The sequence below is a fragment of the Nodosilinea nodulosa PCC 7104 genome (assembly GCF_000309385.1).
Taxonomy (GTDB): Bacteria; Cyanobacteriota; Cyanobacteriia; order Phormidesmidales; family Phormidesmidaceae; genus Nodosilinea; species Nodosilinea nodulosa.
The window spans coordinates 2071158-2126794 of sequence record NZ_JH976537.1; the positions used below are offsets into that span (position 1 = coordinate 2071158).

The 55637-nt window shown below is 56.8% G+C and carries 55 protein-coding genes (2 of these 55 cut by a window edge); 26 read left to right on the plus strand and 29 right to left on the minus strand.

From position 1 onward, the window contains the following. A protein-coding gene (locus tag LEPTO7104_RS0109415) for a hypothetical protein (protein WP_017298321.1) crosses the window boundary here: on the plus strand, nt 1-883 show its final stretch. Its footprint begins 2186 nt before the window's first position; the window shows 883 of its 3069 coding nt (coding positions 2187-3069); its start codon lies off the left edge, out of view; it ends in the stop codon at nt 881-883. Nucleotides 884-1052: 169 nt separating this feature from the next. On the opposite strand, the gene LEPTO7104_RS0109420 is transcribed toward LEPTO7104_RS0109415, so the two are convergent. The 6 genes from LEPTO7104_RS0109420 to grpE all read right to left on the minus strand — a co-directional run bounded on the left by LEPTO7104_RS0109420 (nt 1053) and on the right by grpE (nt 7434). Continuing rightward, nucleotides 1053-1277 (minus strand): DUF2811 domain-containing protein, encoded by a 225-nt coding sequence (locus LEPTO7104_RS0109420; protein WP_017298322.1) that lies wholly within the window; start codon nt 1275-1277, stop codon nt 1053-1055. Nucleotides 1278-1938: 661 nt separating this feature from the next. Beyond that, nucleotides 1939-3093, minus strand: coding sequence for a small ribosomal subunit biogenesis GTPase RsgA (gene rsgA, locus LEPTO7104_RS33325; RefSeq protein ID WP_051158487.1), 1155 nt, complete (start codon nt 3091-3093; stop codon nt 1939-1941). Between the two features lie 3 nt (nt 3094-3096). Then, complete coding sequence (locus tag LEPTO7104_RS0109430) at nt 3097-3345, minus strand: sulfurtransferase TusA family protein (RefSeq protein WP_017298324.1); 249 nt, start codon at nt 3343-3345, stop codon at nt 3097-3099. After that, on the minus strand, nt 3342-4463 hold the full coding sequence (gene dnaJ, locus LEPTO7104_RS0109435) for a molecular chaperone DnaJ (protein ID WP_017298325.1): 1122 nt from the start codon (nt 4461-4463) through the stop codon (nt 3342-3344). The genes LEPTO7104_RS0109430 and dnaJ overlap by 4 nt, the downstream gene beginning before the upstream one ends. Nucleotides 4464-4562: 99 nt before the next feature. After that, a complete protein-coding gene (gene dnaK, locus LEPTO7104_RS0109440) occupies nt 4563-6518 on the minus strand; it encodes a molecular chaperone DnaK (RefSeq protein WP_026072526.1) in 1956 nt (651 codons plus the stop codon). Nucleotides 6519-6732: 214 nt separating this feature from the next. Beyond that, nucleotides 6733-7434 (minus strand): nucleotide exchange factor GrpE, encoded by a 702-nt coding sequence (gene grpE, locus LEPTO7104_RS0109445; protein WP_017298327.1) that lies wholly within the window; start codon nt 7432-7434, stop codon nt 6733-6735. Nucleotides 7435-7784: 350 nt separating this feature from the next. On the opposite strand from grpE, the gene LEPTO7104_RS0109450 reads away from it, so the two are divergent. The 3 genes from LEPTO7104_RS0109450 (at nt 7785) to LEPTO7104_RS0109460 (ending at nt 12566) form a co-directional block, all read left to right on the plus strand. Then, a complete protein-coding gene (locus LEPTO7104_RS0109450; protein ID WP_026072527.1) occupies nt 7785-9791 on the plus strand; it encodes a GspE/PulE family protein in 2007 nt (668 codons plus the stop codon). 154 nt (nt 9792-9945) lie between these two features. Then, the gene (locus tag LEPTO7104_RS0109455; protein ID WP_017298329.1) at nt 9946-11070 is read left to right on the plus strand and encodes a type IV pilus twitching motility protein PilT; all 1125 of its coding nucleotides are present in this window, start codon (nt 9946-9948) and stop codon (nt 11068-11070) included. Nucleotides 11071-11345: 275 nt separating this feature from the next. After that, nucleotides 11346-12566, plus strand: coding sequence for a type II secretion system F family protein (locus LEPTO7104_RS0109460; protein ID WP_017298330.1), 1221 nt, complete (start codon nt 11346-11348; stop codon nt 12564-12566). 101 nt (nt 12567-12667) lie between these two features. Here the strand turns inward: LEPTO7104_RS0109460 and LEPTO7104_RS0109465 are convergent, their stop codons facing one another. From LEPTO7104_RS0109465 to rpaB, 9 genes are all read right to left on the minus strand, one after another. Next, a complete protein-coding gene (locus LEPTO7104_RS0109465) occupies nt 12668-13795 on the minus strand; it encodes a geranylgeranyl reductase family protein (protein ID WP_017298331.1) in 1128 nt (375 codons plus the stop codon). Between the two features lie 32 nt (nt 13796-13827). After that, the gene (locus LEPTO7104_RS0109470) at nt 13828-14826 is read right to left on the minus strand and encodes a homogentisate phytyltransferase (protein WP_017298332.1); all 999 of its coding nucleotides are present in this window, start codon (nt 14824-14826) and stop codon (nt 13828-13830) included. 90 nt (nt 14827-14916) lie between these two features. Further along, nucleotides 14917-16002, minus strand: a complete 1086-nt coding sequence (locus LEPTO7104_RS0109475; RefSeq protein WP_017298333.1) for an AI-2E family transporter — start codon at nt 16000-16002, stop codon at nt 14917-14919. After that, a complete protein-coding gene (locus LEPTO7104_RS0109480; protein ID WP_017298334.1) occupies nt 15992-16297 on the minus strand; it encodes a DUF2288 domain-containing protein in 306 nt (101 codons plus the stop codon). The genes LEPTO7104_RS0109475 and LEPTO7104_RS0109480 overlap by 11 nt, the downstream gene beginning before the upstream one ends. A 215-nt stretch (nt 16298-16512) precedes the next feature. Continuing rightward, nucleotides 16513-17151: a lysophospholipid acyltransferase family protein gene (locus LEPTO7104_RS0109485; RefSeq protein ID WP_017298335.1), complete on the minus strand. Its 639-nt coding sequence runs from the start codon at nt 17149-17151 to the stop codon at nt 16513-16515. Nucleotides 17152-17221: 70 nt separating this feature from the next. After that, complete coding sequence (gene fabD, locus LEPTO7104_RS0109490) at nt 17222-18112, minus strand: ACP S-malonyltransferase (protein WP_017298336.1); 891 nt, start codon at nt 18110-18112, stop codon at nt 17222-17224. A 66-nt stretch (nt 18113-18178) separates the two neighbouring features. Then, entirely contained in the window at nt 18179-19162 is a 984-nt protein-coding gene (locus LEPTO7104_RS0109495) for a beta-ketoacyl-ACP synthase III (RefSeq protein WP_017298337.1), read from the minus strand. A gap of 15 nt (nt 19163-19177) precedes the next feature. Continuing rightward, nucleotides 19178-20212, minus strand: coding sequence for a phosphate acyltransferase PlsX (gene plsX / locus LEPTO7104_RS0109500; protein ID WP_017298338.1), 1035 nt, complete (start codon nt 20210-20212; stop codon nt 19178-19180). A 51-nt stretch (nt 20213-20263) separates the two neighbouring features. After that, nucleotides 20264-20992: a response regulator transcription factor RpaB gene (rpaB, locus tag LEPTO7104_RS0109505; RefSeq protein ID WP_026072530.1), complete on the minus strand. Its 729-nt coding sequence runs from the start codon at nt 20990-20992 to the stop codon at nt 20264-20266. A 304-nt stretch (nt 20993-21296) separates the two neighbouring features. Here rpaB and radA point away from each other — a divergent pair, with 304 nt between their 5' ends. Then, complete coding sequence (gene radA / locus LEPTO7104_RS0109510) at nt 21297-22814, plus strand: DNA repair protein RadA (RefSeq protein ID WP_017298340.1); 1518 nt, start codon at nt 21297-21299, stop codon at nt 22812-22814. 123 nt (nt 22815-22937) lie between these two features. Next, nucleotides 22938-23210, plus strand: coding sequence for a glutaredoxin 3 (gene grxC, locus LEPTO7104_RS0109515; protein ID WP_017298341.1), 273 nt, complete (start codon nt 22938-22940; stop codon nt 23208-23210). Between the two features lie 94 nt (nt 23211-23304). Here grxC and hpf read toward each other — a convergent pair whose 3' ends face one another. Then, nucleotides 23305-23958 (minus strand): ribosome hibernation-promoting factor, HPF/YfiA family, encoded by a 654-nt coding sequence (hpf, locus tag LEPTO7104_RS0109520; RefSeq protein ID WP_017298342.1) that lies wholly within the window; start codon nt 23956-23958, stop codon nt 23305-23307. Nucleotides 23959-24112: 154 nt separating this feature from the next. Here hpf and lipB point away from each other — a divergent pair, with 154 nt between their 5' ends. After that, nucleotides 24113-24796 carry a lipoyl(octanoyl) transferase LipB gene (lipB, locus tag LEPTO7104_RS0109525; RefSeq protein WP_017298343.1) on the plus strand — a complete coding sequence of 228 codons (684 nt, stop codon included), beginning with the start codon at nt 24113-24115 and terminating at the stop codon, nt 24794-24796. On the opposite strand, the gene LEPTO7104_RS33330 is transcribed toward lipB, so the two are convergent. Further along, nucleotides 24765-25358, minus strand: a complete 594-nt coding sequence (locus tag LEPTO7104_RS33330; RefSeq protein ID WP_017298344.1) for a DciA family protein — start codon at nt 25356-25358, stop codon at nt 24765-24767. The two genes, lipB and LEPTO7104_RS33330, sit on opposite strands and share 32 nt — an antisense overlap. 154 nt (nt 25359-25512) lie before the next feature. On the opposite strand from LEPTO7104_RS33330, the gene LEPTO7104_RS0109535 reads away from it, so the two are divergent. Beyond that, complete coding sequence (locus tag LEPTO7104_RS0109535; RefSeq protein WP_017298345.1) at nt 25513-27093, plus strand: metallophosphoesterase; 1581 nt, start codon at nt 25513-25515, stop codon at nt 27091-27093. Between the two features lie 67 nt (nt 27094-27160). Beyond that, nucleotides 27161-27745 (plus strand): DUF924 family protein, encoded by a 585-nt coding sequence (locus tag LEPTO7104_RS0109540; protein ID WP_017298346.1) that lies wholly within the window; start codon nt 27161-27163, stop codon nt 27743-27745. Nucleotides 27746-27871: 126 nt separating this feature from the next. Here LEPTO7104_RS0109540 and rppA read toward each other — a convergent pair whose 3' ends face one another. The 3 genes from rppA to glpK all read right to left on the minus strand — a co-directional run bounded on the left by rppA (nt 27872) and on the right by glpK (nt 30710). Continuing rightward, nucleotides 27872-28549 (minus strand): two-component system response regulator RppA, encoded by a 678-nt coding sequence (gene rppA / locus LEPTO7104_RS0109545; RefSeq protein ID WP_017298347.1) that lies wholly within the window; start codon nt 28547-28549, stop codon nt 27872-27874. Between the two features lie 58 nt (nt 28550-28607). Further along, nucleotides 28608-29066 (minus strand): DUF29 domain-containing protein, encoded by a 459-nt coding sequence (locus tag LEPTO7104_RS0109550; RefSeq protein WP_017298348.1) that lies wholly within the window; start codon nt 29064-29066, stop codon nt 28608-28610. 132 nt (nt 29067-29198) lie between these two features. Continuing rightward, nucleotides 29199-30710 (minus strand): glycerol kinase GlpK, encoded by a 1512-nt coding sequence (glpK, locus tag LEPTO7104_RS0109555; RefSeq protein ID WP_017298349.1) that lies wholly within the window; start codon nt 30708-30710, stop codon nt 29199-29201. A 470-nt stretch (nt 30711-31180) separates the two neighbouring features. On the opposite strand from glpK, the gene LEPTO7104_RS0109560 reads away from it, so the two are divergent. Beyond that, nucleotides 31181-32278 carry an HhoA/HhoB/HtrA family serine endopeptidase gene (locus LEPTO7104_RS0109560; protein WP_017298350.1) on the plus strand — a complete coding sequence of 366 codons (1098 nt, stop codon included), beginning with the start codon at nt 31181-31183 and terminating at the stop codon, nt 32276-32278. Nucleotides 32279-32359: 81 nt separating this feature from the next. Beyond that, nucleotides 32360-32704 (plus strand): DUF4870 domain-containing protein, encoded by a 345-nt coding sequence (locus tag LEPTO7104_RS0109565; protein WP_017298351.1) that lies wholly within the window; start codon nt 32360-32362, stop codon nt 32702-32704. Between the two features lie 283 nt (nt 32705-32987). Here LEPTO7104_RS0109565 and LEPTO7104_RS0109570 read toward each other — a convergent pair whose 3' ends face one another. Beyond that, the gene (locus LEPTO7104_RS0109570; RefSeq protein WP_264308068.1) at nt 32988-33494 is read right to left on the minus strand and encodes a hypothetical protein; all 507 of its coding nucleotides are present in this window, start codon (nt 33492-33494) and stop codon (nt 32988-32990) included. 670 nt (nt 33495-34164) lie between these two features. Next, entirely contained in the window at nt 34165-34443 is a 279-nt protein-coding gene (locus LEPTO7104_RS0109580) for a hypothetical protein (protein ID WP_026072533.1), read from the minus strand. A gap of 854 nt (nt 34444-35297) precedes the next feature. On the opposite strand from LEPTO7104_RS0109580, the gene LEPTO7104_RS0109585 reads away from it, so the two are divergent. The 3 genes from LEPTO7104_RS0109585 to LEPTO7104_RS38105 all read left to right on the plus strand — a co-directional run bounded on the left by LEPTO7104_RS0109585 (nt 35298) and on the right by LEPTO7104_RS38105 (nt 37926). Next, a complete protein-coding gene (locus LEPTO7104_RS0109585; RefSeq protein WP_017298355.1) occupies nt 35298-36092 on the plus strand; it encodes a hypothetical protein in 795 nt (264 codons plus the stop codon). Between the two features lie 23 nt (nt 36093-36115). Beyond that, entirely contained in the window at nt 36116-37291 is a 1176-nt protein-coding gene (locus tag LEPTO7104_RS0109590) for a hypothetical protein (RefSeq protein WP_017298356.1), read from the plus strand. 224 nt (nt 37292-37515) lie between these two features. Next, nucleotides 37516-37926 carry a GNAT family N-acetyltransferase gene (locus tag LEPTO7104_RS38105; RefSeq protein WP_071527205.1) on the plus strand — a complete coding sequence of 137 codons (411 nt, stop codon included), beginning with the start codon at nt 37516-37518 and terminating at the stop codon, nt 37924-37926. A gap of 156 nt (nt 37927-38082) precedes the next feature. Here the strand turns inward: LEPTO7104_RS38105 and LEPTO7104_RS0109600 are convergent, their stop codons facing one another. Further along, on the minus strand, nt 38083-39123 hold the full coding sequence (locus LEPTO7104_RS0109600; protein WP_017298358.1) for a YheT family hydrolase: 1041 nt from the start codon (nt 39121-39123) through the stop codon (nt 38083-38085). Nucleotides 39124-39234: 111 nt separating this feature from the next. Here LEPTO7104_RS0109600 and LEPTO7104_RS0109605 point away from each other — a divergent pair, with 111 nt between their 5' ends. The 7 genes from LEPTO7104_RS0109605 to LEPTO7104_RS0109635 all read left to right on the plus strand — a co-directional run bounded on the left by LEPTO7104_RS0109605 (nt 39235) and on the right by LEPTO7104_RS0109635 (nt 45859). Beyond that, complete coding sequence (locus LEPTO7104_RS0109605; RefSeq protein WP_017298359.1) at nt 39235-40263, plus strand: Gfo/Idh/MocA family protein; 1029 nt, start codon at nt 39235-39237, stop codon at nt 40261-40263. A gap of 164 nt (nt 40264-40427) precedes the next feature. Next, nucleotides 40428-41609, plus strand: a complete 1182-nt coding sequence (locus LEPTO7104_RS0109610) for a citrate synthase (RefSeq protein ID WP_026072535.1) — start codon at nt 40428-40430, stop codon at nt 41607-41609. 350 nt (nt 41610-41959) lie between these two features. Next, nucleotides 41960-43078, plus strand: coding sequence for an NADH-quinone oxidoreductase subunit NuoH (nuoH, locus tag LEPTO7104_RS0109615; protein WP_017298361.1), 1119 nt, complete (start codon nt 41960-41962; stop codon nt 43076-43078). A gap of 116 nt (nt 43079-43194) precedes the next feature. Continuing rightward, nucleotides 43195-43800 (plus strand): NAD(P)H-quinone oxidoreductase subunit I, encoded by a 606-nt coding sequence (ndhI, locus tag LEPTO7104_RS0109620; protein ID WP_196358173.1) that lies wholly within the window; start codon nt 43195-43197, stop codon nt 43798-43800. Nucleotides 43801-43880: 80 nt separating this feature from the next. Next, nucleotides 43881-44495, plus strand: coding sequence for an NADH-quinone oxidoreductase subunit J (locus LEPTO7104_RS0109625; protein WP_026072536.1), 615 nt, complete (start codon nt 43881-43883; stop codon nt 44493-44495). A gap of 93 nt (nt 44496-44588) precedes the next feature. After that, nucleotides 44589-44894: an NADH-quinone oxidoreductase subunit NuoK gene (gene nuoK / locus LEPTO7104_RS0109630; protein WP_017298364.1), complete on the plus strand. Its 306-nt coding sequence runs from the start codon at nt 44589-44591 to the stop codon at nt 44892-44894. Between the two features lie 44 nt (nt 44895-44938). After that, a complete protein-coding gene (locus tag LEPTO7104_RS0109635) occupies nt 44939-45859 on the plus strand; it encodes an NAD(+) kinase (RefSeq protein WP_017298365.1) in 921 nt (306 codons plus the stop codon). Nucleotides 45860-46090: 231 nt separating this feature from the next. On the opposite strand, the gene LEPTO7104_RS0109640 is transcribed toward LEPTO7104_RS0109635, so the two are convergent. Further along, entirely contained in the window at nt 46091-46393 is a 303-nt protein-coding gene (locus LEPTO7104_RS0109640) for a hypothetical protein (RefSeq protein ID WP_017298366.1), read from the minus strand. Between the two features lie 468 nt (nt 46394-46861). On the opposite strand from LEPTO7104_RS0109640, the gene LEPTO7104_RS0109645 reads away from it, so the two are divergent. From LEPTO7104_RS0109645 to LEPTO7104_RS0109655, 3 genes are all read left to right on the plus strand, one after another. Next, entirely contained in the window at nt 46862-47383 is a 522-nt protein-coding gene (locus LEPTO7104_RS0109645) for a photosystem I assembly protein Ycf3 (RefSeq protein WP_017298367.1), read from the plus strand. A 140-nt stretch (nt 47384-47523) separates the two neighbouring features. Beyond that, nucleotides 47524-47811, plus strand: coding sequence for an Asp-tRNA(Asn)/Glu-tRNA(Gln) amidotransferase subunit GatC (gene gatC / locus LEPTO7104_RS0109650; protein ID WP_017298368.1), 288 nt, complete (start codon nt 47524-47526; stop codon nt 47809-47811). Between the two features lie 209 nt (nt 47812-48020). Further along, nucleotides 48021-49157: a TRAP transporter substrate-binding protein gene (locus LEPTO7104_RS0109655; RefSeq protein WP_017298369.1), complete on the plus strand. Its 1137-nt coding sequence runs from the start codon at nt 48021-48023 to the stop codon at nt 49155-49157. Between the two features lie 18 nt (nt 49158-49175). Here the strand turns inward: LEPTO7104_RS0109655 and LEPTO7104_RS0109660 are convergent, their stop codons facing one another. The 3 genes from LEPTO7104_RS0109660 to puuE all read right to left on the minus strand — a co-directional run bounded on the left by LEPTO7104_RS0109660 (nt 49176) and on the right by puuE (nt 52187). Further along, entirely contained in the window at nt 49176-50510 is a 1335-nt protein-coding gene (locus tag LEPTO7104_RS0109660) for a TRAP transporter large permease (RefSeq protein WP_017298370.1), read from the minus strand. Nucleotides 50511-50578: 68 nt separating this feature from the next. Next, nucleotides 50579-51172, minus strand: coding sequence for a TRAP transporter small permease subunit (locus LEPTO7104_RS0109665; RefSeq protein ID WP_017298371.1), 594 nt, complete (start codon nt 51170-51172; stop codon nt 50579-50581). A 100-nt stretch (nt 51173-51272) separates the two neighbouring features. Continuing rightward, nucleotides 51273-52187, minus strand: a complete 915-nt coding sequence (gene puuE, locus LEPTO7104_RS0109670; RefSeq protein ID WP_017298372.1) for an allantoinase PuuE — start codon at nt 52185-52187, stop codon at nt 51273-51275. A 504-nt stretch (nt 52188-52691) separates the two neighbouring features. On the opposite strand from puuE, the gene LEPTO7104_RS0109675 reads away from it, so the two are divergent. Further along, complete coding sequence (locus LEPTO7104_RS0109675) at nt 52692-53468, plus strand: phosphoadenylyl-sulfate reductase (RefSeq protein WP_026072537.1); 777 nt, start codon at nt 52692-52694, stop codon at nt 53466-53468. Between the two features lies 1 nt (nt 53469). On the opposite strand, the gene LEPTO7104_RS0109680 is transcribed toward LEPTO7104_RS0109675, so the two are convergent. Continuing rightward, complete coding sequence (locus LEPTO7104_RS0109680; protein ID WP_017298374.1) at nt 53470-53964, minus strand: helix-turn-helix domain-containing protein; 495 nt, start codon at nt 53962-53964, stop codon at nt 53470-53472. A 324-nt stretch (nt 53965-54288) separates the two neighbouring features. On the opposite strand from LEPTO7104_RS0109680, the gene LEPTO7104_RS33340 reads away from it, so the two are divergent. Continuing rightward, nucleotides 54289-55089, plus strand: a complete 801-nt coding sequence (locus LEPTO7104_RS33340; protein WP_071527206.1) for a hypothetical protein — start codon at nt 54289-54291, stop codon at nt 55087-55089. 63 nt (nt 55090-55152) lie between these two features. Here the strand turns inward: LEPTO7104_RS33340 and LEPTO7104_RS0109690 are convergent, their stop codons facing one another. Continuing rightward, on the minus strand, nt 55153-55637 hold the final stretch of the coding sequence (locus tag LEPTO7104_RS0109690; protein WP_017298376.1) for a glycosyltransferase family protein. 772 nt of this gene lie beyond the right edge of the window; only the last 485 of its 1257 coding nucleotides appear in the window; the start codon falls outside the window, past its right edge — the gene reads right to left on this strand; the stop codon is at nt 55153-55155.

A 55637-nucleotide genomic window follows, 5' to 3' on the forward strand; every position in this document is an offset into this window, starting at 1 on the left:
AGCCGAAATGGACCGCGATACCCTGGTTAAGCTGCTCAGCCAGCGAGGGGACTTGAGCGAAGCTGAAGTCAACCAAACTATCGACGACATCCAGGGCACCGTGCGTGACCTGCTCAAGCTACCCCAGCGCCTGGCCCGCCGGACTAAATCCCAGGTGCTCTCCTTTGAGGCGGCCCTGGAGGACTACCTCCGCAGTACCGATAAGGCAGCGCTCAACCCAGAGGGCATCAAGCGCGATCTAAAGCTGCTGCTGCAAGATCCGCGCCTCGGGGCCGACCGGCTCCAGACCAGGCTGTCCAAGATCGATCGAGACACCGTCGTGGCCCTGCTGGGGCAGCGTCCCGATATGACCGAGGCTGAGGCTGAGGCCGCCGTCGATCGGGTACTAGAGATTCGCCACCAGGTGCTGGCCCAAATTCGCCAGGTTCAGGATCGGGTAAAGGGCGTGATCGACAGTATTTTGGACCGCATTCGCCAGTACTTAGATTCCCTCGATCGCCCCGAGCTAGACTACTACGGCATCAAGCGCGATCTGCAACAGCTGATGGCCGATCCCAAGGCTGGCTTTGATGCCCTGCGCGATCGCCTCAATCAAGTGGACAGCGACACCCTGGTGGCCATCCTCAGCTCCCACGACGCCATATCCGAGACCGATGCCCAGCGGCTGATTGCCCAGGTCGAAGATGTCCGTGCCGCCGCGCTGAGTAAAGCTGAACAGCTCGAACACGAGGTTGAGAAACGGTTAGCCGAGATTCGCTACCAGGTTGAAAAGCAGGTGGAAGACACCCGCAAGACGGCCGCCACCGCCGCCTGGTGGATCTTTGGCACCGCTACAGTCTCAGCCGTCAGTGCCGCGATCGCGGGCAGCTTAGCCACTCTCTAGTTAGTTTAGTCAAAGCAAAAAAAGCCGCCACCCTGGTTAGGGTGGCGGCTTTTTTGCTTTCAGTCGAGAACTCATCCCGCTGCCTTTAGCCACGGCCCTGGCCAACCGACCCTTCCCTCCGTCGGTCTATCGATGGGGCTTGGAGGTTTAGACTCTCTCCGGGGGTGAGTTAAGCAGCGTAGTCAAACACCGCATCGAGATATAGGCGGTTAATGCGGCGATCGCTGATACCGTTCTGCATCAAAAACAGCGACAGCGCCGCACAAAAAACCCGATGCTGACTCCACGACGGGTGGGTTTCCACATAGTCGCGCATCGCTTCAAACAGCTCCTCTGGTACCTCTACGCTCAAACTGATCCTTGCCGCCATTGCCGCCATCGATTGCTCACTCATCTCCACTTCCCCACTCTGAAATTAGACGCCAAAATACGGCCCCTGCCAACTCCTGCAACAGGCCGGATCCCTTGCTAACAGGAACTTAGAGGCCACCCACAGAGTTAGAGCAGAAGCGCTGTGTAAGCTGGTCGAACCATTGTCACCAGACTGCCTGGGGATGTCAATCTTGCCAAAGGGGCTTCGATCCGCTAGCCAAAATTTGTCCCACACGAGGCTCAAGGGGTTTCAGCGATCCCCGCCAAAAACAGCTGTAGCCGCCGCTACAGAGTAGGTCTACTGTACCTGTGAATAACCCCAATCCCCAGCCTGGCGTCAAACCATCGGCCCTGCGCTCATACCTGGGGAAAACCCCTGCCGTTCTGGGGAAAAGCCTGGGGAAAAGCTCTGGGAAATGAGAAGAAAATATAAAATCTAGTAGGGTTTCAAACTTTTAAGGCACTGGCTAATTTCACAGGGCCGAAGACAGCCACCGATGCGGATGACGGCGGCTCCGTTGACGATGCCGCGCAATTCTCGGGGCCGACAGGGCGTATAGCCATCGTCAGAACGGTTAGGACATGATCCATATCCTTGACGTGATGGCTATACGCCGTTGCGCTGCCTCAGTCTTCGGCTATGACCAGAGCTGGTGTTCCAAGGGCAATGGCCACCGCTATATTTACGCCAAACTATCTTCCCCGGATAGCGGCTCAAGCCTGTCAGTTGACCCGTCGCCGTCGTAGGACAAATCATTGAGAGCTTGCTTCTGACGGCGGCGCGATGGCCGGCGATATTTTTTAGCCTGAAGCCGGGGTTCCTGATACTGCTGCCCCCGCTCTCCCACTCTGACCTTGAGAGCGGCATCCGGGTCCTGCTGCTGCCGGAGGGTGTCATCGTAGACAAGCGCTTCCTCCAGCAAAGTCAGATAAAAGTCGTAGCGCGGCCAATCAGAGCCCACGGCACAGCCCGGATCTCCCCGGTGCAAGCAATCTGTAAACTGACATTGGCCTGCGGCCAGACGCTGGCGAAGTTCTGGAAAACACTGGGCTAAATCGGCTGGAGTCAGGAGCAAGTCAGGTTGGTTGAAGCCGGGAGTATCGGCTAAGAGACCGCCGCCAGGCAGATCGAACAGCTCCACATGGCGAGTCGTGTGCCGCCCTCGGCCCAGTTTGCCCGACACCGCTCCAGTCCTCAGGCAGGCCTGGGGAATGAGCCGATTGATCAGGCTAGATTTGCCCACCCCCGATGGTCCAGCAACTACGGTCGTACGCCCTTTTAGCAGGGGAGACAGCAGACTCAGGGGATCCTCTGCCTCCTGAACACTCATGACTGTAGCTGAGTAGCCCCATTGGTCAAGCTGCGCTTGCCAGTAGCGCCGGGTGTCGGCACTGACCAGGTCTTGCTTATTCAGCAAAATTCTAACAGGGATCCCAGTTGACTCAGCCTTGACTAAAAAACGGCCTAGCTGCTGTGGATCAAGGGCCGGTTCAGCCAGCGCAAACACCAGCAGAATCTGATCGGCATTGGCGATGGGCGGACGGTCTAATACGGTTTGGCGAGGGCCTACTGCGGCGATCGCGCCTCGGTCTCCAGCCCAATCTACACCCTCTAGCCGCACCCGGTCTCCTACCATCACCTGTTGGCCAGTCTTTTTGAGCCGGGCCCGTCGGGTACACAGCACCGTTGTGTCGGCTGTTCCTGCATCTGCTATCCCAAGGGCAGCAGGAGCGCTTAACTGAACCCGATAGTAATTGGCTTGGGTGGCTACTACTCGCCCCCAAAGACCGTCATCGCCGCCGGCAGTACCAGTATTTTCGAGATTGCGAGGTGCCATCACCTAGGCGGGCCGACGCACGTGAAGAACAAAATAGTCGGTGCAGTCCTCCAAATGCTCGATCGCGTAGCCCTCCATAGTCAAACTGTCAGGCACTTGCTCCACCGGCTCACCGGCGTCAATCCAGACCTCTAGCAGCGCTCCGGGGGCCATTTTCTCAAGCTGAAGCTTAGTGCGAACAAAATTGATCGGGCATGGAGTGCCCCGTAGATCTAGCTGGGTATCAACCGGGGTTGAAGCAGAATAGTTCATCCGCGAAATAGCCCTCCAAGAAAACCCTCAATACCGCCCCGGTTGACCCTTTCGCCGCGAATTTCGGCCAGTTTCTCCACCAGCTCCCGCTCTTCGGGCTTCAGCCGGGTTGGAATATCAACCTGCACTGTAATAAGGTGATCGCCTCGGCTGACTGGATTGCCCAACTTGGGCACACCGCGATTGTCGAGGGTGAGCACCGTACCGGGTTGGGTACCCGCTGGCACATCGAGCTCCTCAGGACCGTCCACCGTGTCGATGGCCAGCTTACAGCCCAAAATGGCCTGCAAATAGCTGATCTTCAACTCGGAAAGTATGTTGATGCCGTCGCGCTTAAAGGCAGCATCCTCGGCCACAAAGAGGTAGACGTATAGATCTCCGGCGGGACCGCCCCGCAGGCCCGCGTCGCCTTCCCCCGATACCCGTAAGCGGGTACCGTTATCAACCCCTGCGGGTACCGTAATCTTGAGCTTCTTGGCTTCCTGAGTTTGGCCGCTGCCACCGCAAACCTCACAGCGGTCTTCAATGACCTCGCCAGTGCCACTACAGGTAGGACAAGCAGATACCTGGGTAAAACTGCCGAAGGGGGTACGGGTCGCTCGCCGTACCTGGCCCGAACCGCCGCAGGTGCCACAGGTGGTTGGGCGAGTCCCTGGCTTTGCCCCGCTCCCTGTACAGGTGCTACAGGTTTCCAAGTGGCTAATCTTAATTTCTTTCTCGCCACCGAACACGGCTTCCTTAAAGTCCAGGCGCAGATCTAAGCGCAGATCGTCACCGCGAGTGGGACCCCGTCGCCGAGTCCCCTGGCCCACGCCACCCGAAAACCCGCTGAAGAAACTCTCAAAGATATCGGCAAAACCGCCCATGTCGCCAAAATCTTGGTAGCCCCCTGCCCCAGCTCCCAGCCCCGCCTCGCCGAAGCGATCGTAGCGAGCCCTGGTTTCAGGTTCTGAGAGCACCTCATAGGCGCGGTTAATTTCCTTGAACGTTTCTTCAGCCCCAGGATCTTTGTTGACATCCGGGTGGTATTTTCGGGCTAAGCGACGGTAAGCTCGCTTGATCTCATCTTGGTCGGCGTTGCGCGAAATACTCAGAATGTCATAGAAATCACGGGCCATAGGGGGCTACCTAGACAACTCCAGCAACAATCAAACATTAAACCATTTTAAAAGGAGTGCCCACCTTGAACAGGGGTGATACCCGCCCATGGCAAAAACTTAGTCAATTGCTTCGTAGTCAGCGGTAACCGTAGCATCCAAGTCTGGATCACTATCGTAGGTTTCCTCATCGTAGTCATCATCTCCAGCATCAGCACTGGCATAGGCTGAGGCCGGAACCCCCATATCGACGTCACCACTTCCTTCAGCGTCACGGTAGACGTTGGTGCCAATGGCGAAGATAGCGGATTGCAGGGCGTCGATACAGCTCTGGAAAGTGATGACATCAATGCTCGGGGAGTGGGTGGCTGCCCGCAGTTCGTTGGCCTTTTCTTCCAAGTCGGCCCGAGCCGCGTCGTCAAGCAAACTGCCATGGTCGCGCAGCGTGGCTTCGTAGCTGTAGAACAGATTGTCGGCCCGGTTCGTGAGTTCTGCAATTTGCCGTCTGCGCTCGTCTTCATCGGCGTAGGCCTCGGCCTCTAGGCGCATGCGGTCGACTTCACTATCGCTAAGCCCGCCGGTATTGGTAATGCAGATGCTTTGGGCGCGGCCGGTCCCCTTGTCAAGAGCTGCCACCTTGAGAATACCGTCAGCGTCAATTTCAAAAGACACCTCAATTTGAGGCACCCCGCGGGGGGCGGGGGGAATACCAGTCAGCTCAAACTTGCCCAGGCTCTTGTTGTCTTTGGCCATGGCCCGCTCGCCCTGAAGCACGTGAATTTCGACCGAGGTTTGGCCGTCGGTAGCGGTAGAAAATACCTGGGACTTACTGGTGGGGATAGTTGTATTGCGCTCGATGACTTTGGTAAAGACCTCCCCCAGGGTTTCAATTCCCAGAGACAGAGGGGTGACATCCAGCAGCAGCAGGTCTTTGACTTCGCCCCCTAAAACCCCGGCCTGAATTGATGCCCCTAAGGCCACGGCCTCATCCGGATTGACCGAGCGATCGGGCGCTTTGCCGTTGAAGTAGGTGCTGATGGCCTGTTGCACCGCTGGAATACGCGTAGATCCGCCCACCAGAAGAATGCGATCGATGGCCTCAGGACTGAGGTCGGCATCTTTGAGGGCCTGTTTTACAGGCTCTAGGGTAGCCTGCACAAGTTCCGAAGCAAATTGCTCAAATTGAGCTCGGGTGAGGGCCATTTCCAGATGCTTGGGGCCAGACTCATCTGCGGTGATAAAAGGCAGATTGATGGAGGTTGAAGGCATGCTTGACAGCTCAATCTTAGCCTTTTCAGCGGCTTCGCGAATGCGCTGAAGTGCCATGCGATCGGCGGATAAATCAATGCCTTCGGCCTCACGAAAGGCGGCGGTCATCCACTCGACAATGCAGTTGTCAAAGTCGTCGCCCCCAAGATGGTTGTTGCCAGCGGTGGCTTTGACCTCAAAAACACCATCGCCCAGCTGCAAAATCGAGACATCGAAGGTGCCACCGCCCAGGTCAAATACCAGCACGATCTGGTCCTGGTCCTGCTTATCTAGGCCGTAGGAAAGAGCCGCTGCCGTCGGTTCGTTGATGATGCGCAACACTTCTAAGCCCGCAATGGTGCCAGCATCCTTTGTGGCCTGGCGCTGGGCATCGGTAAAGTAAGCGGGTACAGTAATGACGGCCTGAGTTACCTCTGCACCCAGGTAAGTCTCAGCATCCTGCTTGAGCTTCTGCAAAATCATGGCAGAAATTTCCTGGGGCGTAAACGCCTTACCACGGATCTGTACATCTACCGTGTTGTCGCGCCCGCTGACGCAGACGTAGGGTACCCTACTGCGTTCAGCCTCAGTATCTTCCCAACGGCGACCAATAAACCGCTTGATACTGTAGACCGTATTTTCTGCATTGGTAACGGCCTGACGTTTGGCCAACTGTCCAACTAGGCGCTCACCATTTTTACCAAAACCAACGATGCTGGGTACCGTGCGGCCCCCCTCAGTGCTGGAGATCACTGCTGGCTTGCCGCCTTCGAGCACAGCAACACAACTGTTGGTTGTTCCTAGGTCAATTCCGATTACTTTACCCATAGCCCACGGTGCTCAACTCAATCGTTCGCTGTAACCTTCGAAGTCGGCCCAGACTCTATAGGGTCTGCGCTAACTGTGACTAGGTTGCCCGCTTGTGCCAAGGAAGTTATCGCCTGATGGAGCAATTTATAGGCTATTGGGTTTAAGGCAGGCAACCTAAGGGCAAAAATGCTCTTTTTCCGGGTTGCCAAACCAGCTTGTCTTAGCCTTTGCCCTATTCAGCGGCCTCAGAACCCTCTACGCCTTCTGCTTCATGGGAAGCATCCTCCGGTGGTGCGGCCACCTTAACCATAGCGTGGCGCAGCACTCTGTCACCAAGCTGATAGCCCCGCACAAATTCTTCAATCACTACCCCTTCGGGATAGTCAGCGGTTGGCTCGCGCATCACAGCCTCATGTAATAGAGGGTCAAACTCTTGGCCCTCAGCACGCATAGCCGATACTCCGAGGCGCTTAAGGGTCTCAACCAGCTGCTTGTAGACGCTTTGATAACTTTTGTGAATAGTCATCTCCGCTTCGGTCTGCGGCTTAATTTGCGATCGCGCCCGTTCAAAATTATCGACTACTGGCAACAGCTCAATGATAGTGTCGCCTTTGATCTGAGTGGCCAGGTCGTCTTTCTCTTTGCTAGTCCGCTTGCGGTAGTTCTCAAAGTCGGCGGCAATCCGCATGGACTGATTGGCGCGGTCCTCAAGCTGAGCCTTTAGTCCAGCCACCTGGCGCTCCAGATCGGCCACGGCTGCACTCTCGACCCTGGCTCCCTCCGCTGTGGGGGCCTCGGCGGGATCAACAGTGGCCGCAGCTGCCTCAACAACGTCGTCAAAGTCAATATCAATGGCGTCTTCTTCGAGAATCTCTTCAATCGCTTCCGGCTCAGAAGCGGGATCGTGTTCGGTTTGGCGAATGTCATCAACCATGCTGATACGTAACTCGACGGGTGAATGCAACAATTTTCCCTAGGCCAAAGCCTGCCTTGACAGCAGCAAGCCGCAGCTTGGCAGCCTGCCTTTGGCACTGTCTCTAATTCTATCGCGGATTGTGGGTTTAACCGCTGCTAAATACATCACAGACGTCTAAGGACCCACTCGGCACCCAGCGGCCATGGTGCAGATAAATTGGATGGGGGTATTATCGAGACTACGGGGTCAATGCGAACAGGGCTTGCGATCGCGCTAAACGGTGGCCGTAGCTTTCGCTTGGGGCACAATGCCTGCCTAGAATTGAGTTTAGGCCTTCTTTACTACACCAGTCTTTTGGCATCAGCGCTATGACTAATTCCTCCTCTTCCCGGCGAGCTCTGGTACTTCAACGGAGCTTTTCGCCCTTCGGCAACAAGCTCATCCAATCGGGCTACGTCGACTCTGAGCAGATGCAGAAGGCCCTGGCAGAAAGTCGGAAAACCGGGCAGTCGCTGACCGATGTACTCGAGTCTCTCACCGGGCAACAGCTTTCCCCCGAACTGCTGCGCCAGTATAAAAAACAGCAGCTTTTCGAGCTTAAGATTCTCTACGGAGTCGAGTCTCTCGATCCGGAACTTGACAACATTTCTCCAGCCCAAATCGGTCAGCTAATCGACACCCTGGTGCCCGTAGATATCTGCCGCCGCCATCGCCTGGTACCCCTATCTAAGGCCCATGATGAGGTGCCCTCGGTGCTAGTGGCTATGGTGGATCCTGAGAACTTAGAAGCTCAGGACGATCTCAACCGCATTTTGCGGCCCCAAAACCTTGCCCTTAAGCGCATGGTAATCACCGTTGAAGATTACCAACGGTTGATGTCGACCTACTTAGACGATGCAGTCGCTAAACAGAAAAAAGAAGAGCTAGATGCTGCCGTAGACGTCAATACGAGCCTGGAAGAGCTTGACTTTGGCGATGGCAGCCTAGAAGACGTTATCGATGAAGAGGCTGACCTAGGGGCCGCATTAAAAGACGCTGGCGCAGCTCCAGTGATTGCTCTGGTCAACAAAATCCTGGCTAAGGCCCTACAGGAAGGTGTTTCTGACATTCACATTGAGCCGCAGGAAGAGTTTCTGCGGGTGCGCTTTCGCAAGGACGGCGTGCTCAAAGAGGCTCTGCCCAAAATGCCTAAAAAGATCATTCCGGCCGTCACCGCTCGCTTTAAGATTATTGCCGAACTCGACATCGCTGAGCGTCGGGCGCCCCAAGATGGCCGGATTCGGCGGGTATTTCAGGGTCGTAAGGTTGACTTTCGGGTCAATACCCTGCCCAGCCGCTGTGGCGAAAAGGTTGTGCTACGGATTCTCGACAACTCCGCCACTCAGCTTGGCCTTGACAAGCTCATCACCGACCCTGACTCCCTGAGAATTGTTCAGGACATGGCTTCGCGGCCCTTTGGCCTCCTGCTGGTAACGGGGCCTACCGGATCGGGTAAAACCACCACCCTATACTCAGTTTTGTCCGAGCGTAACGATCCGGGCATTAACATCAGCACCGCAGAAGACCCGATTGAATATACGCTGCCGGGTCTGACCCAGGTACAGGTAATCCGCGAAAAGGGCATGGACTTTGCGTCAATCTTACGCGCTTTCTTGCGTCAAGATCCTGACGTCATTCTGGTGGGTGAAACCCGTGACCGCGAAACCGCGAAAACTGCGATCGAAGCAGCACTGACAGGGCACTTGGTACTGACTACCCTGCACACCAACGATGCCGCTGGCGCGATCGCCCGTCTCGACGAAATGGGCGTTGAATCCTTCATGGTCTCCAGCGCCCTGATTGGGGTTCTGGCTCAGCGCCTAGTGCGAAAAGTCTGCTCCGACTGCCGCGTGGCCTATCACCCCAGCCACGAGGAGCTGGCTCACTTTGGTCTTGCTGCCGCCTCTGAAGCTGATATTACCTTCTACAAAGCCAACGTGCTTAGTGTTGACGAGCTTGCCGTAGCCAAAGATAACAGCACTCTCTGCCCTACCTGCCAGGGGGGTGGCTACAAGGGCCGGGTTGGCGTGTATGAAGTGCTGCGCGTTACCGAGCGACTGCAAAAGCTAATTTCCGAAGGGGCTCCCACCGAGTTAATTAAAGAGGCTGCCGTAGAAGAGGGCATGCAAACCCTGCTCTCCTACAGCCTCAACTTAGTGCGCCAGGGCTACACCACTTTAGACGAAGTAGAACGGGTAACCTTTACCGATACCGGACTGGAGGCTGAATTAAAGTCTAAGCGTAAGGCCTCATTGACCTGTGCCTGCTGTGCCGCCGAACTTCAGCAAGACTGGCTCGATTGCCCCTATTGCCTAACCCCGCGCTTCCAAGATTAGGGTTGTCCGCCCTTGCTCTGACAGCATTGTGCTCCAAAGTGGGCATCTTGTTACCAGCAATGGGCTCTAGGGTACCAACCGTTTCCTTGGTTTGATCTAAGCTTCTCTAACGCCACCATCTCCCTACGTTTCTCAACCCCCATGAGGTAGTTCTATGGAATTGATGATTGAAGACTTGATGGAAGAAGTCATTGAGCGAGGCGGCTCTGACCTACACCTCTCAGCAGGTCTGCCCCCCTACATCCGCATTAGCGGCAAGCTTACCCCCACCGAGCACGAGCCAATGACCCCTGAGTCATGTCAGCGGCTGATTTTTAGCATGCTCAACAATACCCAGCGTAAACAGCTGGAGCAAACCTGGGAACTCGACTGTTCCTACGGCGTTAAAGGTTTGGCCAGATTTAGGGTCAATGTCTATAAAGACCGGGGTACCTACGCCGCTTGCCTACGAGCCCTTAGCTCCAAAATTCCCAGCATGGAAACACTGGGGCTGCCCAACATTGTGCGAGAGCTGTCGGAGAAGCCGCGTGGTCTTATTCTTGTGACTGGGCCAACTGGGTCTGGTAAGTCAACTACTCTGGCCTCCATGATTAATAACATCAACATGACTCGGCCAGAGCATATTCTCACTGTTGAAGACCCCATCGAGTTTGTCTATGAACCGATTAAGAGCCTGATCCACCAGCGCCAGATTGGGGAAGATACAAAAAGCTTTGCCAACGCCCTGCGTGCCGCTCTGCGAGAAGATCCCGATGTCATTCTGGTGGGTGAAATGCGAGATTTAGAAACTATTTCGCTAGCTATCTCAGCGGCAGAAACCGGCCACCTTGTATTTGGAACCCTACACACCAGCTCTGCGGCCCAAACCGTTGACCGGATGATCGACGTGTTCCCCCCTGAACAGCAGCAGCAAATTAGAGTACAGCTCTCCGGTTCTCTAGTGGCGGTGCTGAGCCAGACCCTAGTGCCAAAGGCCAATGTCAAACCTGGTGAGTATGGCCGCATTATGGCTCAGGAAATCATGGTGATTACCCCAGCCATTGCCAACATGATTCGGGAGGGCAAAACCCCGCAAATTTACGGTGCTATCCAGACCGGGGGTAAGCTGGCTATGCAAACCCTAGAGAAAGTGCTGGCTGATCTGTATAAATCAGGCACAATCTCCTTTGAAGCCGCCATGTCTAAGACGTCTCGCCCAGACGAACTACAGCGGTTGATTGGGGGAGCCCCAACGCCCAACGCCGCTGCTCGCCAAGGGGCCGCAGCGGGTCGTCACTAGCCCTCAAATTTCTGCTTTATACAGAGGGAGCAGAGCACAGAGGGATTATGGGAATCTATCAGGCAGCTTTAATCTTTCAAGGGGTTGCCTGGAAGAAAATCTTGAGGGTAGAGATTGCAGGACTGCTTGCTCCATCTCTACCCTAGAGCAGATGGCAGGACCTTCAGAACCTGCAAAAGAGCACCAGCATGCGAGTTCGGGTAAATCTAACGGGTTCGGTAAACCGAACCAATCGCTATAATTGCAGTACCTTTATGCCACTGAGCCATTGAGCTATGCCTACTTACGTTGCTATTGGTCGTGATACTAGCGGAGCCCAGCGCAAGGAGCGCGTCTCTGCTGAGAATCCTAACGAGGCTCGCAATCTCCTGAAAGATCAGGGCCTTTATGTGCTCAACCTCAAGGAGGAGGCGGGTTTCAACATTGACCTGGAGAGCATTAAAACCTCCATGACCAAAGTGACGGTAAAGGATAAGGCGATCTTTTCCCGTCAGTTCGCTGCTTTAGTTAATGCTGGGGTGGCCCTGGTACGAGGGCTAGGGGTATTGGCCGACGACTGCGCCAACCCAAAACTCAAAAAAGCGCTGATGGCAATCAATGCCGACGTGCAGCAGGGGACTAACCTTTCCGATGCCATGCGTAAGCATCCGGCCTGCTTTGACAACCTCTATGTAGCGCTGATTCAGGCGGGGGAAGTGGGCGGGGTGCTCGATGAAGTGCTCAACCGTTTAGCCAAGCTGCTAGAGGATTTAGCCCGGTTGCAGAACCAGATTAAGTCGGCCATGGCCTACCCGGTGACGGTTGGATTTTTGGCGGTAATTATTTTCGTCGGTATGACAGTGTTTTTGCTGCCAATTTTTGCCGATATGTTTGATGATCTGGGGGCTGAACTGCCAATCTTTACCCAAGTCATGATGATGATCAGCCGATTTTTGCGCCAGCCCCTAAATTGGGTATTTATGGTTGCAGCCATCTCAGCGTTGTCCTTTGCGTACCGACGGTACTATTCCACTCTGAACGGGCGGCGCGTTATTGACCGTTTGTCCCTCAAGATGCCTCTGTTTGGTGATTTGATTCAAAAAACGGCTACCGCTCGTTTCTGCCGTACCTTTGGTTCACTGTCGAAGTCAGGGGTGCCAATTCTGACGGCTTTAGAGATTGTCAGAGACACCGCAGGTAATCAGGTGATTGCTGAGGCTGTAGATGACGCCCGCAAAGATGTGCAGGGAGGCGGCATGATTAGCCTAGCGCTCCAAAAGCACGCCGTTTTTCCAGGAATGGCAATTCAAATGATCAGCATTGGGGAAGAAACTGGAGAGCTGGACTCAATGTTGATGAAGGTAGCTGACTTTTATGAGGATGAAGTAGAGCAGGCCGTGAAAGCCCTCACTAGCGTGATGGAGCCGATTATGATTGTGGTGCTAGGGGGTATGGTGGGTTCGATTCTGGTGTCGATGTACCTGCCCATGTTCAAGATTATGGATGCGATCGGCTAGGCTACTTGAACCCCTGGAACTGAAGTTTTGCTCATCTCGGGCATAGAGGTATGGCCAAGGCGTATGTGCCTTGGCCATTGTTTTGTCTAGACAGGGCTGGTTTAGGACAGTAGGCCCGCGCTTAGCCGATGGATTGCCCGGTGGGCAACGTCTCCATAGCTGACTTCGCCACAAAACACCTGAGCCATGGTTAGAGTGCTAGACGGACGTTTAATACCCACGCGGTAGGCTATGGCTGGGGCCTGGTAAACGAGGCGAGCAAGACGTCTGGCCCAGCGCATTTCTTCACCCCATTCTTTGTTCATTATGTGGGTATAGGCTTCGAGAGCAGTGTCATTGCCTGCAATGGACTGGGCGATCGCCTCAGCAGCTTTTAGGCCGCTAAACATTGAGGGTCGAATACCTTCTGCTGTAAAAGGATCTACTACGCAGGCTGCTTCGCCCGCTAGGACGGCTCTGTGGGTGTGCAGCGCCTGGGGGCCATCCCAGATGAAAATGGGGTGGCCGAAGTGTTGTACGGTGCTGGCATCGACATCAAAGGCGGCGGCGTAATCGGCGACTGGTGTGCGTAGGTCTTGCTTCCGCTGTGCCCCAGACCGGAATACCCCGCCACCAATGGAGTACCCATCGGCCTTCGGAAAGTTCCACAGATAGCCCTGCTGAAGCAACCCGAGATCAAAATGGATCAGGGGCTCATCGGGCACCCCAAGGCGTGGTTCAGCCTCTAGTGCGGCAGCCAGCCTGTATTTTCGCTGCGTAAATCCTAGCCATTTGGCCATGGTCCCCCTGGCGCCGTCGGCTGCAATTAGAAAACGTCCCTGCACTGGGCCACGGCTCGTGTTGATTTGCCAGTGGTCGGCCTGGGCTTCAATCCCCTGAGCCTTGGTGCCGTCCCAGAGGGTGGCTCCCTGCCTTTGAGCCTGCTGTACGATGAAGTGATCAAACTTGTCGCGCCGCACCATCCACAGAGCTTTTTCGGCGGGTAGTTCGGCCTCAATGGGGTCGGCTAGATTAAAGGTGTAGCGAACCTTACGTACTTTGACGGAGATGGCTGGGGAAAAGTCAAAGTCAAACCACTGGGCTATCTGGGGCGATACACCGCCGCCGCAGGGCTTGTAGCGGGGCAGTTTGGCGGCCTCAAGCAGCAGCACTTGGTGACCTGCTTTGCTCAAGTGGTAGGCGGCAGTGGCTCCGGCAGGTCCGGAGCCGACGATAACGCAGTCGTACATGGCGCTAGGCTCCTTTAGGCGAGGCTTTTGGTCTAGGCTAGCCAGCAGGCCAGGGGGAAAATCAGGTACTGCAGAAAGAACAGTTTCCAGATGAACTGGTAGAACTGGGGATAGGCCAGTTTGCTGCCGCTCGTAGCAGATTGGCTACTGTGGGAAACTTTTAGACTCATCCACCACAGCAGGATTAGGACGAGCAGGTGTGAGCCAGCCAAAAATAGCTGATTTACGCCGGTCAGCCAGGGAGCGGCCAATGCCATACCCCCATAGCAGGTGGTGAGAATGCCCAGTGCCAGGTTAAAGACGGTGCGCTGCCCCAGTTTTAGCGACAGGGTGCTGATACCGTAGCGGCGATCGCCCTCAATATCGGGAATGTCTTTAAATAGAGCAATGGCAACGCTAAACAGCAAAATAAACGCCGTCAGCGCCCAAACCCGCCCTGGAACTGCAAATGGCATTCCTAGACGATGACTGACATGTAAAAATAACCCCACGTTTACGATGGCTCCCCGCACCGCCAAAATGCACACTGAAGCCCAAAAGGGAAATCGTTTCAGCCGCAGGGGCGGCAGAGAATAGGCCGTACCAATCCCGAGGCTGAGCCCTACGGTTGCCAGGAGCCAAGGGCCGCTAGCAAGGGCGATCGCGATCGCCCCTAGGCCTGCTGTAGCTACAATCCAGCCGCCGTCGGTCACCGAAAATTCGCCAGCCGCCAGGGGCAGATGGGGTTTGTTGACGCGATCGATGGCGATATCTTCAAGTTGGTTGAGGCCGACGATGTAGAGGTTGCCCAGCAGGCAAGCGGCTCCAGTCAGAGCTAAGAGTTCCAGAACCGATCCCGCAGGGGGAACGTTGTCTCGACCCAAATCGGCTAGGGCGATGGCGGCGATACCTACCACGCTAAGGCTGGTGCCGATGACCGTGTGGGGGCGCCAGAACTTCCACAGGGCGTATAGCCAGGACAGGGGAGCCTGGGTAAAGCGCAACCGCTTCCCCTGGGGGATAGAGGAGCTTTGCGGAGCAGCATTGGGCATAAGTCGAAGGAGATTGCCGGGGAGGTCAGTGTTCTAGCTTATCGGCTGATGGCCTATTTATTGGCTTACCTGTGCCAGATTTAGCTGTTTTTAGTCTTGGCTAGGGTTCCCTCGCATGGCTTCAATATCGAGCCAGGTAATGATCACGCCAGCTACGGGCACTGCTAGGAAGAGCCCCAGTACTCCGGCTACGGTGGCCCCTACAATTAACGCAAAAAACATAACCACTGGATTGATATCGAGGGAGTCTTTCATCACGTAGGGCAGCAGCAGGTTTTCTTCAATCTGTTCTATGACAATGCAAACAACCAGCGCCTGAATGGCTAACCACACCCCCTGGGACAGCAGTAGTAATGTCACGATTCCTATCCCCAGAGTGGCTCCGATCCCTGGAATAAAGTTAAACAGCCCAGCGATGACAGCGAGCACCAGCGGGAAGGGTATGCCTAAAATTGCGAAGATGGCAAAGGTGGAGGCTATGGAAAAAAGCCCCAGCAGCAGGCGTCCCCAAAAGAACCCCAGCAGGTTGTGCTGAATTACGGTGTTCAGTCGAATCTTATTGCGGATGGGCAAATGGTTGAGTAGCCACCACCAGATTTTGGCTCCGTCGAGCATCATAAATAGAGTGACTACGGCAATGAGAATGGCCAGCACCAGGTTGGCCAGCGTCGATTGCAGTAGACCTAGTCCTGTGGTGAGTATGGTCACCGCCTGGTTTTGCAGCTGAGGCTCTAGCCCCTGTAAGTTGACGGGCACATTCAGGGATTTCAGCAGATTCCCGAAGTTGCCGAGCCAGGGTGTGACGGAGTCAGAAAAGTCCTGCACGCTGGCGGATAGCTGCTGCCCCTGGGACAGGACCGCCATGCCAAGGGTGAGAAAGAGGCCGATGACAAAGGCCAGACAAACAACGAATACGGCGATCGCAGCGACTCCGCGCGGCATCCATCGGCTTAACCAGGTGGCCGGGTGGTTGAGCAAAAACGCCAGAATAGTAGCGCTCACAAAGACCACCACCAGCACTTGAAAATAGGCCAGTAGATGAACGACCGCCCAGCCGCTGGCAAACAAAAGTAAAAATCGCACCAGATTGCTGGTGCCTAAGACGGCCCAGATCGTGTCTCTACTGCGAGGGCCTAGGCCCTGGGCAATGTCTTCTTGGGGCTCCTCAGTTTTCATTGGCCAGGGCGTCTTGGACTAGAACAAAGGGTTGCACAATTAGCGACTGAAAGCGTTTGTTGGCGGTTTGATCCCAAATTTCCAGTTGAAAGGGGGAGGGCTTGGTGATGAGGGCTTCGGCTATCCAATGGTTTACTGTAGCCACATTGTCGGTGGCGATCGCCACCCCCACCTCAGCCAGATCTAGGCTTTGATCGACCACGACCACCGCCCCTCGATTGGCATGGGGACTAATCCATGCCCAGTCGGCGGGGGCCACCATTTCTGAAAGCTCATGCTTGAGGTCTTGGGTCATGGCTGCGGGGGTGCGATCGCGGATTTGATTTTAGGCTACCAGAATTGGAGGGTTGAAGGTGAAGGAATGGGTATATCCAGACGCAGCCCCCTGCCTTTGCCAGCGCCAACTATAGCCAGAGTCACTTAGGTTAGGACATCCAGAGAGGTTCGAGCGTTGGAACGTTTTGAGGGGAAATGTCTTAACCAGAATGGCTATAGCTATCAACGATTTCATCAGCGCCCCAGATCGTGGAGACGGTGAACTTCGGCGGCGCATTGCGCCGTGATAGCCTCCAAACCACTGCGATTGGTGGAGGATGGCGGGGCAATGGGGGTGCCAATGCGAATGGTGAGAGGAACCGGCCAGGGAATGGAAGAACCTTTTTTAAAGATGCGCTGCGTGCCCCAGAGACTGACGGGGAGTAGGGGCACCTGGGCTTTGGCGGCAATCAGCGCTGCCCCAATTTTGGGCTCTGGAATACGCCCGTCGGGGGTGCGGGTGCCCTGGAGGAAAATACCCACCGCCCAGCCCTGCTCAAGCTGTTTGAGGGCCTCGCGAATGGCGCTGCGATCGGCGCTGCCCCGCTTGACTGGGTAGGCCCCGTAGAGGCGAATCGCCTGGTTTAGCACCGGCACCTTAAACAACTCTTCTTTGGCCATGTAGGAGACCGGACGACGCACAGCAGCGGAGAGCAGCGGTGGGTCAAAGTCGCTGGCATGGTTGGCCACCACGAGCAGCGGGCCGGTTTTAGGTACCTGGTCGGCTCCGTAGACCTGGCCTCGAAAGTACAGGCCCAGCATAGGGCTAACTATCGACCACTTAAATAGGTGATACCACAGCAGATTGACGGGGGGTTCGCGATCGCGGCTCATCTCAGGCCTGTTTTGAAAGATCTTTTACAGTCCCACCACTCTAGGGACAAGAGGTTAGGGAGCAGCAACCTCAGCCCGAAAACCCCTCTACCTGCGCCAGATTGCCCACATTGCTCAAGGCCAGATCGCGGCATGTGCGCTTGGTCAGCCCCGCCAGCACGTTCCCAGGCCCCACCTCTACCACCGTATCGATGCCCAGCTCTGGGAGCGCCAGGGTAATCTCGCGCCAGCGTACCGAACCCGTCATTTGCTGCACCAGACGCTGTTTTAGCACCATAGCATCCACGGCTGGGGTAGGATCCACGTTTGAGAGCACGGGTACCTGGGCATTTGCAAAGGGAACAGGGTTCAGCACCTGCTCAAATGCAGCAGCAGCCTCTGCCATCAGCGGCGAGTGGAACGCCCCGCTGACATTGAGCTTAACAGCGCGCTTGGCTTTTACGCCTTCCATCACAGCCGTCACAGCCGCTGGAGTACCAGAAATTACTACCTGTCCAGGGTTGTTGTCGTTAGCCAGCACTACACCGGGAGTGGCCTCAATTTTGGCGTTCAGCTCATCGGCATCAAAGCCCAGTAGAGCGGCCATCATGCCGTCAGAGGCTTGGTCCATCAGCTCAGCTCGACGCTGCACCAGCGCCAGGCCAGCCGCAAAGTCAAACACCCCTGCCGCGTAAAGAGCCACGTACTCTCCCAGGCTGTGGCCTGCCACGACGGCAGGCCGATGGCCCTGCGCTTTGAGCAGATCGGTGAGAATGCTTTCTATGACGTACAGGCAGGGCTGGGTGTAGAGGGTGTTAGATACCTTGTCGTCAGGGTCTTGAGTCACGTCTAGCACCGACCAGCCCAGGACCGACTCAGCTTCAGCAAAGCGCTCTTGGGCCAGGGAAACGGTCGCCAGATCAGTCCCCATGCCGATCGCCTGGGAACCCTGCCCAGGAAACACCCACGCTGCCTTTGCCATGCCAGTACCTTACTTACGCTGCAAAGCAATACTGTCTCACAAAATGTTCGCCTGAGACAGGGACAGCTAGCCCCACTCAACGATCGCCGCCCCCCAGGTAAGCCCAGCCCCAAAGCCAGCGGTCGCAATCAGGTCGCCAGGCTGAATTTTCCCGGCCCGTATGGCCTCGTCTAGGGCCAGGGGAATGGAGGCAGCGGAGGTGTTGCCGTGGCGAGCCATGTTGCTGATAACGCGCTCTAGGGGCACGCCCAGCCGATCGGCCACCGCATCGAGAATGCGCTGGTTGGCCTGGTGAAGCACCATCCAGTCAATATCGGCGGTGGTGAGGCTGGCCCGGAACAGAGCCTTTTCAATCACTTCCGGGACGCGGCTGACGGCAAACTTGTAGACCTCGCGTCCGTTCATGGTGATGGGGGCAAAGCCGCCTTTCTGAACGGAGATATCGCCGACTAAAGGCACCGCCTCGGGATGGTAGGCCAGGTTTAGGCAGTGGTTGAGGGAGCCATCACTACAGAGCTCAAAACCGAGCAGGCGATCGCGCTCACAGGCCCGCAGCACCACCGCCCCTGCCCCGTCCCCAAACAGCACGCAGGTAGTGCGATCGTCCCAGTCCGTCCAGCGGGAGAGCACATCGGCCCCGATTACTACCACAGTTTTAAATACCCCAGTGCGGATATACTGTGCCGCCGTAACCAGGGCAAATACAAACCCAGAGCAGGCGGCCGTGAGATCAAAAGCGACCGCCCGAGTTGCCCCTAGCGCTACCTGTACTCGACAGGCGCTGCCAAATAGATCATCGGGAGTAGAGGTCGCCAACAAAATTAGATCGACCTCTTCAGCCCCTACCTGAGCCATTGTGAGCGCGTGACGAGCCGCTTCAGTGGCCAGCGTCGTCAGTGAATCGTCAGGAGCCGCAATGTGCCTCTGGCGAATGCCGGTACGGGCCGAAATCCACTCATCGGAGGTGTCAACGCGCTGGCTGAGAATGTCGTTGCTGAGCTGTACGGTCAGGCAAGCCGAACCGCTGCCCACTAGTGACACACCGGGCATAAGCTGTTCCACGGGTTACTCTCCGTCTGCTGCGGGCATAGCCACCCGCTGGTACTGGGCTTGAATGCGGTCTTGGACGCGGTTGTCAACCGCCTCTTTGGCCAGGCGAATAGCGTTAAATACCGACGGGGCCTGGGAGCTGCCGTGGCTGATAACTGTTACCCCGGCTACCCCTAAAAGCAGGCCGCCGCCGTGCTCGGCATGGTCTACCCGCTGCTTGATGCGGCGCAGGTTCGGCTTGAGGATGGAAGCTCCGATTTTACCCCGAACCCCCTGGGGCAGCTCCTCGCGCAAAATTTGCAGCACCGACTCACCGACGGCTTCGGCAAATTTGAGCAGCACATTGCCCACAAAGCCGTCGCAAACTACCACATCAAACTGGCCCGAGAGAATATCGCGCCCCTCAGCATTGCCCGCAAAGGGAATATTGGGATTCTCCTCTAGCAGCTGGTGGGCCCTCAGGGCGGCATCGTTGCCCTTACTGGGTTCTTCGCCAATGTTAATTAGCCCTACCCGAGGATTTTCGACCCCCAGCACATAGCGGGAATAGATAGTGCCCATCATGGCAAACTGCTCTATATATTTGGGGCGGCAGTCCACATTGGCCCCCACATCTAAAATCAGCACTGACTTGTTGGCAACTACGGTGGGGAACACCGCCCCGATCGCCGGTCGATCAATGCCCTTTAGCCGCCCCAGGCGCAGCAGCGCCGCCGCCATGGCCGCCCCCGAGTGGCCCGCCGACACCACGGCATCGGCCTCGTTGCGCTTGACTAAGTCCATGGCGACATTGATGGATGCCTGGGGCTTTTTGCGCAGGGCGCTGAGCGGCTCCTCGTGCATTTCGATACTGCCCTCGGCGGGCACTAGCTCAATGCCCGCTAGCTGGTCAACACTGGCGGTTGACGCCCTAATCTGGTCGATGTCGCCCACCAGGGCCACATCGACATCTAGCTCGGCCTTGGCGCGGATGGCACCTGCAACGATCTCGCCAGGGGCAAAGTCGCCCCCCATCGCGTCAATGGCAATGCGTGCCCGGTTAAAACCCATCTGCTAAATCTGTTAAAAACCTGAGCAAATTCTAGCAGACTACCCTACCGACTATTCTTCGCCGGGTTCCACTATCCGCTGAAACAGATAGCCAGTACCTCGGGCCGTAAGAATTAGCTCAGGGTTGCTGGGGTCGTCTTCGAGCTTGGCCCGCAGGCGAGAAATGTGGACATCGACCACACGGGTATCGACGTGGCGCTCGGGGGTGTAGCCCCAAACTTCCTGCAAGATCTCGGAGCGAGAGAATGGCTCCCCAGAGCGGCTAACCAGCAGCTCTAGCAGGCTGAACTCCATGCCAGTGAGGCGAATGCGCTCGTCGCCCTTATACACCTGGCGCTTGTTGGTGTCGATGCGAATGGTGTTGACCGAGATCACTCCGGAGCTGGGAATGCCGGTCATGCCGGTCTTGTCGACCCGGCGCAGTACGGAGCGAATGCGGGCCTCCAGCTCCTTGGGAGAGAAGGGTTTGACCACATAGTCGTCGGCGCCTAGCTCAAGGCCGGTGATGCGATCGGCCACATCGCCCAGGGCCGTGAGCATAATAATAGGAATGTCGGATTCTTTGCGCAGCTCTTGGCAGACGCCGTAGCCGTCAAGCTTGGGCATCATCACATCCAGCACCACCAGGTCAGGGGCGGCGTTGCGAAAGGTTTCCAGGGCTTCTTCGCCATCGGCAGCGGTGACGACGTCGTAGCCAATCATCGATAGGCGGGTCTCGAGGATGCGCCGAATGCTGGCTTCATCGTCGACCACGAGAATTTTTTCTTTGTTGTTTTCCAAGGCTTTCAAAGCTCCCTACGTAACGTCATATTCTATAAATAATCGCAACGTTTAATAATTAACTTTTGAAAGCTAATTAGTCGATTGCGCCATGTAGCCAGAGGCACCAATGGCAAAAAGCACCGAAACGCTGCCGGGGCAGAGCCTGAAACATTTGTTTATTCTATGTGTATTGATTCATGCTGCATGACAGGAAGTCCTGTGCTTCAGGCTTTTTTAAGGTTTATTGCAGAACAGCGGTGCTGTTTTAGGCAACAAGCGTCTTAACCGATTCATCGAGCAAGTCCGTAGAGTAAGGGTGGCAATGGCGAAATCGCGCTCAATTTTTGTCTGCAACGAATGCGGGGCTGAGTCGCCCCAGTATTTTGGCCGCTGCCCCGTCTGCAACAGCTGGAACGCCTTAGTAGAGCAGGCTCAGCCCGTGAAGGAAACGGCTGCTCGAGCCTCAGCTTTGGGCCGCAGTCGGGGTGGTGCAACGGCTGCTAAAGCCAGTCAGCCCAGGCTGGCGCTGACTTTAAACCAGATTCAAGACCATCCCCAGGCGCGTTTGCCCTCGGGCTATGGGGAACTGGACCGGGTGCTGGGGGGCGGTATTGTGCCGGGGTCGCTGGTGCTGCTGGGGGGAGACCCCGGCATTGGCAAGTCAACCCTGCTGCTACAGGTGGCGAACCAGCTGGCGGCGCGGCAGCGGGTGCTGTACGTGTGCGCGGAGGAATCGGGTCAGCAGGTCAAGCTGCGGTGGCAGCGGTTGGGGCCGGTGGGGAGTGATGGGGTAGGGAGGGATGGGGCAGGGGGGAAGCGGAAAACGGGAAACGGGAAGCGGGAAACGGGAAACGCAGAGGCGCGTGAGGGTGGGGAATCTGCTGGGGTGGAGGCGGTGGATTCGCAGCTATTTTTGCTGCCTGAAATTGACCTGGAAACAATCTTGATGGAGCTGGAGTCGCTGAAGCCGACGGTGGCGATTATCGACAGTATCCAGGCGCTCTACTATGCCGCCCTGACCTCAGCGCCTGGCTCTGTCTCCCAGGTGCGAGAATGTACGTCGGCGCTGATGCAGCTGGCGAAGCGAGCCAACATTTCACTGTTTATTGTTGGTCACGTAACCAAGGAGGGGGCGATCGCAGGCCCGAAAGTGCTGGAGCACCTGGTCGATACGGTGCTGTACTTTGAGGGCGATCGCTTTGCCAGCCACCGCCTGCTCAGGTCGGTGAAAAATCGCTTTGGGGCCACCCACGAGCTGGGGGTGTTTGAAATGGTCGATCGCGGTCTGGCGGAGATCAGCAACCCCTCGGCGCTGTTTTTGGGCAACCGGGATGAGCAGGTGCCCGGCATTGCTACCATCGTCGCCTGCGAGGGCACCCGGCCCCTGGTGGTGGAACTGCAGGCGTTGGTCAGCCCCACCAGCTATAGCTCGCCCCGACGCTCGACCACGGGCATTGAGTACAACCGGCTGCTGCAAATTTTGGCGGTGCTGGAGAAACGGGTGGGCATTCCCCTCTCGAAGCTCGATGCCTACGTGGCGTCGTCGGGGGGTCTGGCGGTGGGCGAACCGGCGGCGGATTTGGGGGTGGCGATCTCGGTGGTGGCCAGCTTTCGCGATCGCCTGGTTGACCCCGCGCTGGTGCTAATCGGTGAAGTGGGTTTAGGCGGCCAGGTGCGGCCTATTTCTCAGCTGGAGCTGCGGCTAAAAGAGGCGGTGAAGCTGGGCTTTAAGCGGGCGATCGTGCCGAAGGGTCAGTCGGTGAAGGTGGAGGGGCTAGAGATTGTGGAGGTGTCGCGGGTGGTGGACGCGATCGCCCACGCGCTCAAAGGGAGCGAGTAGAACCGGCTGGGCGCTTGGACTGCCGTAAAACCTAAACGTCAGACCTTAGGCCCTTCCGTCTCCCCTGCCGGAAAGACTAAAATAATGTAAAGAAGATTGAACATTACCTCAGAGGTATGCGCCATGACCCCCAACGTCGAAATTTACACCTGGAGCAGCTGTCCCTTCTGCATTCGCGCTAAGCGGCTGCTGGACCAAAAGGGCATTGACTACACCGAATACTGCATCGACGGGGATGAGGCCGCCCGCCGCGAAATGTCTAAACGGGCCAATGGAGGGCGATCGCTGCCGCAGATTTTTATCAACGACCACCACGTAGGCGGCTGCGACGACCTCTTCGCCCTCGATGCCAAAGGCGGTGTAGAACCCCTGCTATCAGCGGCTTCTACTAACTAGCGTACTTCCCATGGCAAAAACCCGGTTTCTTTCGCGGCGGGCACAGACTACTTGTGCTTTGCCTCAAAGAAACCGGGTTTTTAGCTAGGCAAAACTAGCTGTGGGTAGCGGCTTCAGCAGGGTGCTTAGCCTTACTGCCATTGCCGTTGAGGTGGCCATTTTGGTTGGGCCTGCGGGGTTGAATTAGACCGTAACCGCCGTGGTTGCGCTCGTAGATCACGTTCATTTCCTGGGTTTCTGCATTGAGAAACATATAGAAATCGTGGTCGATCAGCGCAAGTTGCTCCAGGGCGGCTTCTACCGTCATGGGGGCCATGGCAAAGTACTTAGCCCGAATCACCTCGTCGGGTAGCCGAGGCTCACTGGTGCTAAGCACCTGGGCAACATCGGTGACGGGCGCTTCGTTTAGGTAGGCCTCGGTGGTTTTGCCGAGGGTACCCTGCATGCGGGTGTTGCGCTTCTCTTTGAACTTGCGCAGCTGACGGCTAATTTTATCGGCAACCAGGTCGATGCTGGCGTAGAGACTTTCGCTGCTCTCTTGGGCTCTAACGACGGCACCATCCACAAAAAGCGTCACTTCGGCGGACTGGCTGGCCCCAATTCTAGGGTTTTTGGCTACGGACAAATGAACGTCAACCTCATTGGTCAGGTGTTTGAAGTGGCTCACCGCCTTGAGGATTTTTTGCTCCACATGCTCCCGAATCGCGTCTGTGATCTCAATATTTCTGCCATGGATTACCAGCTTCATAAAGCGGACTCCTTGATACGTCGGCTCATGGTTTCACCCTAACACCTTGTATTCTGCACAACAGCGTCCGTTAGAATCCTTTGCATGGGTTGATAATTCTTGATTGCTAAACTCTGAAAAATGGGCCATTCGCGCTAATTTACGGTTGACAAGGATGGATCAAAACCATTGGAAATCACCGCTTCCCTGTGATGTTTACAACCTGGGGCTAGTGCCCTTTGCCGATGCCTGGACGCTGCAAAAGAGCCTAGTGCAACGTCATGGCCACTCCCCCCAGCCCGATCGCCTGCTGCTGGTCGAGCATCCCGGTGTGTACACCCTGGGCCTGGGCTCTACTCTGGATTACCTCAAGCTGCCAGCCGAAGATTTGCCCTATCCGCTGTTTCGCACTGAGCGGGGCGGCGAAGTCACCCACCACTGCCCCGGGCAGCTGGTGGGCTACCCCATTCTCAACCTCAAGCGGCATCGGCCCGATCTGCACTGGTACCTGCGCCAGCTGGAGGCGGTGCTGATTTTGACGCTGGCGGAATTTGGCCTGCGGGCCGGACGGCAGAGCGGGCTCACGGGGGTGTGGGTGGGCGATCGCAAGCTGGCGGCGATCGGCATTAAGGTCAGCCGCTGGATCACCATGCACGGCTTTGCGCTAAATGTGTGCCCCGATCTGGGGGGGTTTGGGGCGATCGTTCCCTGCGGCATTAGCGATAAAGCCGTGGGCAGCCTGGCCCAATTTTGCCCCGGGATAACGGTGGAGGCCGTGCTTCCAGTCGTCGTGAACAGTTTTGCCCAGGTGTTTGAGCTGAACCCTGTTATACAGAATGCCGCCCCACTGGGCCTTTGAACCCCTGTACGGCACAAACGCTGCATCGCCCCCAGCGCTTTAGCTCTCCCCCTGGGCAGGGGCAGCCACACTTGGGGCACAGCGGTTGTTGAGTCGCAAGCTGTTGAGTCATGGCGGCCCAGCGCTCGAAACTCTCCTGGGAGGTTTGGGGGCGTTGGAGCGATCGCGGAATAGTCTGAGGCTCGAAGCTAGGGTGCTGCCGCAGCCACTGGGGCAGCTCTGCGCCAGCGGAAACCGGTGTTGTGGCAGGCTGAGCAGACTTTTTCTGCCGGTACCAGTCGCCGCTGGAGAAGCGAATGTCGCTGAGGCTGAGGTGGAGGCGATCGTTGAGTTTGGCCAGAATGCGCAGGCGCTCCAGGGTCAAGGTCTGCGCCCACATGGGATTGACCACCGCCACATACAGCACGTCTTGATCTAGCCGCACCGGGGCGGCCTGGCGGGCTACCCCCTCTCCCACCACCGCAGTCCACTGGTTGAGCACCTGGCGAAACTGCCCTCGGCTGCGCCACCGAGGCTGCTGTTCGAGCTGGTGAATAACGGTGTGGATAGAGTCGAGGGCCATAGGTCATTTATCCAGTGCTGGGCCGGGGCCGGGCTGAAATTTGGTTTGGGTGGGGAATTCGGCAAATTTAAGGAAGTCGGATTACCCTGAGTTGTAGGACTCTTTCGCTTTGAGCCTGGCCTCTCAATTATCGCGCCACCTTACCCGCAACTCCATGGCTTCCATTCTTGACCCGCCCATTTTGACCAAAGTCGCCAAAATGAAGGAGCGGGTCTGCTGGCAGCACCCGGCCCTGAGGCATCGCCGCATCGATCAAACCCGCCTAATTTTAGAGGACGGTCGCAGCGATGACCGCGAGTTTTCGTTTTTAGTTATTGGCGACAGCGGGTCGGGGCCGCACCCCGACCATCACCCCCAGCGGCGCATTGCCGAGCAAATGCTGCCCCACCTGCAGGACTGCCGCTTCTTGCTGCACACCGGGGATGTGGTATATCAGGTTGGCTCTAGCGAGCAGTACCCAGAGAATTTTATCAAGCCCTACCGGGAATGGCTGGTAGGGGGCGATCGCCCCGATCGCGTCGCCTTTGACAAGATGGTATTTCGCTTTCCGTTTTTGGCCGTACCGGGCAACCACGACTACTACAACCTGCCCCGGCTCTACAGTATTTTGGTGCAGCTGAGTCGGCCTATCCGCAAGCTGCTGCGGCTAAACCTCAACCCCAACGTGGGCTGGCGCGGCTCTGGGGTGGGTGACGCCTACGCTCGGGCTTTTTTAGATTACCTAAAGCCGCTGCCTGACCACGAGCTAGAGGCCCACCTCGATCGCCACTACGGCCCCTGGAACGAAACCACCGCAGGGCTGCGCTACCAGCCGGGGTGCTTTACCCGCCTGCCCAACCGTTACTACACCTTTCGCTACGGCGGCATCGACTTTTTTGCCCTCGACTCCAGCACCTTCAACGACCCGGCCCTATCGCCCCAGCGCTCTACCAGTAGCCATTACCACCAGCGGCTAGTGGCCCAGCGACAGGCGATTCTGCGCCAGCAGCAGCAGGTGCGCGAGGAGGCCTTCCAGCTTCCGCCCGATGACCCACACACCCAGGAGCGCCTGGACGACCTTCAGGCCAAGGTTGAGCAGCTAGAGGAAATGCTGCTGGATATTGAAAAACAGGCCCACCCAGGGCCAACCACGCTGGTCGATACCGAACAGCTGCTGTGGCTGCGGGACGGGCTGATTGCCTCCTGGCAGGACAAGTCGGTGCGGGGGCGGATTTTATTTTTTCATCACCCGCCCTACGTGACCGAGGCGACCAAGTGGGCTCAGGCGCAGACCATGGCCATTCGCCAAAATCTGCGCTGGGTGCTCGATCAGGTGGCGGCAGCAGTGCCCGAAATTAGCACCGATCGCCCCCCGGTAAACCTGGTGCTCAACGGCCATGCCCACTGCTTTGAGTACCTCAAAACCGAGGCCACAGGCTACGCCGACAGCCACATGAACTGCGTGGTCTGCGGCGGCAGCGGCCTCAGCCTGCGGCGGCAGCGGCCCGAGGGAACCATGCTCTATGAACCCCTGGGGACGGATCCCAATGGGCAGGTGGCCTTTAATTTGGTGGCCAAGTCACAGCTGTTTATGGGCCTCACTGGCCACAAAACCGAGCGGCGGCGGCCTTACTCCTTTGTGCGCATTGATGTGACTGGCGATGAGGTGCCTCGGTTTGTGCTGACGCCGCATATCTCAGAGCGATCGCATCAGGATTGGGAGGATTATGTGATGGATCCGCTGGTGTTGGGTTAGGGGGGGACGTGGTGTGCGTGGGGGCGTGGGGGAGTGGGGGAGTGGATGGATGGGGGGGCGATAGGCAATGGAGCGGGTGGAGGAGATTCTGCGGTTTTGGTTTGGCGATCCGGCAGATCTCAATGGGGAGTATGGTCAGCAGCGCCAGGTCTGGTTTAAGAAAGACCCAGCCTTTGACGTTGCGATTCGGCGGCGGTTTTTAGCGGATGTAGAACGGGCGATCGCAGGGAATCTCGATGGCTGGCGATCGCAGCCTCGCCCCTGTTTGGCGCTGGTGCTGCTGCTCGATCAGTTTCCGCGCAATCTGTTTCGGGGCGAGGGGCGGAGTTTTGCAGGCGATCGCGCTGCCCTGGCCGCGGCCTACCACGCCCTAGACAACGGCTACGACCAGCAGGTGTTGCCGGTGGAGCGGATTTTCTTTTACCTGCCGCTAGAGCACAGCGAGAACTTGGCCAATCAAGAGCGCAGTGTGGAACTGGTGCGATCGCTCTATGCCGCCCATCCTGAGTTTGAGTCTACCCTCGACTACGCCCTGCGCCACCGGGAGGTGATTCAGCGGTTTGGCCGTTTTCCCCACCGCAATGCGGTGCTGGGGCGGGAAACAACCCCGGAGGAAGCAGCGTTTTTGCAGCAGCCGGGGTCGAGGTTTTGAGCGATTTTGGATTTGCGATTTTGGATTTTGGAAACTTGTCTCTATGGGGCAAAGACCTATGAAGCAGAGACTTTGGCTCTAGCGGTGACCCAATCGCCAAGCCAAAATCTAGAATCCAAAATTTCCCTAGCTGCCCAACCGATAGCCCTTGCCGTAAACCGTATGAATGATGGGCGCAGTACCTTTGGGTTCTATCTTGCGGCGCAGCAGGCGCATTTGGGCCGCCACCACGTTGCTGTTGGGGGCCTCCTGGTCGTCCCACACGCCCTGGTAAATTTGCTCGTGGGTGAGCACCTGGTTGGCGTGACGCAGCAGGTAGGCCAGCAGACGGGTTTCTTTCTCGGAGAGTTCTACGGGCTGACCCTGGCGTTGGGCCAGCTGGTTGGCTTCGTCCAGAGTCAGGTCGGCGTAGGCAAGTCGGGGCTGAGGGGCGGGTTCCAGGTTGGGCGATCGCCGCAGCAGCGCCCGCACTCGCGCCAGCAGTTCGCGCAGCTCGAAGGGTTTGACCAGGTAGTCGTCGGCCCCGGCATCGAGGCCATCGACGCGATCGTTGAGGGTGTCTTTGGCGGTGAGAAAGAGTACTGGGGTGCTGTCCTGGCGCGATCGCACCTGCCGGCAGATCTCCAGCCCGCTCAGCCCCGGCAGCATCCAGTCCAAAATCAGCAGGTCGTAGCCGCCCTGACTGGCCAGAGTGCAGCCCGCTTCCCCGTTGGTAGCCACATCTACGGCGTAACCTTCCCGGCTGAGCAGGCGGCTGAGCGGGTCGGCGAGTTCCACTTCGTCATCAACGAGCAGGATCTTCATTCGGGAGGTTAGCGGTTGGGGGAGTCGGTCAGTGAGGATATCCAGGGCAGTTTGCCGATTAGCGCCAGAATTCCTCTTCCAGCAGTCCTTGTAGCTCTTGACCGAAAGGATTTTCGGCGGGAAATGTGTTGGTGGGATAGGCGACAGTTGCTTCGGCTAGGGCATCCTGATACACCTCATCGAGCACATTCTGGTAGTAGACCTTGAGGCTGGGAGACTGCTTAAGGAGACGCTTAAGGGCGTTGCGCTGCTCTAAAATGGTGAGCTGCCAGCCGCGATAATCATCAGGTAAGTCTACGTAGCAACGCTTGAGTAAATGAACGAGCAAAACACCCAAGCGGCTCTCTAGCTCTCGCTTTGCGGATTTGCCCAAGTCTTCGATCTCCTCTATTAGCCCCTCCCAGTCGAGCTGCTCGGTGTCTCTACTCTTCAAACAGGCGACAGTAGCCTCCACCCAGCGGACGAAATCCTCATCGTAGAGTTGATGCAGTGGTGTTTGGAGCCGTAGGTTTGCCATACCACCCAGCCAAGGGAGAACTATCCATCAGTGTAGACCACGGGAATGCCGCGAACCGCTGCGGTTTTTGGGCAGAGCAGGACTCACCAGTATCCAGTCATGAATGGCCTGGACGGCGGGAGATCATTGAGATCATGCCCAGCCCTTAGCGCGCTCGACAGCCTTGGCCCACATCCCAAAGTTATCCTGGGCTTCGGCCTGCCCGGCACCGGGTTCAAACACGCGATCGATGGGGCGGCGTTCGACCAGAGTGCGGTAGTCGTCCCAGAAGCCCACCGCCAGACCAGCGGCAAAGGCGGCTCCCTGGGCGGTGACATCGAGCACCTGGGGCCGCTCGACCGGAATACCCAGCACGTCGGCCTGGAACTGCATGAGGAAATCGTTGTTGCAGGCCCCGCCGTCGACCTTGAGCTGGCGAATCGGGGTGCCGGCATCCTGGTTGACGGCATCGACTACCTCTTTGACTTCGTAGGCGATCGCCTCCAGCACCGCCCGCACCAGATGGTCGCGCGTGGCCCCCCGGGTGAGGCCGAGGAAAGCGCCGCGAGCGCTCATGTCCCAGTGGGGGGCGCCGAGGCCGCTGAGGGCGGGCACAAAGTAAACGCCGCCATTGTCGGCGGCTTGGCGGGCCAGAATCTCAGTCTCGGCGGCGCTGGAGATCACCTGCAAACCATCGCGTAGCCACTGGATACAGGCTCCGGCGGTGAACATGCTGCCCTCGATCGCATAGCCAATGTGGGGATGTTTAGGCTCCTCAGTCGCCTCTGACCAGGCCACGGTGGAGAGCAGCTGATTCTGCGATCGCACCACCTCATCCCCGGTGTGGGACACCAGAAAGGCCCCGGTCCCGTAGGTGCACTTGAGCAGGCCGGGGCGATCGCAGCCGTGGCCGTAGAGCGCGGCCTGCTGATCGCCAAAAATGGCCGCAATGGGAATTTCGGTCCCCAGAATGGCCGGATCGGTGTGGCCAAACAAGCCAATGCTGGGCTTGATTGCAGGCATCATGTGGGGCGGGATGTTGAACATTTCCAGCAGCGCGTCATCCCACTGGCCGCTGGCGATGTTGAGCAGCATGGTGCGGCTGGCGTTGCTGTGGTCGGTGGCATGTACCTGCCGCCCGGTCAGGTTCCACAACACCCAGCTGTCGACCGTGCCCGCCAGAACTTGATCGAAGTCTACGGGCGGGTCCATTTCTTTCTTAGCTTGCTCTAGCAGCCAGGTCAGCTTGGTGGCCGAGAAGTAGGCGTCGAGCACCAGGCCCGTGCGATCGTAGATCTCTTGAGCTTTGCCAGTTTCTCGCAGCTGATTGCACAGGGGCGCCGTGCGGCGGTCTTGCCAGACGATGGCATTGGACAGAGGTCGCCCCGTACTGCTATCCCACAGCAGGCAGGTTTCGCGCTGCACCGTCAGGCCAATGGCGGCAATGTCGGTCGGCTTCAGCTCGGCCTTAGAAATGGCAGACCCCATGGCCCATTCGATTTCGTCCCAGATCTCACGGGCGTTGTGCTCCACCCAGCCCGGCTGCGGGTAGTACTGGGTGAGTTCGCGGTAGGCCTGACCTGCGATCGCCCCCTCCCGGTCAAAAACTATCGCCCGGTTGCCCGTGGTGCCCAGATCCAGGGCCATGATGTAGTTAGCAGTCATCGTACCTGTGGGTTTGCAGCGCCAAAAGCGTAGCAAATAACGCCAAACGTCGCCCCATTCTCAGGGAAGATACCCGGCACTTCAGGCCGCATAATCCCCTGAGCGCGAACGGTACACCGATATAGCTAAGAAATATGTTGAATGGCTGCTGGCAGCCCTGACTCGAATGGCTGCGGCACTATGCAAAGGTGTCCAGAAGCGTTCAGAGATGTTCAGAGATGTTCACCGCAGCCCCAGATGCTTACATGTCCCGCGATGCCATGTTCCGCGATGCTTTAAGCCGGATTTTTCGGCCTAGCCCACCCCAAAGTTCGGTATCCCCCTCCCCCGGTGGGTAGGCTCTTGTGAAACAATTTTGAGTATCAACGGGATACTACCCCCTTGCTGTTCCGCATAAAAGGCCTGCTCCCTTGAAACAAGGACTCTGGATACCTCTGAAACGCCTGCTGGTGGCCATAGCCGCTGCGGTGATGATGTTTACCGGCGCGATCGCACCCCCCGCCTATGCCCAATCGGCGGCCACAGAGGCGATCGGTAGCAGCAGCTTTGTAGCCGCCGCCGTACGCCAGGTTGGCCCGGCAGTGGTGCGCATTGACACCGAAAAAACCATCACCCGCCAGGCCCGGGATCCGCTCTACGAAGACCCCTTTTTGCGAGATTTTTTTGGCGGCGGCTTTCCCCGCCAGCCCCAGGAAGAACTGCTGCGGGGCCAGGGGTCGGGGTTTATTATCGACAATACCGGCAACATTTTGACTAACGCCCACGTGGTCAACGGGGCCGATCGCGTGGTCGTCACCCTCAAAGATGGCCGCAGCTTCGATGCCATTGTGGAGGGGGTAGACGAAGTTACCGATCTGGCCGTGGTCAAAATTGACGATGGCGAAGACGATGTTTTGCCCGTAGCTACCCTGGGCGACTCTGACCGGGTAGAGGTGGGCGATTGGGCGATCGCCGTGGGCAACCCCCTCGGCCTCGACAACACCGTCACCCTGGGCATTGTCAGCACTCTCAAGCGCACCAGCAGCTCCGTCGGCATTCCCGGCAAGCGGCTGGAGTTCATCCAGACCGATGCCGCCATCAACCCCGGCAACTCCGGCGGGCCGCTGGTCAACCAGCGGGGCGAGGTGATTGGCATCAACACCGCCATTCGGGCCGACGCTATGGGGATTGGCTTTGCCATTCCCATCAACAAGGCCAAGGAAGTCAAAGACATGCTGTCTCGCGGTGAAACCGTAGCCCACCCCTACATTGGCGTGCAAATCGCCAACCTCACCCCCGAGCAGGCCAAGCGCAACAACGCCGACATCAACTCTGGCATGTACCTGCCGGAGGTCGATGGCGTGCTGGTCATCCGCGTGCTGGAGGGAACCCCCGCCGCCGACGCGGGTCTGCGCCGGGGCGACGTGATTGTGCAGGTCGATGGCACCCCCATTCGCAGCGCCGACGGGCTGCAAATCAAGGTCGAAAACACCAAGATTGGCGACGCGCTGGAGCTAAAGATTCAGCGGGGCGATCGCCCTATGAGCGTGCGGGTCAAAACCGCCGAACTTCGCGATCAGGCCGAGTAGCAGCCTGCCCAGGCAGAACCTACCCCTCCCAGACGGGGACATTCAACATTCAACATTCTTTACCAGGAGACTTACCCCACCATGCATTCCACCGAAGACAGCGGCACCCGTAAAATTCTTTCTTGCGTTAGCCACGGCTCAATTTTCTTCAACACGCTCGTGCTTTCCATCGGCGTTCCCATTGTCATTCTGCTGGTATCCAACGATGCGGTGATTAAAGAAAGTGCCAAAGAAGCGATTAACTTTCACCTAAACATGTGGGTTTGGTGGATAATCGCTGGCATTTTGGCCTGGGTTCTAATCGGTATTCCGCTCCTGGTTGTGCTGGGCATTGTGAATTTCATCATGCCCGTCTTCGCCATCTTCAACAGTCTGACCAACCCCAACAATGTCTTTCGCTATCCGTTTATTCTGCGGGTGTTTTAGAGCACCGCTGCTGTATCTAAATAGTAGTAGGTTGGGTGGAACGAAGTGGAACCCAACATCAGTCAGCTTTGTTGGGTTCTGCTAGCACGCCACCCAACATACAACTCTGGTGCCCTAGCTCCGCCTGGACACCCTACCTCGCGGCTCTGCCGCTCATGCTGACGATGAGCATTCCCATGCTCTGCATGGGAACGAGGGACGAACGAGGGACGAGGGATAGGAACGAAGGAAAAGCCCCCAGAATTTTAAATTCTGGGGGCTTTTTGCGGTGTTGGTCTGATGCTTAGGCGGCGCGGCGGCGGGGGCGCTTGTGCTCAGACTTTTTCTTGTAGCCGACGGCCTGGGCTTCGTCGCTGTCAGGGCCAAAGTGGCCGCGTACGGCGGCTTTCATGGCCATGACGGCGTTGTGAAATTCCCACTCGGCCAGGCGGGCTTTGTCGGCGGCGGCTTTGGCTTTGGCCAACAGTTCGGTCTCTTGCTGCTGCATGGCCTGCATGGTTTGCAGGGCGGCCTGCAGAAATTCGGGCTTGGCCTCGGGGCGGGCGGCGGGGAAGCTAGGGACGGCCCCTGTGCCCTCAAACGACTCGATATCTTGCAGAATGTGGCGGCTGGGCAGGCGGCGGCTGGTATCGACAATGGCCATAGAGGCACCTCTATAAAAGAACAAAATTAATAGTTTTGACGGGTTTGCAACGGTGGGGGATTGGTTTTGGTGACGATCGACAGCAGAGTCGCACAGGCGGCTCTGGGCTAAGCGGGGCATGGCGTTGCTGTCGATAGAATTGCCCACGGAGGTTGCAATCGCGACAAATGCTTTAACGGGTTGGCAAATATGCGTCGAATGGCTTAGAACCCTGACGATGCAGGCGCAGGTCACCAATGAGATTGAACCGAGGTGCCGTGCAGCAGGACAACGCTATACAGCGGGGTCGATACGCTTTACAGCTGTGCCACTTCTTTATACAGCTGTGCCAGTAAAGCTGATCGTGGGGTCGATACGTTTGATCGCGGGGTCAATACGCTTTACAGCTGTGCCACTTCTTTATACAGCTGTGCCAGTAAAGCTGATCGCGGGGTCAATCTTTTTGATCGCGGGGTCAATATGCTTGATCGCGGGATCAATATGCTTCACAGCGGGGTCGATATGCTTCATTGGGGGGTCCATACGCTTCATTGGGAGGTGAGTAACGTTAGTTCGGGATAAGACTCTCACGGGTGACGTAGCGTGGGTCAAACGCAGTGCGACCCACAGGAACTAACAAACTCAGCTCATAGGCCCGTGGGTTTCGTCCCTCAACCCACGCTACAGCAGCCCTCGTGGTAGGAGTTTCAGCCAAATTTCTTATCCCGAACTCAGGTTGAGTAAGCTTTACCGCTTGCGATTAGACACCGGGTACCTGAGCGTGCAGGCAAATTTGGCCAACACCAGCAAGCAGGTACCCGGTACCTTGCACGAAAGGCTACTCAATCAGCACGGTTTTGGTGAGAATCGCCATCCACGTTTGGAGCTCGCCAGGTTGCCCCGGCTCGATGCGGCTGGGCGGCGCGGGGATGGGGTCGCTCCAGTCGTTGGGGTCGGCGTAGCCGAGGGCGTGGAGGATTTTGATGGTGCGATCGATGGCGGCGAGGCTGCCGTAGAGCATGTGGCGCACCCGCTCTGGGCGAGCTTGAGGGGTGCTGCGTGAAGACGGCGGAAGATGAGATGCCCCGCTGGCATCGGGTTCGAGATATTCAAACATCGGTTCTGTCTCCATTTGTAGTTGCAGTGAGCAAGCCCTGCCTGCAAGTCCCCTCCTGGGAGGGGCAGGGGTGGGTTCAACTGCGCCCAGCGACTGACATGCCGCAAGCAACATGCTCATCGCCAAGGCAGACCCACCCCGCCCTGCGGGCACCCCTCCAGTGGAGGGGAAGGGCGAGGAAGACAGAACGCGAAAACCCTAGCCACCCGCAGTTGAAATGCAAACTGAGGGGGCTAGGGTACCATGACCGTAGCCTCGCAATCTGCCTAAGAGACTTGCGGGGTCAGCTGTCGGTCGGTGTTAGCCGCACCGACCGGCAGCGCTAAAGTTTTCGAGTTCTGTGGAATTGCCGCACATTGCTGAACGGCTTAACGATAGAGAGTAGTGGTACAAAAGCTCCCTGTCAACCGTGGTGCGTAACGAAAGCGTAAAGGGAATTTGAGAAACCTCCGCTGACTTCAAGCGGGTGGTTATACTGAATTTTTCTACATAATCACCCATATTGCGATCTTAGGCCGACGATTTTCCACCTAATCACCCATATAGGGTGGTTAGGCTGACGGATTTCTACCTAATCACCTATATAGGGATCTTAGGCAGAAAGTTTCCCTCTAAAAATGAGTTAGGTGTTACAGCAGTTGTCATACAGCATTTCCCTGGCTAATGAGGTACAGCTTCAGCTCTAGAACTATTATGGGACAGACGCTTTGACGACTAAGCCGTACCTCACGAGAGCGAGAAAGGCTGTATGGATTGATTAGAATATAACTACGATCTAGATCGCTCATGCTTTAAAAATTGTTGCCCATTCGGCTTAAAAACCAGACTAACCAAAGCTATATATACAATTCCTTATGAATACAATCACCAGTAAAATTCGTCTCTACCATGCGACTCAATTAAGTGACTTTGAAACTTATCTCAAGTGCAGTGGTGTGCTATGCAGGGAAGACCTTGAGGCAGCCAACCCCGAGTTTACAAAATTCTTTTCGGATGACAAAGACAAAACTGACAATAATTGGAATAGAACATTTGGAAACTTTGCCGATTTCGGTGCTAGGTTTGCCAACTTTGATGGCAGCGTAGTTCCTAATGCTTATGGCCCCATTTGTATAGTTTTCATTCCGGGACTTGTGGAAATACTTAGTGACTTTAAAGCTACTAAAATCAGTGTAGCTACCGATGGGTATGAGCCAGATTCACACCTCATTTCATTAGATGAACTTCCAAGCCATTTTGAAGAAACACAATCTGGCGTATTTCCCACAAAGACGAGTTCAGGTATGGAATTTTCGTGCGCTAACCGGATAATTGAGTTTACGAATGTCGCATATATCATTGTTGATGCGATAGATTATAATGGTAGTTTTTTGCCAGATATAATTACGGAAAAAGTCAGTGGTGCGGGGCTGTCCATCAAGGTTATGCCTCGGAAAATGAAAAAGCCAGAAGAGAAGCAAGCTATACTATCTGCACTTTTATTATGGGCGGCAACTCTAGGCGGGAAATTGCTTGATGAGAATGAAGAACTTGAAAACAGCGTTCCAGATGAATTGAAAGGATGGTTGAAGGGCTTGAATCCAAAAGGGCGCGGCATACTTGCGTCGTGGCTTACATATATTTATTCAGGCACTTTGCGTTATTTATAAGGAGATACATCCTAATCTCTTGGATGGAAGATATTGGATTATTGATAGGTAAAAAATCAAAACTCGTTATGTTTTATTCAAGAAGAATTAACAAAGAAACTCAGAAAGTTGAGGTCTGGGAATGCGAGTGGTCAAACAAGGGCACTGGCATGGCGAAGAAGGAATTTCTACGTAGAATCGGTGAAGAAGAAGATATAGAATTTTCTCACGATTCCTATAGCGCGGCAGACGCTGTCTGTTGGGCACCAGGTAGAACAATTGGTAATATCGCGGTTAGTTCTGAAGAAGCCTTCGGTATGTTTGAGGGGAAGTCAGGCAATGATGCTGTACTCCCTTGTCAAATTATTCCTGCAGGCAAGTTTCGAAACGGAGCAAAGCGATGGTATTGCAAGACCCATCAAATACATTGGGGGGTGAAGGCTGACTATGCGGCTGCATCAGAGTCGGGAGAGGTTCTTTGCAGTAATCACCTTACAAAGATGAGCTATGTCGTTGACCCCTTAGAAATTGAGTTTAGGGATTTTGAAGAAATCGGTATTTGGTGCTCTCTTCCTCCAGCACTTTCTACCGAGAAAATTGCAAGAAGATCTCCTAAAATTCATGTTCACAAACGATTTAGCAAAGGTGAACACAAGCTTATAGACAGAGATTTTGATGCAATAGTATGCTCCTATCATGAGGATATGGGGCTCTTTGCAAATCCGGAAATCACAAAGATACAAGTTACACCTCCTGCCGCATTTGAGTTTGTCCGCTCACTCGAAGAAATGAGGGAAATGTCATGTGTAACCTGTAAAAAATGTGGCTATCCGCATTTGGATTTAGGCGATTTCGCCAGGAGTCCTCATAAAAAGCATTTCTGCGGGAACTGTGGTAACGATAGCATTTGGAGTTCTGAGCCAATCGTCTCTACTCCTTTGAAACCTTTACACGACCAGTTCAGTAATAGCAATAGCTACATCGTTCCTGACAGAGTTGTTAATCTTGATGAATATGCTGGCTTAAAGTTTGAATTGTGGGCATCTACGCCAGCCGTCCTGTGGACAGCTAGCCGTCCTCAAGAAAAAGGAATTCATGTCCATGTTTACGACAAGGGTCGACGAGTTGTTGACGATACCTTTGGAACTGTAATTCTTCACGGTCAGGAGCTTCAACGAGATCAGATGTGGGAAAATATGGTTCAAAATACGCTGTACTGATGTCACCTAACAACCCTGGTGCAGCGGATTGGTTAAAGTTATTTTGATAAAATGCAAAGATCTCGACAACCGCTGACCAGGAACGTTATACCGCAAGTTCTCGGTAGGGACAGTAACCCCAAGGCTATCTGTTGATGTTCAGCCTCAAGTATCCTTAGAGATTGGTAGAGAAGCCAATTCTCTAGTTCAAAAACTTTACCCAATATCCATGGGCTTACTTTGAGATGCCAGAAATCACCTACAAAACTGATTTAGATAATGTTGATTGGGTAGAAATGAAAACAACATTACGCCAAGATGCATTTGACAATGGGCGCAGTCCAGAACAGCTTAAAATTTCGTTTAAAAATAGCTATGCTGCCTGTGTTGCCTATGCCAATAATCAAATTGTTGGCACAGCTCGCGTTTTGTCTGATGGTGTTTGCAATGCTTATCTTGTTGATGTTTGGACACTTAGCGCATATCGTCGTCAGGGCATTGCAACAACAATGATACAAAAGCTATTGCATCGGTTAAAAGGGCAACACGTCTATTTATTTACAGATGATGTTCCCGAACTCTACGCGAAACTTGGTTTTGTAGATCAACCTATTGGTATGGGGCAAGTCGTTGGAACATGGTTGGTCGATGAATAATAAAATCAGTGCGATCGCAGATCTCCTGTAGATTGGGTTGACGAAAGAAACCCAACAATCCCTGCACGATTTATCTCCAACCCACTGTCTCTAAAGCTATTTTGGCACAGCCAGCAAGTCTGCATTCAGCCGCTACGGCAGTCTCGATAGAGTGAACTAGACCAGCTGTCGATCGATCCAGTCCAGCGCTCGGTTCCACGCCCACCAGGGGTCCCTATCCCCGGCCTGGCGCTGTCCGGCGCTGCTGCTGTAGTAGCCCACGTGGCCACCATGGTCGGTGAGCACCAGGTCGAGATTGGGGTTGGCAGCGCCGATTTTTTGCAGGTCAGGAATAATCTCCGGGCTAAACATCGGGTCGTCAGCCGCGTAAAGCACCAGCGTAGGGGTGGTTAGTTCCGCCATAAACGGCAGGGGGCTGCTGGCGTCGTAGTAGGCTTCCACCGAGGCAAACCCCAGCCGCTCAATCACCAGCTCGTGATCAAAGGCCCAAATGCTGTTGGCCCGCGCGATCGCGGCAGGGTCAAAGTGTTCGGGGTGAAAGCGGTGCAGGCGCTGGGCCAGGCGTTTGAGTTCCTGGGCGATAGACCGCTCCAGGTATTTACCGAGCGGGTCTGAGGTCAGGTATCGCAGCGATCGATTGGAGTCGAGGCTTGGGCACACCACCACCACCCCGCCAATGTCGTCTGGCAGAAGGCCGCTGTCGGGGGGCAAGTTCATCGCGGCTTTCGCTCCCCACAGGGCCAGCTGCCCGCTGAGGGAATAGCCAACGAACCAAAACGGCGGCGCACAGCCCAGCGCCTTGGCCTGCGCGGCCAGGGCAATGTAGTCTTCCCCTTCGTAGATACCGTCGGAGGTCAGGGTAGGGGAAAGTTCTGCCGTTTTGCCGTGGGCCCGCCAGTCAAACATCACCAGGCCGTAGCCCCGCTGGTAGGCCTTGCGGCCTAGAATCTCTAGCTGCCACTGGTCGTCCAGGCTGCCGGTAATGCCGTAGGTGGCGACGATGGTGCCCCGGGGCTGCTTTGGCACCGCCCAGCGCCCAAAAATAGGTACATTCCCGTGGCCCACAAAGATCTGGTCTTGGTAGGCTACAGGCAATACATCAATGCTCTGGGGCCAGGTTTGGTTGGCCACCAGAGCCGTGTAGAGGGTCATGGCCAGACCATTCTGGAGAAACCAGGGCGGCGTAAAGGTGGGCATAGGATCGTAGTAATACTGCCTTCAGCATTCCAGAGAACCCCGCTGAGCACCATCCCCCCGCCAGCGGAAAATCGGCGGCGGCAGGAATTTAACCATGCAGGGACAGCGTAAATGACAGGCCTCAGGGTTCAGGGCGACAGGGTGCGGGTCGGCATTGTGGGGACGGGGTTTGTGGCCCGGCGGCGGGCCGATGCTCTGCAGGGGATGGCATCAGCTCGGATTGTCGCGATCGCCGGACATATCCCCGCCGAAACCGTCGCCTTCGCCGAGCAATACAACGCCGTCGCCCTAGACCACTGGCAAGACCTGGTCAGCCATGCCGACCTGGATCTGATTGTGGTGTGCCACATCAACCGCGACCACAGCACCGTGGTCGCGGCGGCCCTGGAGGCCAACCGCCATGTTGTAGTTGAGTATCCCCTGGCGCTCAGCGCGGAAGAAGCTCGGCCCTTGCTGACTCTGGCTAAAGCGAAAGATCGCCTGCTGCACGTCGAGCACATCGAGTTGCTGGGGGGCACCCACCGCGCCCTCAAGGCCAATCTGGCCGCTGTAGGACAGCCCATCTATGCTCGCTACTGCACCCTTGCCCCCAAGCGCCCCGCCCCCAGGTCGTGGACCTACTGCCCCGATCTGTTTGGGTTTCCGCTGGTGGGGGCGCTGTCTCGTCTGCACCGGCTGATCGACTGCTTTGGCCCAGTGGCCCGGGTCTACTGCCAAAACCACTACAGCGAATTGGTTGCTGGCCCAGAGGGCATGACCTGCTACACCACCTGCCTCTGCACCGCCCAGCTCACCTTTGCCTCGGGGCTGATGGCTGAGGTGGTCTACGGCAAAGGCGAGGCGCTGTGGGAGGCCGCTCGGCGGCTGGAGGTCTCAGGCAGCGCAGGCTCTCTCTGCTTTGAGGGCGATCGCGGCACCCTCACCACCGCTCAAGGCGGTCGTTCCCTAGCCGTAGGGTCTCGTCGGGGCCTGTTTGCCGCAGATATGGCTCAGGTGATCGAGCATTTACTGACCGGACGGGCGCTGTACTGCACCCCCGATGCCAGCCTGTCTACGCTTCAGGTGGCCGCCGCCGCCCAGCGATCGGCGGCCACAGGCCAGGTAGTAGCGCTGTCAGCCTCTGGGCCTGTACCGTTGTAGAGCATGGCCAACAGTATTGATCTCCCCCAACTGTGTACCCTCCGAGTTAACAGCCTGCGTTGACGGCAGGGCTAGGGATGAATCAGATCATTTGGTAGCGTTGATGACGGCGGGGCATTCATACCCCTTGGAATCATAGGTCAGCGAACGGGAGTAACAACTATATGACCGCATGTGAGTACAGACCCGGTTTAGAAGGTGTACCGGCCACCCAATCGAGCGTCAGCTTTGTGGATGGCAAGGCCGGGATTCTGGAGTATCGCGGTATTCCCATCGAAGAGCTGGCCCAGCGCGGCACGTTTTTGGAGACAGCCTACCTGCTAATTTGGGGCGGATTGCCCTCCAAGCCCGAGCTAGAAGCCTTCGAGTACGAAATTCGCTACCATCGTCGCCTTAAGTACCGCATCCGCGACATGATGAAGTGCTTTCCCGAGAGCGGCCACCCGATGGACGCACTGCAAGCCTGCGCCGCAGCCCTTGGGCTCTTTTACTCCCGTCGGGCCCTGGATAACCCAATCTACATTCAGCAGGCGGTGGTGCGCCTACTGGCCAAAATTCCCACCATGGTGGCGGCCTTTCAGCTCATGCGCAAGGGCAATGACCCGGTGCAGCCCCGCGACGATCTCGACTATGCCGCCAACTTTCTCTACATGCTCAACGAGCGCGAGCCAGACCCCCTGGCCGCGCGCATTTTCGATATCTGCCTCACCCTCCACGCCGAGCACACCATCAACGCCTCGACCTTTTCGGCCATGGTGACCGCCTCTACCCTAACCGACCCCTACGCTGTGGTGGCTTCGGCGGTGGGCACCCTGGCGGGGCCGCTTCACGGCGGGGCCAACGAGGAAGTCATCGACATGCTGGAGCAGATCGGCTCGGTGGAAAATGTGCGCCCCTACGTGGAGCGCTGTATCGCCGAAAAGTCTAAAATTATGGGCTTTGGCCACCGGGTCTACAAAGTCAAAGACCCCCGCGCCACCATTTTGCAAGGCCTGGCCGAGCAGCTGTTTGCCAAGTTTGGCCAGGACGAGTACTACGCCATTGCCCTGGAGATGGAGCAGGCGGTGTCTGAAAAGCTCGGCACCAAGGGCATTTATCCCAACGTCGACTTTTACTCGGGGCTGGTCTACAGAAAGCTGGGCATTCCCACCGATCTGTTTACGCCAATCTTTGCGATCGCGCGGGTGGCTGGCTGGCTGGCCCACTGGAAGGAGCAGCTGGGCGAAAACCGGATCTTTAGGCCGACTCAGATCTACACTGGTCCCCACAGCCAGACCTATATTGACCTCGCCAACCGCCCTCAAATCTGGGATAAGCAAGGATTTTCTGTCTCTCTGCCTTCCTAGGGTACCGACTGATGGGTCAGACCCCCCTGGGCACTCTTTCCCTAAGCGCAGATTATTGATTCAGTGACGATTTTCAGGAACTCCTGCCCCTCTGGCGCTTGCGTCGGGGGGCTTTTGTTTGAGCAATTTTTGACCTGCCTCCATGGGTAACCCTAGAGATACTCTGGGGGGCAATCTGGTCACCCATGGTCCCAAATCTCTCCAGCCCTCAGTATTCCCAATACCATGGCCCAAGAATTCCTATGAATCGTCGGCCCCAGCCCCGGTGGATCGGGGAAGATGACGGTAGAATCTAAAAAACCGTTTTTTCCTCGTTAGAGTCAAACGTACCCGCTGCTAAGGACTGGCCCATGAATCAAGGAATTGACCTACAGGGTAGCTTCGTCAACGCCCTAGTTGACCTGGGGGTGCCCGCAGGAGCCGCCAAAGCCCTGTGGCTGCCCCTGCCAATGGTGGTAATCCTGGTTGGGGCCACGGTGAGCATTTTTGTCACGGTTTGGCTAGAGCGCAAAATTTCCGCCGCCGCCCAGCAGCGCATTGGCCCCGAGTTTGCCGGTCCGCTAGGCAGCCTTCAGGCCGCCGCCGACGGCATCAAGCTTATTTTCAAAGAAGACATTACCCCCGCTAAGGCCGACCCGCTGCTGTTTACGCTGGGGCCTGCGATCGTAGTGATTCCAGTTTTTCTGTCCTACCTGATTGTGCCCTTTGGCCAAAACCTGGTCATTACCGACATTGGCGTCGGCATTTTTCTGTGGATCGCCCTCTCCAGCATCGCCCCGATTGGCCTGCTGATGTCGGGCTATTCCTCCAACAATAAGTACTCCCTGCTGGGGGGGCTGCGGGCGGCGGCCCAGTCGATCAGCTATGAAATTCCCATGGCCCTGGCGGTGCTGGCGGTAGTGCTCATGTCCAACAGCCTGAGCACCATAGACATCGTCAATCAGCAGTCGGGCTACGGCATCCTGGGCTGGAATATCTGGCGGCAGCCCGCCGGGTTCCTGATTTTCTGGATTGCGGCCCTGGCCGAGTGTGAGCGTCTGCCCTTTGACCTGCCCGAGGCCGAGGAAGAACTGGTGGCGGGCTACCAGACCGAATATACCGGCATGAAGTTTGGTCTGTTCTACGTGGGTTCCTACGTCAACCTGGTACTTTCGGCGCTTATCGTCTCCATCCTCTACCTGGGCGGCTGGGAATTTCCTGTTTCGGTCAGCTGGCTGGCCAGCCTGATCGGGGTGAGCGAAACCACCCCCTGGCTTCAGGTCATCACCGCTTCAGTGGGCATCATGATGACCCTGTTTAAGGCCTACGCCCTGGTCTTTATTGCGGTGCTAATCCGGTGGACCATGCCCCGTATTCGCATTGACCAGCTGCTCGACTTTGGCTGGAAGTTTTTGCTGCCGGTATCGCTGGTCAACCTGCTGCTGACCGCCGCCCTCAAGCTCACCTTCCCCGTTGCCTTTGGTGGCTAGCTGAGGGATGCTGCCCTACCCTTTAGGTAGTCAGTTTTCTCGGTTGGGCTATGAGCGCTGCGCTGGGCGACGACATCCCCCAATACCCCCTAAAACTCTGGAGGCTTCCCCCTATGCTGGGTTTTCTAAAACAGGTCGGCGACTATGCCAAAGAAAGCTTACAGGCGGCCAAATATATTGGCCAGGGGCTGTCTGTAACCTTTGACCACATGAGTCGCCGCCCGGTCACAGTTCAGTACCCCTACGAAAAGCTGATTCCGTCGGAGCGCTACCGGGGGCGTATTCACTTTGAGTTTGACAAGTGCATCGCCTGTGAAGTGTGCGTGCGGGTATGCCCGATCAACCTACCCGTAGTGGATTGGGAGTTCGATAAAGCCACGAAGAAAAAAGATCTCAAGCACTACAGCATTGACTTTGGCGTTTGTATTTTTTGCGGCAACTGCGTAGAGTATTGCCCCACTAACTGCCTCTCCATGACCGAGGAGTATGAGCTGGCCGCCTACGATCGCCACGAACTAAACTACGACAACGTAGCCCTGGGACGGCTGCCCTACAAGGTCACTGAAGATCCTATGGTCACGCCTTTGCGCGAACTGGCCTACCTGCCGAAGGGCGTAATGGATCCCCATGACTTGCCGGCCAATGTCCGGCGAGCCGGGCAGATGCCCCAGGAAATTTTAGAGGCGGCCCAGGCAGAGTCCAAGCCCGAGGCTGAGAGTTAGCACGGGTCAGGGTTCCGTGGTAAATTCACCTAGGCTGCCGCCGTTGTGAACGCTCGATCTATCACCAGGAGTTTAGAACTGTGACGCTAGCGGAAGGGGTACAACTCGTTACCTTTGGCCTACTGACTGCGATGACCCTAGGCGGTGCCCTGGGAGTCGTGCTGTTAGATAACATCGTGTACTCGGCGTTCCTGCTTGGGGGCGTCTTCACCAGCATGTCGGGCCTGTATATTTTGCTCAACGCGGGCTTTGTGGCTGCGGCCCAGGTGCTGGTCTACGTGGGTGCAGTCAGCGTGCTGATCCTGTTTGGGATCATGCTGGTTAATAAAGAGCAAGCCTATGTGCCGATGAAGCGGGCCTGGCTGGGCAAAACCGCTACCGGGGGCGTCTGCGTAGGGCTGTTTGCCTTGCTCACGGCCTCAACTCTAAACACGCCCTGGGCTATTTCCAGCCAGGTGCCCACGGGAGATATGGCCACCGTAACCATTGGCATCCACTTTTTTACCGACTATCTGCTGCCCTTTGAGCTGGCCTCGGTGCTGCTGTTGATAGCGCTGATTGGGGCGATCGTACTGGCCCGCCGGGAGTTTATTCCCGATGTCGCGCCAGGGGAGCCAGCTTCTGAGGCGCTACAGCTGCCAGAGCGGCCTCGGGAGCTGGTATCGTCGGTATCGGGCTCTGAGGCAGACAGCTAGTCTAGGGTGCGGCCCAAGCCCTGGTCGGCTGGGGCTACAGACTGCCAAAATTTGATTGTTGCTGGGTAATTTAGGACGGATTTTTTGTCAGCTATGCAACTTGAGTATTTTTTGCTGACCGCCGCTGCTCTCTTCTGCATTGGTATTTACGGCCTGGTAAACAGCCGCAACGTCATTCGAGTGCTGATGTCCATTGAGCTAATGCTGAATGCGGTCAACCTGAATTTGATGGCGTTCTCCAACTATCTCGATCCGGTGGGCATCAATGGCCAGGTGTTTGCGGTTTTTGTGATTAGCATCGCGGCGGCAGAGGCGGCAGTAGGCCTCGCTATTGTGCTGTCCATCTACCGCAATCGCGATACGGTGGATATGGAGCAGTTTAATCTGCTGAAGTGGTAGATCTAAGCCACTGACGTTGAGGTATCAACCCACGGCCTCTTGTTGTGCAACTTGAGCAAGTCATTATTGTCCATAAAGCCGGCAACCGGCTGAGTCAGCAGTGGGCGGAGAAATGTGCCCATCAGCTTGAGGCCCTTGGTAGCAAGGTACTGCGCGGTCCTAGCGGACCGAAGGACAACCCCTACCCGGTTTTTTTGGCCTCTGTCAGCCAGCCCATCAACCTGGCGATCGTGTTTGGTGGCGACGGCACGGCCCTGACGGCGGCGCGCAATTTGGCCTCCGAGAATATTCCTATTTTGGCGGTCAACATTGGCGGCCACCTGGGGTTTTTGACCGAAAGCTCTGAGGAGATGGATGACACTGAGGCTGTGTGGGAGCGGCTGCTGAGCGATCGCTTTGCGGTGCAGCAGCGCATGATGCTGCAAGCCCGTATCTACGAGGGCCATCGCACCAATCTAGATCCCCTGAGCGAGATCTACCTGGCCCTCAACGAAATGTCCATTAAACCGGCGTCCCCCGATCGCATGATCACCTCTATTCTCGAAATGGAGATCGACGGTGAGGTGGTAGATCAGTACCAGGGGGACGGTTTATTGATCAGCACCCCCACCGGATCGACGGGCTACACCGTAGCGGCGGGGGGGCCAATTATTCACCCCGGCATGGATGCCATCGTGGTGACGCCCATTTGCCCGCTCAGCCTGTCGAGCCGCCCCATTGTGCTGCCGCCCGGTTCGGTGGTGAGCGTCTGGCCCCTGGCCGATCCCGATCTCACCACCAAGCTGTGGACCGATGGGGTATTGGGGACCGCGATTTGGCCAGGGCAGCGGGTAGACGTGCGCAGCGCCGAGGCCATGGCCCAGTTCATCATTCTGCGCCAGGACCATTCCTACTACGGCACCCTGCGCAACAAGCTCAACTGGGCCGGTACCCGCATTAACTACATGAATAATCACAGGAACTAGTAATCAGTGGCGGAAGTTTAGGGACTATTTTTGGAGAGCTAGGGAGCAGGGGAGCTGGGGAGCCAAGCGAGCTGGCATAATCGGCATAGTTCAGCCTTCGAGCACTAGGGGCTGTCATTAACTAGTTGCTGATCACCCAAGCATCAGCGGTTACAGCCCCTAGCCTGTTTTTTGGGTCGGGCGTGGCAATGCTAGTGGAATCAGGACTTTAGCCAGAATTGATGGCACGCCCTAGGAGCTGTGGCGATCGCGCTGAATGTCGTAAATGGCCTTCTCCCAGCACCACTGTTCACTGTGGTTGGGGTTGCGCAACTGCACCTGCTCTACCAGCCGCTCGGCCACGGCCCGGTTGCCCCCCACCAGGCGCACCAGCTCTCGCTGGGTATGGCCGCGCACCGATCGCCGGGCGGTGGCCGTTTCAGGCTCCGGGGTGTTGAGGCGATAGCCGCCGGGGCGGCGACCGGACTGACGGCGTTTGAGCCAGAAAAAAAGAGCGGCGAGCAGTAAAATCGCTAGCAGTAGAGATAAGTCCATATTTGAGCGGAGGAATCACGAAATTTGGTCAAAAATGCCTGGCTTAGACTGCTGCGATCGCAATGGTTGCCCTGGCTTAGCCGATTGTCTGGGCCGACAATGACCCAAGCGAAGATGCAGACTGACCGAGAACCAGAAGCATTAGCTGGTGCGGCTTAGATAGTTCTAACCCACAGTCTTATTCCAGGATAGTCAAGCTGAGGCATCGGCGTTGGCGGGTTTTCATCCCCAGGTGTAGCAGTGGAGGAGACGTTTGCCCGTGACCCAGGCTTGGCTTGCGGAGGCGCGATCGCCCCATAGCCGACCCCAGCCACCGGCCAATCCCTTAATACCCTGTGACCCATGGGATTAAGCTCCCAGGTTTTGCTAGGCTTACTTATATATTTGTCTGGCCTAACCGGGATTTTGCTGAGGCAGCACCACCGGGCTTAGGTAATCGTTACGTCCCTCATTTGCGCGTCGCCAACCATGCCAAGAACCCAACGCAACGACAACTTCATCGACAAATCCTTCACCGTCATGGCCGACATGATCCTCAAAATGATGCCCGCCAAAAAGAGCGAGAAGGAGGCCTTTGCCTACTATCGCGACGGCATGTCGGCCCAGGCCGATGGGGAATACGCCGAGGCGATGGAAAACTACCGCGAAGCCCTGACGCTCGAAGAAGAACCCTACGACAAGAGCTTCATTCTCTACAACATGGGCCTCATCCACGCCAGCAACGGCGAGCACGACATTGCCCTGGAGAAGTACCACGAAGCGCTAGACCTCAATCCTCGCCTGTGTCAGGCCCTCAACAACATCGCGGTGATCTACCACTACAAAGGCGAGCAGGCCGAGGCCAGCGGTGACACCGACGCCGCCGAAAACTTCTTTGACGAAGCGGCCCGCTACTGGCTAGAGGCCATTACCATTGCCCCCAACAACTACATCGAAGCCCAAAACTGGATGAAAAATACAGGCCGCATGAAGAACGACATCTTCTTCTAACCCGTAGGGCACTGCCCCCTACCGGCCCGCCGCTGGGGCGGTTAAACGTTTGCCTTAGCCTGCTGACGGTGCATTGGATGCCGCCGTGTTTTATTCATCTGGCCAACAGGCCTCAGCCCTCTTTTCTGGATTACCGTCCTATGATCGACCTCGAACAGGTTCGCAAAGTTGCTTTGCTAGCTAGATTGGAACTCTCCACGGAGGAGGAAGCTCAGTTTACCGAGCAGCTGGGCGGCATTCTCGACTACGTAGAGCAGCTCAAAGAGCTGAACACCGACAATGTGGAACCCACAACCCGCGCCATCGAGCTGAGCAATATTACCCGCACCGACAGCCTTCAGCCCTTCGCCGAACGAGCCGCCATTCTCGACTGCGCCCCCGATCGCGAAGACGGATTTTTTAAGGTGCCCAAGATCCTCAGCGAGTAGGCTTGGCTTAAGCCTCTGCTAATGCCTGATTAATCCCTGTATAGCTCATTCCACCGTCAAAATAGTCTGCTTTCTTACGATTTTCTACCGACAGCGCCAGGGAATCGCAACCTGTAGGACAATCGACCTCAGTTCATTCCATATACGGCAGCCGCCAGTGGTCTGCTGCGGCTTTAGTCTGTCCTCGGGATTCGCAATGTTGAGGTGCTATGAAGCGTCGGCGGTTAGTTAAAACAACGGCTTGGGGGCTGGCGGCGGCTGGCGCAGCGGCTTGCAATGGGGCGTCTACCCCAGGGGCTGAAGGTACGGCTAGCAGTGACCTGCCGCGCATTAACTGGCAAATGGCCACCAGCTGGCCCGCTTCCCTCGACACCCTGCTGACGGGAGCAAAAGTGTTTGCCGAGCGGGTGAGCGCCATGAGCGGGGGGCGGTTTACCATTACCCCGCGCACCGCTGGCGAACTGGCCCCGCCGCTGGAGGTCTTGAACGTCGTCTCCCAGGGGGCGGTGCCCTGTGGCCACACGGCCTCTTACTACTACATTGGGCGCAGCCCGGTGATGGGCTTTGGCTGCGGCATTCCCTTTGGGCTGACGGCCCAGCAGCAAAATACCTGGCTCTACGACGGGGAAGGGCTGACCCAGCTTCAGGCTTTTTATGCCAGCAAGTTCAACGTCATTCAGTTTCCGGCGGGCAATACGGGCACCCAGATGGGGGGCTGGTTTCGCCGCGAAATTAATACCGTCAGCGATCTGGCCGGGCTCAAAATGCGCATTCCGGGGCTGGGGGGCCAGGTGATGGGCAAGCTGGGGGTGACGGTGCAAACCCTGCCCGGCGGCGAGATTTTTCAGGCGCTGCAAACCGGAGCGATCGACGCGGCCGAGTGGGTTGGCCCCTACGACGACGAAAAGCTGGGCCTCAACCGCGTTGCCCAGTACTACTACCACCCCGGCTGGTGGGAACCGGGCAGCACCCTGGAGGTGCAGATTAACCTCAACGAGTGGAACAAACTGCCGCCGGTTTACCAGGAGATGGTGCAGGCCGCCGCCTACGAGACCAACCTGCGCATGCTGTCTCGCTACGAGGCGCTGAATGCGGCGGCGCTGGAGCGGCTGCTGGCCAGCGGCACTCAGCTGCGGCAGTTTAGCGATGAGATTATGACGGCGGCCCAAGAGGTCACCTTCGACCTCTACGACGAGTTTGCCGCCAGCGATGCCGATTTTAAGGGCATTTATGAAAACTGGCGCGGATTTCGCGATCGCATCTACGCCTGGAACCAGCTCAACCAGGGAGGCTTTGAGCGCTTTGTCTACAGCAACCTGAAGCCAGGGGGAAAGCCGCCCACCTAGCTTGAAGCAATGGAGCAGCTACTGGAGCGATCGCGCCACCAGCCAGCTCACCGTCTGGGGAAACACCATTACCACCACTAGCACCACCAGCTGAATGCCTATAAACGGCAGGGCGCTGCGGTGAATCTCGCGGGTGCTGATCGATTTTGGCGCCACGCTTTGGAGATAAAACAGCGAGAACCCCACCGGCGGTGATATAAACGCCGTCTGTAAGTTGAGCGCCATCACCACCCCAAACCACACCATATCGATATTGAGCGCCTGGGCCGCAGGCACCAGCAGCGGCATGGCAATAAAGCAAATTTCAATAAACTCTAAAAACACTCCCATGACAAAAATGACCAGGTTGGCCACCACCAAAAAGGTTAAATAGCCCCCCGGCAGATTCACCAGCAGGTTGGTAATCAGGCTTTTGCCCCCCAGGGCATCGAACACCAGGCCAAAAAACGACGAGCAAAACAAAATCATCAGCACCACCCCGGTGACCATAGCGGTGGCGTGGGCCGCCTCCTGCAGCAGCGCTACCGTCAGGCGACGGTTGAGGGCCGCCAGCCCGCAGGCCCCCACCGCCCCCACGGCCCCCGCCTCAGTCGGGGTGGCAACACCAAAGAAAATGCTGCCCAGCACCACAACAATCAGCAGCACTGGCGGCACAATCGCCTTCACGGTGCGCTTCAGCAATTCCCAAGCGCTGAGCTGGCGCATGGCCAGGGGCAGGGGCGGTGCCGTGCTGGGCTTAAAAAACGCCACCAGCAGCACGTAGACGGCGTAGGCCCCGGCCAGCAGCAGCCCCGGTATCAGCGCGCCCAGGAACAAGTCGCCCACCGACACCCCCAGCTGATCGCTCAGCACCACCAGCACCAAACTGGGGGGAATCAGCTGTGCCAGGGTGCCCGATGCGATGATGGCTCCGGCGGCCAGCCGCTGATCGTAGCCGTGGCGCAGCATGACCGGTAGCGAAATCATGCCCATCAGAATGACCGTGGCAGCTACCACTCCGGTCGCCGCCGCCAGCAGGGTGCCCACCAGCACCACCGCCAGGGCCATGCCCCCTCGCAGCGGACCGAGTACCAGGCCCACAGTCTCTAGCAGCTCCTCCGCCAGGCCCGATTTCTCCAGCACCGCGCCCAAAAACACAAAAAACGGAATCGCCAGCAGGGTGAAGTTGGCCATGGTGCCGAACCAGATGTTTGGCAGCAGCAGCAGCCGGGCCGGGTCAAAGGCCCCCAGCAGCCAGCCCACCAGGCCAAACACCAACCCCGTACCGGCAAAGGAAAACGCCACCGGGTAGCCGCTGATCAAAATCAAAAAGAAGCCAACGAACATCGCGATCGCTAACCACTCGTAGCCCATAGCGCTCCTTCAATGGGGGATCTTGAAAACCGAGATGCCGCCGGACAATTTTGGCTCTGCTCCTGCCCCTACTCCAGGGGTGGAAGCTCGGCCTCCGCCTCCAAAAGCAGCGATCCCTCAGCGTAGCCGCACCACACGGCCCAGAACTTAATCGCCTGGGCAATGGCCTGGAGCAGCAGCAGCCCGAGGCCCACCAGCACCATCGACTTAATGGGTGCCCTGGGCAGACCATTGGCATCGGGCGACACTTCCCAGTGGCCCCAGGTGCCGTCGGGCAAAAGTCCCCAAGATTGCAGCACCGGGTTGATGGTTACCCACAGCCCCAGCAGGCAGAAGGGAATCAGAAACAGCACCGTACCCCAAAAGCTGACTAGGGCTTTGCGGCGATCGCTCCAGCCCGCCTCCAGAAAATCGACCCGCACGTTAGCTCCGTGCTTGAGAATGTAGGGAAAGCTGAGCAGAAACGTGATCGAGAATAGGTACCACTGCAACTCTATCAGTCCATTCGAGGCCAGCTGTAGGCCCAGAAAACGGCCAATGTAGCGGGCCATCACGTTGTAAAAGCCCACGGCAACGGTGAGCAGCACCAGCCAGCTCAGCCCCTTGCCAATCGGTTCGATCAGCTTGTCAATGGCCCGAGCCAGCCGCAGCAGCCGTTGCACTATCCCAGAAGTCAGCACCCTCTCCTTCCTCCCTGCCGCCGCAGCTCGTGGTTGGAGTTGATAATACCGCTTAAAGAGGCGGTCCAAGACACGGGCATTTCTAGGGCAGAGCATGGTGCTGGTGCCAGTGGCGGGCGATGTCGACCCGGCGGCAAATCCAGACGCGATCGCGGCTCTGCACATAGTCCAAAAATCTGGCCAGGGCCGCCGTGCGCCCCGGTCGCCCCGCCAGGCGGCAGTGCAGGCCAATACTCATCATCTTGGGGGCTTCATTGCCCTCGGCGTAGAGGGTGTCGAAGGCATCGCGCAGGTAGGCAAAAAACTGATCCCCCGAGTTAAACCCGGCGTAGGTGGCAAACCGCATGTCGTTGTTGTCGAGGGTGTAGGGGATGATCAGATGGGGCTTGCCGTATTCGGTGGTCCAGTAGGGCAGGTCGTCGGCGTAGCTGTCGGCATCGTAGAGAAAGCCGCCCTCTTCCACCACCAGGGCGCGGGTATTGGGGCTGTTGCGTCCCTGGTAAAAGCCCAGGGGGCGACTGCCCGCCACCTGGGTGTGAATGGCGATCGCGTTGCGAATGTGCTCCCGTTCGGCCTCGACGCCAAAGTACTGGTAGTCGATCCAGCGGTAGCCGTGGCTGGCGATCTCCCAGTCGGCTTCGGTCATGGCTGCCACCGCCTCGGGGTTGCGGGCCATCGCCATGGCCACGGCATATACCGTCAGAGGCAGCCTCCGGCTGTTAAACAGCCGGTACAGCCGCCAAAACCCCGCCCGACTGCCGTACTCATACATCGACTCCATATTCATGTTGCGCACCCCGGTCAGCGGGGCCGCCCCCACGCTCTCCGACAAAAACGCCTCCGAGGCCGCATCGCCGTGGAGAATGCAGTTTTCGCCCCCCTCTTCGTAGTTGATCACAAACTGTACGGCAATCTTGGCGTTGCTGGGCCACTGGGGATGGGGCGGAATCCGGCCATAGCCAATTAAGTCGCGGGGGTAGGGCGGGGTAACTGCCATAGGAAATTGTGGAGTGGAGTTTACAGCGAGATAAGGCTGGATTTTACGGGTAAAATATCTTCTGGTCTAGCCACAATTTGTGGAGCCAATCCTCCGCTCTGAGTTCAAAAAACAGATTTTCAAAAACGTGCTCCCTGGGGATGTTTGTCGAAGTGGCTCCAGGCATAGAGAATATCTAAGCGGGACTTGGAATAATGTCCTGGAGCAAATTCTTAACCTGGATCCTCCAGAGGCTATTTCCCCCGCAAAAATGGCGTGGGGCCACCAAATGGTTCATTTCCCCCTCGTTTATGATCGGTAGATCGGCTAATGTCGAGAAGTGGCTAAGGTCGTGACTAAGGTCAAGGTATGTATTAGCCCACCAGCGGGAGAGCGGTGTAGCCTCAAACCTTGTATTCTGAGGACTCGACTCGCTCTGCTGGCGGCCTGCTTGGCCAATATCGTAACCACCACAGAATTGTGGCAACTGGAGCTACGACTTTGTTGAACGGAAGAACTAAACCCATGTCAGATGCCGCGCTCTTACCGAGCAGAATGCAGGCTGCCCCCGTTCTGGATCTGAACGCAATTAACCAGGAGTGGGGAGACAGCGACGCTGCCAGTCTGGTGCAGTGGGGCTACGACACCTTTGGCGATGGCCTGGTCCTGAGCACGAGCTTCGGCATTCAGTCGGCGGTCATGCTGCACCTGGTAACCCAGATAGTGCCTAACATACCGGTAATTTGGGTCGATACGGGCTACCTGCCGGTCGAAACCTACCGCTTTGCTGAAGATCTGTCGGCGCGCCTGGGCCTGAACCTCAAGGTCTACCAATCGACCCTCAGCCCAGCCCGCATGGAGGCACTTCACGGTCGCCTGTGGGAGCAACACGATGTCGAAGCCCTCAACCGCTACGACAAAATTCGCAAGGTAGAGCCCATGCAGCGGGCCTTGAGTGACCTAAACGCCACAGCCTGGCTGACGGGGCTGCGCTCTGACCAGACCGACCACCGCAAGTCCCTGGGGCGGGTGGGGCAGCAGGGGGGCCGCTACAAGCTGCTGCCCATTCTCCGGTGGACCTCTAAGGATGTCTACAACTACCTGGTGGCCCACGATTTGCCCTACCACCCGCTGTTTGACAAGGGCTATGTGACCGTGGGTGACTGGCACTCCAGCAGGCCCATTACCGCCGACGACAGCAGCGATCGCGACACTCGGTTTAAGGGGCTGAAACAGGAGTGCGGGCTACACCTACCCCAGTCGCCGGAGGAGGCGGCCAGCCTCGACTCCAGTTCGCTGTAGCCTAGGTTGCCTCGGTCACCGGCACCGGGAAGTTGGCGTGCTTGGCAATCAGCTCTAGAAATTTGGCGGTGCTGCGATCGGGTTCGTAAACGCCGTTTTCCCACTCGCTGATGGTTTGGCGGCGCACTCCCATCTGCTCGGCAAACTCCATCTGGGTAAGTCCCATGTGCTTGCGCAGGGCGCGAATGGCGTCTCGCTGCCAGACGATCTTGCCGTCTTTGGTCTGAATGTTGTATTCGGCCTCAAACCTGCGGAAGGTTACGACCTTGCTGTCCATATCGACCGCCTGGACGTGGTAACCTGCCCCCACCCAGGCGCTGGCCTGGAGAGCCGCAGGGGTTTCGCGATTGCTCCACCAGTTTTTGCGATCGCTGGCCGAGTTGGGGAGGGGACTTCTCAGCAGGGCCTCGATCTCGGTGAAAGGGAGCACTACCTCGACTAGGCCAGATTGCTTGAGGTGATTGAACAAAGGATGATACTTGCTGCCGGGTTTCATGGGAAAACGAGACGAATTTCAGGAATAAGCCATCTGACTCTCTATAATGCCGCAAAAAATGGCCACGGCACCTGGAAAGCCGATCTGACTGGGTCCGAACGACCCCAGCAGCAGTACCCGGAAAGCCTACCGCAAAGAAAAAATCTTGGGCGCTTAAGACTGAGAAAATTTTGGCGTCTAGCCAACACAATTATTCTGTAAAATCACGTAGACTTATCTCAAGTTTATGAGAAACATTTTTAATTCTTGATGGATTGGGATGGTAATAGGCTACCTTCAGGGAACTATAGGCATAGTTCTTACCTGCTTTGTTGCACACCGATCATGAAAACCTCTACAGTTCTGGTGCATTCAACCCTTGCGCAAGCTCCTGTCGCTAGTCGGCCCCAGCTTGATAACCCTTGGATGCTGGCATCTGGAGGGCTACTGGTGCTGCTTGTGGGGTTGGGTGTCTATTCCCATCTGCAAACCCGCCGCCTGGTTAAGCAACTTAAGTTCGAAACCTACAAAAACCAGGAGCTGCAAAAAAAGGTCAAGCTGGCCCTGAAAACCATCAGCAAAATGGAGCAAAACCCGGATCTGATTCACTCGCGCGAGTTCAATCTCGACTACCTGCGCATGCGCATGGACGAGGAGCATTTCCACGCGGCGATTGTGAACCAGCTCAAGGTTAAGGTTAAGCAGAAAATTAGCATTGCTCTGCGCCCCCGCCAGGCCGAGGAAGGCATGATTGGCATTGCCAGTAAGCCCCGGGTTGTGGACGAAATTTTTGATGTTGAGTATGCGCCCCACGACAATCCGCTGGCTAAGCAGCGGGTGCTATTCCGCATTCAAATCAGGCTGGCCAAACTGCCCACCCAGGCCACCTCATCTACCATTGGCCAGCTAGTCGACTGTATAGAGAACTTCATGAGTCCCGACGCCGAGGAGACCCACTGGCAGCCAACCATTCAGGGCCGCATTGCCAACATGCACTGGGACCAAAAAGCCAAACCCACCCCGCTGCTGGTGATTGAGCAGTCTAGCGAAGGAGCCAATGTGACTCTGCGCAGTCGCAATGAGCTTCCGACCAGCACACACAGTCCCAGCACACGCAGTCCTAGGGCGCAAAAACGATCGGCGTAGGAAGCAGCGCAAATTGTGCACTGCTCAGTCCGCTCTACGCAATTCATCGCCCCACGCAATCGATCAATGGGCCGCAGAAGCCATTGCAATGACTTCTGCGGGGGCCGCAGTCGATCGCGCCTCAGCCATATCGGAGAGAACGGCGTCAAGCAGCTGTTCGCGCAGGTCGGGAATGACGGCCAGCGCACGAGTCCAGTCGGGAATTTGGGTGCCAGTGGGGTCTTCCAGGTACTGGTTACCCGCTTCTAAAATGACCTGCTCGAAGGTTTCGATGGTCATTTCTTCTTTGTGGCGATCGTACTCCAGGCCGTTAAAGCGAGCATCGACAAAATACTGGCGGGCCAGATTTTGGGCCTCGCGGCGGTACTTAATGCGCAGGGCGCGAATGTGGTCATGACCAATCACCACCTGCTCGGTTTCGGTCAGGGTTCTAAACACCGATTGCAGGATGTCGCGGCACATTTTTTGCAGTCCTGAATTGGCGGAACTGCCTAGGGTCTGGTGCTTGTGCTCAAAAATGCCCAGGTCGATCTGGGCGATGCGCTTGA

Excerpts from the sequence above, each read along its gene's own strand:
- LEPTO7104_RS0109420 (WP_017298322.1), bottom strand. The coding sequence starts at position 1,277 with ATGAGTGAGCAATCGATGGCGGCAATGGCGGCAAGGATCAGTTTGAGC.
- rsgA (WP_051158487.1), bottom strand. The coding sequence starts at position 3,093 with ATGGCACCTCGCAATCTCGAAAATACTGGTACTGCCGGCGGCGATGAC.
- LEPTO7104_RS0109430 (WP_017298324.1), bottom strand. The coding sequence starts at position 3,345 with ATGAACTATTCTGCTTCAACCCCGGTTGATACCCAGCTAGATCTACGG.
- dnaJ (WP_017298325.1), bottom strand. The coding sequence starts at position 4,463 with ATGGCCCGTGATTTCTATGACATTCTGAGTATTTCGCGCAACGCCGAC.
- dnaK (WP_026072526.1), bottom strand. The coding sequence starts at position 6,518 with ATGGGTAAAGTAATCGGAATTGACCTAGGAACAACCAACAGTTGTGTT.
- grpE (WP_017298327.1), bottom strand. The coding sequence starts at position 7,434 with ATGGTTGATGACATTCGCCAAACCGAACACGATCCCGCTTCTGAGCCG.
- LEPTO7104_RS0109450 (WP_026072527.1), top strand. The coding sequence starts at position 7,785 with ATGACTAATTCCTCCTCTTCCCGGCGAGCTCTGGTACTTCAACGGAGC.
- LEPTO7104_RS0109455 (WP_017298329.1), top strand. The coding sequence starts at position 9,946 with ATGGAATTGATGATTGAAGACTTGATGGAAGAAGTCATTGAGCGAGGC.
- LEPTO7104_RS0109460 (WP_017298330.1), top strand. The coding sequence starts at position 11,346 with ATGCCTACTTACGTTGCTATTGGTCGTGATACTAGCGGAGCCCAGCGC.
- LEPTO7104_RS0109465 (WP_017298331.1), bottom strand. The coding sequence starts at position 13,795 with ATGTACGACTGCGTTATCGTCGGCTCCGGACCTGCCGGAGCCACTGCC.
- LEPTO7104_RS0109470 (WP_017298332.1), bottom strand. The coding sequence starts at position 14,826 with ATGCCCAATGCTGCTCCGCAAAGCTCCTCTATCCCCCAGGGGAAGCGG.
- LEPTO7104_RS0109475 (WP_017298333.1), bottom strand. The coding sequence starts at position 16,002 with ATGAAAACTGAGGAGCCCCAAGAAGACATTGCCCAGGGCCTAGGCCCT.
- LEPTO7104_RS0109480 (WP_017298334.1), bottom strand. The coding sequence starts at position 16,297 with ATGACCCAAGACCTCAAGCATGAGCTTTCAGAAATGGTGGCCCCCGCC.
- LEPTO7104_RS0109485 (WP_017298335.1), bottom strand. The coding sequence starts at position 17,151 with ATGAGCCGCGATCGCGAACCCCCCGTCAATCTGCTGTGGTATCACCTA.
- fabD (WP_017298336.1), bottom strand. The coding sequence starts at position 18,112 with ATGGCAAAGGCAGCGTGGGTGTTTCCTGGGCAGGGTTCCCAGGCGATC.
- LEPTO7104_RS0109495 (WP_017298337.1), bottom strand. The coding sequence starts at position 19,162 with ATGCCCGGTGTGTCACTAGTGGGCAGCGGTTCGGCTTGCCTGACCGTA.
- plsX (WP_017298338.1), bottom strand. The coding sequence starts at position 20,212 with ATGGGTTTTAACCGGGCACGCATTGCCATTGACGCGATGGGGGGCGAC.
- radA (WP_017298340.1), top strand. The coding sequence starts at position 21,297 with ATGGCGAAATCGCGCTCAATTTTTGTCTGCAACGAATGCGGGGCTGAG.
- grxC (WP_017298341.1), top strand. The coding sequence starts at position 22,938 with ATGACCCCCAACGTCGAAATTTACACCTGGAGCAGCTGTCCCTTCTGC.
- hpf (WP_017298342.1), bottom strand. The coding sequence starts at position 23,958 with ATGAAGCTGGTAATCCATGGCAGAAATATTGAGATCACAGACGCGATT.
- lipB (WP_017298343.1), top strand. The coding sequence starts at position 24,113 with ATGGATCAAAACCATTGGAAATCACCGCTTCCCTGTGATGTTTACAAC.
- LEPTO7104_RS33330 (WP_017298344.1), bottom strand. The coding sequence starts at position 25,358 with ATGGCCCTCGACTCTATCCACACCGTTATTCACCAGCTCGAACAGCAG.
- LEPTO7104_RS0109535 (WP_017298345.1), top strand. The coding sequence starts at position 25,513 with ATGGCTTCCATTCTTGACCCGCCCATTTTGACCAAAGTCGCCAAAATG.
- LEPTO7104_RS0109540 (WP_017298346.1), top strand. The coding sequence starts at position 27,161 with ATGGAGCGGGTGGAGGAGATTCTGCGGTTTTGGTTTGGCGATCCGGCA.
- rppA (WP_017298347.1), bottom strand. The coding sequence starts at position 28,549 with ATGAAGATCCTGCTCGTTGATGACGAAGTGGAACTCGCCGACCCGCTC.
- LEPTO7104_RS0109550 (WP_017298348.1), bottom strand. The coding sequence starts at position 29,066 with ATGGCAAACCTACGGCTCCAAACACCACTGCATCAACTCTACGATGAG.
- glpK (WP_017298349.1), bottom strand. The coding sequence starts at position 30,710 with ATGACTGCTAACTACATCATGGCCCTGGATCTGGGCACCACGGGCAAC.
- LEPTO7104_RS0109560 (WP_017298350.1), top strand. The coding sequence starts at position 31,181 with ATGATGTTTACCGGCGCGATCGCACCCCCCGCCTATGCCCAATCGGCG.
- LEPTO7104_RS0109565 (WP_017298351.1), top strand. The coding sequence starts at position 32,360 with ATGCATTCCACCGAAGACAGCGGCACCCGTAAAATTCTTTCTTGCGTT.
- LEPTO7104_RS0109580 (WP_026072533.1), bottom strand. The coding sequence starts at position 34,443 with ATGTTTGAATATCTCGAACCCGATGCCAGCGGGGCATCTCATCTTCCG.
- LEPTO7104_RS0109585 (WP_017298355.1), top strand. The coding sequence starts at position 35,298 with ATGAATACAATCACCAGTAAAATTCGTCTCTACCATGCGACTCAATTA.
- LEPTO7104_RS0109590 (WP_017298356.1), top strand. The coding sequence starts at position 36,116 with ATGGAAGATATTGGATTATTGATAGGTAAAAAATCAAAACTCGTTATG.
- LEPTO7104_RS38105 (WP_071527205.1), top strand. The coding sequence starts at position 37,516 with ATGCCAGAAATCACCTACAAAACTGATTTAGATAATGTTGATTGGGTA.
- LEPTO7104_RS0109600 (WP_017298358.1), bottom strand. The coding sequence starts at position 39,123 with ATGCCCACCTTTACGCCGCCCTGGTTTCTCCAGAATGGTCTGGCCATG.
- LEPTO7104_RS0109605 (WP_017298359.1), top strand. The coding sequence starts at position 39,235 with ATGACAGGCCTCAGGGTTCAGGGCGACAGGGTGCGGGTCGGCATTGTG.
- LEPTO7104_RS0109610 (WP_026072535.1), top strand. The coding sequence starts at position 40,428 with ATGACCGCATGTGAGTACAGACCCGGTTTAGAAGGTGTACCGGCCACC.
- nuoH (WP_017298361.1), top strand. The coding sequence starts at position 41,960 with ATGAATCAAGGAATTGACCTACAGGGTAGCTTCGTCAACGCCCTAGTT.
- nuoK (WP_017298364.1), top strand. The coding sequence starts at position 44,589 with ATGCAACTTGAGTATTTTTTGCTGACCGCCGCTGCTCTCTTCTGCATT.
- LEPTO7104_RS0109640 (WP_017298366.1), bottom strand. The coding sequence starts at position 46,393 with ATGGACTTATCTCTACTGCTAGCGATTTTACTGCTCGCCGCTCTTTTT.
- LEPTO7104_RS0109645 (WP_017298367.1), top strand. The coding sequence starts at position 46,862 with ATGCCAAGAACCCAACGCAACGACAACTTCATCGACAAATCCTTCACC.
- gatC (WP_017298368.1), top strand. The coding sequence starts at position 47,524 with ATGATCGACCTCGAACAGGTTCGCAAAGTTGCTTTGCTAGCTAGATTG.
- LEPTO7104_RS0109655 (WP_017298369.1), top strand. The coding sequence starts at position 48,021 with ATGAAGCGTCGGCGGTTAGTTAAAACAACGGCTTGGGGGCTGGCGGCG.
- LEPTO7104_RS0109660 (WP_017298370.1), bottom strand. The coding sequence starts at position 50,510 with ATGGGCTACGAGTGGTTAGCGATCGCGATGTTCGTTGGCTTCTTTTTG.
- puuE (WP_017298372.1), bottom strand. The coding sequence starts at position 52,187 with ATGGCAGTTACCCCGCCCTACCCCCGCGACTTAATTGGCTATGGCCGG.
- LEPTO7104_RS0109675 (WP_026072537.1), top strand. The coding sequence starts at position 52,692 with ATGTCAGATGCCGCGCTCTTACCGAGCAGAATGCAGGCTGCCCCCGTT.
- LEPTO7104_RS0109680 (WP_017298374.1), bottom strand. The coding sequence starts at position 53,964 with ATGAAACCCGGCAGCAAGTATCATCCTTTGTTCAATCACCTCAAGCAA.
- LEPTO7104_RS33340 (WP_071527206.1), top strand. The coding sequence starts at position 54,289 with ATGAAAACCTCTACAGTTCTGGTGCATTCAACCCTTGCGCAAGCTCCT.